We start from the raw sequence: 49313 nt of genomic DNA, 5'->3' as shown, positions 1-49313 counted from the left end.
CTACTCAACACCCACCGAACGACTCATCAAACTCACACTCGCCGCCTAAAATGAAACCGAGGACCCCGTCCGAAAAGACCGGGTCACCCCAGGCGCCGCGATCGGCGTGTCGCGAAATTCTCCGCAGTTACGGTGTTCTATTTCGCGCTGGCAGTCGCCCGCGGTTGCGCGCCGGCCACCTCTGGCGCCAGCGCCTTGTTCGCGTCGAGAACCTTGCGGTACGCGGGAAGGTGACTGAACAGTTCATCGGTGAGCGGGTTGCGCCGTCTCTTCACGATTGTGTAGATCTGGTAGACGACAACGGCGATGTTGGCGGCGAGAGCCAGGGCGCTGACGGCGAACAGGGCGACCGGATCGTGCGACGACTGCACCGAGAACGACGAGCTGGACACGAAGGTCGGGAAGGCCATAGTGAACATCATCCAGAACGCCAGGGTTTGCGCGCGATGTTGCAGCCAGGCGCCGCGCTTGATGAAGAAGGCCGGGATCGTGCACGAGACGAGCAGGGCCGCGCCGGCGTAGAACGAGTGGTCACCGACCGCGTTGTAGACGTAGGCGAAGTTCCAGAGGTCGTAGGCGATGATCCAGAACCACAGCATGTCCGGCCAGATCATGTCCTTCTTCGGGCCGCGGCTGATGATGATGCCGGCCCAGCCGCAGATCGTGACCAGGTTCAGCAGCCCGGCGACACCGTTCATGATGTTCCACGGCCCGCCCACCATGAAGACCCCGTCGACCATCCCGTTCAGTCCGTAAACCTCGAAGTCGCGAATCACGGCCTCGAAGATGTTGAGAGCCAGAATGAATGCGGGAAACATCAGCGCGTACCGGTTATTGGACAGACGCGGGATGAAACGGATGGCCATGAAGCCCAGGCATCCGGCGAGAGCCGAGTAGACCTTGACCCAGTGGAACCAGGTTCCCGTGCTGGAACCGGCGCCGGCGGTAGTCGGCCAGACGAAGAGCGTGAGCGCGACCGGCAGCGCGATGAACAGCACCAGCGCCGCCCATTTGTTGGACCGGGCGACCTCGTTGGCGATCATCAGTCCCGCGACGACCGCGAACCACATCAGGGTGGACGACCAGGGGATGGTTTCGAATAGGAACATGTGCGACTACTCCTTTGAATTGCATGAAGACGGTGAGGCCGGCGCGGTGCGCTCGAGGTGCAGCGTCTGGCGCACAATCGCCACGAGCACCTCGTCCGTGACGGCGGGCTTCGATCGAACGAGGCCGATTAGACCGAACACCAGCACGTAGAACACTTCGGCGACGTTGTCGATCCGGATCTGGTGCCGCCGCGCGTAGGCCTCGACGGTGGTGACCTGCAGGCGATCGACGACGGCCATGACCGCCCGGTCGACGAACTCGTTGTAGAGGCCCGCGTACTCGGTGCGGCCGAGCTCCTCCCTGAATAGGTCGGTGCGGTGCAGGTGATGGCGGAACAACGCTATGCAGTCCACCAGGGCGCGGTCGATGTCGCCGGGGATCCGCGCGGCATCCCAGCGATCGAGGTCGGCCACGAACTCCGCGATGTGGTCCTCGCAGATGAGGTCGATGATCGCCTCTTTGTCCGGGAAGTAGTGATAGATCAGGCCGCGGGTGACCCCGACCCGGGCCGCGATGTCCGTGATCGACACGCGGGCGACCCCACTCTCGGCAACGAGTTCCCGGGCGGCCCGGAGAATCTCGTCCCGGCGCTCGTCCGGTTGCTTGCTCTGGCGCACGGGCGTCTTCGATGTGAAAGCGTCGGGCATCGGAGCCTCCTCAACGGCTGTGTCGAAAACCTCTGGCGGGGCGAGAGTCGCCCACTGTTCCAGATCCTACGACCACGATTAACAGTGTGTCAATGACAGAGCGTCAACGGATGTCCCTGCCGCCTCGCGGCATCCGTCGCCTCTGCACCTCCCCCCCTCCTCGTTCGACCGTTCGCGCCGCCCTGGCTGGCCTGCCTGCCCGCCCCGCCCGGCCTGCCCGCCCCACCTGCGCGCTCCGCTTGCGCGCTCCGCTCCGCTGCCGCAACTGTTGCCGGCGCGGACAACTGTGCCCGGTGTGCCGGCAACAGTTGTCCGCCCTGGCAACAGTTGCGGTCGAGTGTCGACTCCGGACGCGGAACGTCACATGAACCGCCGCGAATACAACAGCATTTATGATGGGAGCTTGGCTGTGCCCGCGTCCCCGAACCTTTGGAGTGCCACGTGAGCTTGATCGTGCAGAAGTTCGGCGGATCATCCGTCGCCGACGCCGAAAGCATCAAACGTGTGGCCAAACGAATCGTTGACACCCGAAAAGCGGGCAACGAGGTCGTCGTCGCCGTCTCCGCGATGGGCGATTCCACCGACGAACTCCTCGACCTCGCGCACCAGGTCACCCCGATCCCCGCGCCGCGTGAACTCGACATGCTCCTCACCGCGGGTGAGCGCATCTCGATGGCGCTGCTCGCCATGGCGATCAAGAGCATGGGCTACGACGCCCGCTCCTTCACCGGCAGCCAGGCCGGCATGATCACGGATGCCCAGCACGGCGCCGCCCGCATCGTCGACGTGACTCCCGGGCGCATCCGCGATGCGCTCGACGAGGGTGCCGTCGCGATTGTCGCCGGCTTCCAGGGCTTCAATCGCGACACCAAGGACATCACCACGCTCGGCCGCGGCGGCTCCGACACGACCGCCGTCGCGCTGGCCGCCGCCCTCAACGCCGACATCTGCGAGATCTACACGGATGTCGACGGCGTCTTCACCGCGGACCCGCGCGTCGTTCCCCGCGCCCACAAGCTCGACCGGATCTCCAGCGAGGAGATGCTCGAGCTCGCCGCCGCGGGTGCCAAGGTCCTCTACATTCGTGCGGTGGAATATGCGCGTCGGCACGGTGTGACGCTGCATGTGCGGTCCTCGTTCAACAACAACGTGGGAACGATCGTCTACAACCCCGACACCACGAGCCCGCACGTCGCGATCCCGAATTCGTCGGCCACCGAGCGCACGCATCCCAATAACGCATCCGCGAATGGAGAGACAGTGGAAGAGCCAATCATCGCCGGGGTCGCCGCCGACCTGAGCGAAGCCAAAATCACGGTCGTCGGCGTTCCCGACATCCCGGGCAAGGCCGCGCAGATCTTCAAGATCGTCGCGAAGACCAACGCGAACGTCGACATGATCGTGCAGAACGTCTCTGCCGCGTCTACCGGGCTGACTGATATCTCCTTCACCCTGCCCAAGTCGGAGGGCCAGCAGGTGCTCACCGCGCTGACCAATGAGCAGGCCAACGTCGGATTCGCCGGACTGCAGTACGACGACCAGATCGGCAAGCTCGCTCTCGTCGGCGCCGGCATGCGCACCAATACGGGCGTCTCCGCGAAGCTGTTCGAGGCGCTGTTCGAGGCCGGGATCAACATTGAAATGATCTCCACCAGCGAGATCCGCATCTCGGTGGTCACCCGCGCCGACACCATCAACCAGGCGCTGCGGGTCGTGCACACCGCATTCGGCCTGGACTCCACCAACGACGCCGTCGTGCACGGTGGCACCGGCCGCTAGCGGGCATCCGTCGGCCCGACCCGCCGGACCCGGCCGGACCCGGCCCCGGCCGGACCCGATCAGTCGGAGCCGGGCCCGATCAGTCGGAGCCGGGCCCGATCAGTCGGAGCCGGGCCCGATGTCCGGCCCGGCCTCAACCGGCGCCGACCGCGCTCACCAGGTTCCCCCGTGGCTAACTCAGGAGAAGCAGAGGCCACAGGCCCGATTCGGCCGGAATTCGGTTCAAATCGGGAGAATCTCCTGAGTTAGCCACAGAAGCAAGAAGCAAGAGGCAAGAGGCAAGAGGCAAGAGGCAAGACGCAAGAATCAAGTGCAAGTGCAAGTGCAAGTGCAAGTGCAAGTGCAAGAAGCAAGAACACGAGCCGAAGCAGCAATTGCCACGGCACCCAGCGGAGGAAACACAGTGACCAGCACCGCAGCAACCAGCACCGCAGCAGGAATCCAGATCGGCGTCGTCGGAGCCACCGGCCAGGTGGGAGCCGTCGTGCGCCGCCTGCTGGAGGAGCGGGACTTCCCGATCAGCGGCATCCGTTTCTTCGCGTCCGCCCGGTCCGCGGGATCCGTGCTGCTCTTCAAGGGCGAGAAGATCGTCGTCGAAGACGCCGCCATGGCCGATCCCAGCGGCCTCGACGTGGCCATCTTCTCCGCCGGCGCCACGCTCTCGAAAACTCAGGCTCCCCGGTTCGCCGCGGCCGGCGTGACCGTGATCGACAACTCCTCCGGCTGGCGGATGGACCCCGACGTGCCGCTGGTCGTCAGCGAGGTCAACCCCGAGGCGATCAAGCTCGCGACCAAGGGCATCATCGCCAACCCGAACTGCACCACCATGGCGGCCATGCCCGTGCTGAAGGTGCTGCACGACGAGGCCGGCCTCGAACGCCTCATCGTGAGCACCTACCAGGCCGTCTCCGGCAGCGGCCTCGGCGGCGCCCGCGAACTCGCCAGCCAGGTGCGCGCCGCCGCCCAGAGCGACAACCTGCTGCAGCTGGTGCACGACGGGTCCGCCGTGCCGATGCCGGCGCCCATGGTCTACGCGCGCCCGATCGCGTTCGACGTGATCCCGCTGGCCGGGTCCATCGTCGACGACGGCGACTTCGAGACCGACGAGGAGAAGAAGCTTCGCAACGAGAGCCGCAAGATCCTCGAGCTGCCCGAACTGCTCGTCTCCGGCACCTGCGTGCGCGTGCCCGTCTTCACCGGCCACGCCCTCTCGATCAATGCCGAGTTCGCCAACCCGCTGACCGTCGCCCGCGCCCTCGAACTGCTCGCCACCGCCCCCGGCGTGGTCGTGACGGATGTCCCCACACCCCTCGAAGCGGCCGGCCAGGACCCGAGCTTCGTCGGCCGTGTACGCCAGGACAGCGGCGTGCCGAACGGGCGCGGACTGGCCCTGTTCATCACCAGCGACAACCTCCGCAAGGGTGCAGCCCTCAACGCCGTGCAGATCGCGGAGCTCGTCGCGGCGGACCTGCTCGTTCGCTGACCGCGTGGTGGTGTACGGCCAGCCGCACACTCCGCTAGTGTCAGACTTCGTGGACGAGATTCGGAACTCCAGCGGCGTCAAACGCCTGGCGTTCCTGGCGTTTGCCGGAATCGGCCTTTCACTCATTCTCGCCTCGCTCGTGCTCCTCCTGGACGACCCGTCGGACAGCTGGCTGATCGCCGGGGTCGGCGTGGTCTGCGCGGCCATCCTCGAGCTCACCTGGGTGCGCGTGGGAGCCGTGGCGCACCGCAGTCCGATGATCAGCCTCCCCGTGCTGGCGCTGCCGGCGCTGGCCCCGACGCTCTCCCTGCAGGTCTCGGCGGGGGTGATCGTGCTCGGCGTTCTGCTGGCCATCCTGGTCGAGTCCCAGCGGGCATCCGTCGCGCTTTACAGTGCCGGCCTCCAGGGTGCCGGCGCCCTCGTGGCTATCGGCCTGTTCTCCTGGTTCACCGTCGGAGGAACGCCGATCCTCGCGGGCGTGGCCGCGGCATCCTCGGGCTATGTCGTCTTCATCATTGTGACCGAGGTGCTGCGGCAGCGTTTCGTCGCCGGCCCTCGGACAACCGGGCGGCGCGGCGGCGCGCGCCCACTGTCGCCGCTGCGGGTTCTCCTCGTGCTGATCGGAACCGTCGTGGTCACGGTGGCGGCGGCGCACTGGAGCGTCGTGGGAGTGCCGTTCCTGGTCGAGGTCAACAGCACTCTCGATGCCGTCATTGTGTTGTTCACCCTGATGATCATCGCCTCGGTGGTCAAGGTCTCCACGATGATGACGGTCATGCGCAAGCGGCTGGCGGGCATGGTCGCCGCCACGAGCGCGCTGGCCGCCGACCCGGCCGCCGAGCCCTCCGGCCGGGCCGCCAGCACCGGGAACACCAGCACCGCCACCACAGGCATAGGCACCGCCGGCACGGGCATCGCCACGATGAGCGCCGCCGACAACATCTGTCCCAACACGAGCGCCGCCGCGGAATTCCCGGCCCCCGAGCCCGGCTCCCCGGCGGCCGTCACCGATCTGCTGCGCCGCGTGGTGGCGGATGCGATCGGGGCCGAGTCCGTCGTCGTGCGCAGCGAACCCGCGCGTCCGGGCGAGATCAGCATGCTGTTGCCCCTGGCCGGCGCCATCGGGCCGGACCAGTACATCGTCGCCCGGCGCGACGCCATGGACGGCGCCTTCACCGGCAACGATATGCGCGCCCTGCAGGCCCTCGCCACGACCGCCGAGATGGTCGTGCGGGCCCGCCGCAACATCGCCGGCCTCACCCTGCGGGCCAACACCGATCCTCTCACCAGCCTGCCGAACTACGGCGCGTTCCAGGAAGCCCTGGCGAACATCAACGACCACCGGGACTACTCCGAGGCCCTGGCCGTGCTGTTCATCGACCTCGACGAGTTCAAACGCCTGAACGACCGTTTCGGCCACCAGACCGGCGACGAGGTGCTGCGCGAGCTCGGGCGCCGGCTGAGCGCCGTGGTGCGTCCGAACGACGTGGTTGCCCGGGTCGGCGGCGACGAGTTCGTGATCATCCTCACCCACCTCGCGTCACTGGCCGAGGCGAAGTCCATCGCCGAGCGCATCCTGGTGGTCTCCGGGGAGCCGATGGTCATCGGCCAGACATCGCACAGCCCCATCATCAGCGTGGGACTGGCCTACTCAGCGCACCGGGAAACCGACGTCAACCAGTTGGTTCAGGATGCCGACCGGTCGATGCTCGCGATCAAGAAGTCCCGGCGGCGAGGCGGCCCGTCCAAGGAGAGCAGCCTCAATATCTCCAGTCACCGCTCCTCGCAGATGAACGACATCATCGCCAACGCCATCGACGAGGACCTGCTCGAACTCGCCTTCCAACCCATCGTCAGCCTCGTCACCGGGCAGATCTGGGCGTTCGAGGCCCTCGTGCGCTACACCGACCCGGACCTCGGCCCGCTGTCTCCGCCGTCGATCGTGGAGAAGGCGAAGGGTCTCGGCCGGCTCGACGCGATGACCCGCCAGGTGGCCGTGAAGGCCATGGCCGCGGCCGCGGACTTCCGGCTGGTCGAGCCGCGCGTGGTCTGCATGACCATCAACGTCGAGGCCGGGCAGATCCTGCCCGAACGCGTCGGCACCTACATCGAGCAGCTCGCCGACCGCTACCCCGGCATCTCACTCTGCCTTGAGCTCAACGAGCGGTCGATGACCAAGGTGACCCCGGCCATCCGTGCCCAGGCCGACCGCCTGCGCGACCTCGGCATGATGATCGCGCTCGACGACTACGGCTCCCAGGATTCCTCGGTCGACTCCCTGGTGCGGATGCCCATGGACATCCTCAAAATCGACCGCAGCCTGGTCGACGACCTCGACGACATCCGCCAGCGTGAGGTGCTCACCGCCCTGCAGGGTTTCGGCGACAACCTCGAGTACTCGATGATCGTCGAGGGCGTGGAGAACGAGGCGATGGTGAACCACCTGAGTGCGCTGGGCATCCGGAGCGCGCAGGGGTTCCACTACGGCGTGCCGGAGAGCTTCGAGAAGACCCTGTCACGGCTGGAACTGCACGGCGCCCGCGCGGTCGTGCCGAGGAGCCCGGCCGTGCTCGCCGCCGTTCTCCCGGTCGTCGGTGCTGCAGACGGCTCAGTGCCTGCCGCCGTTCTCCCGGTCGTCGGTGCTGCAGACGGCTCGGTGCCTGCCGCCGTTCCGGCCGCTGTGCCGCAGCTCTGACCGTTCCATTACCCTTGAATTCATGAGCATAGAACCGGTTCCGTTCGAGGTGGAGACGCTCGTTCTCGACCTCGATCCCGAACGGCGGGCCCTGCTCTACCCGGTGCTCGACACCGTGCGCGATGCCATGCCCGACGGTTACCGGCTCGGGGTCTACAACGGCATCCTCGGCTGGGTGGTGCCGCTGGAGACATACCCGAACACGTACAACAAGCAGCCACTGGCCTATGTCAGCCTGGCCGCCCAGAAGAACTACAACTCGCTCTACCTGATGGGCCTCTACAGCTTTCCCGAGAAGGATGCCGCGTTCCGCGCCGCCTGGACGTCCACCGGCCGCACGTTGAACATGGGCAAGAGCTGCGTGCGTTTCAAGACGCTGGCCGACCTCGATCTCGACCTCATCGCGCGCGAGGTCGCGAGCGTGTCGGTCGACGATTTCATTGCGAACTACGAGCGGGTGAGAAGCCGCGACTGAGCCGCTTCGTGCACCGTTTCGGAGCCAACCGTAACCTGACGCGCCTGCGTTCCGGCGGGAGGCATCCGTTACCACCGATATGGTGGAAGGGTGAATCCAATGGCGAAGATTGATGTCGTTCTTATTGGTGGCGGCATCATGAGCGCCACCCTCGGTACCTTGATCAAGCAGTTGCAGCCCGACTGGAGCATTGAGGTTTACGAGCGGTTGGGGGAAGTCGCTCAGGAAAGCTCGAACCCGTGGAACAACGCGGGCACCGGCCATGCGGCGCTGTGTGAGCTGAATTACATGCCCGAGGCGAAGGACGGTACGGTGACCGCGGCCAAGGCCGTGGCCATCAACGAGCAGTTCCAGATCAGCCGTCAGCTGTGGGCGCACCTGGTGGAGACGGGTGTGCTGCCCGCTCCCACCAACTTCATCAATTCCACGCCGCACATGACATTCGTGCATGGCAAGAGCAGTGTCGAATACCTGCGCAAGCGGTTCGCGGCGCTCAAGGGAGAGCCCCTGTTCGCGGGCCTGGAGTACAGCGAGGACCCGGCCGTGATCGGCACCTGGACCCCGCTTCTCACCCAGAAGCGCCCGAAGAACCAGAAGATCGCGGCGACCAGAATCGTATCGGGCACCGACGTGGACTTCGGCGCCCTCACCCGCCACCTCTTCGCCAACCTCACCGCCGAGGGTGTCGGCGTGCACACGAACCAGCAGGTCACGGGTGTGAAACAGCGCACGGATGGCACGTGGAAGCTCAACCTGCGCCGCCTGGTCGGCAACCACCCGAGCGTCGTCAACGCCCGGTTCGTCTTCGTCGGCGCGGGCGGCGGCGCCCTGGCGCTGCTGCAGCAGAGCGGTATCCCCGAGATCAAGGGTTTCGGAGGGTTCCCGATCAGCGGGCAGTTCCTGCGCACGACGAACCAGAAGCTCGTCGACCAGCACCACGCGAAGGTCTACGGCAAGGCCGCCAAGGGCGCTCCGCCCATGTCGGTGCCGCACCTCGACACCCGCGTCGTCGATGGGGAGACCTCGCTGCTGTTCGGCCCGTACGCCGGCTTCACGCCGAAGTTCCTCAAGTCCAGCAGCTGGCTTGACCTGCCGTTCTCGATCCGCCTGCACAATATCGGGCCAATGCTCTCCGTGGCTGCGCACAACTTTGGTCTGATGAAATACCTGATCGGAGAGGTTTTCGCCTCAAAGAAGACGAAGCTGAAGGCGCTGCAGGAGTTTATCCCGACCGCGAAGATCGGCGACTGGGAACTCATCACCGCCGGACAGCGCGTGCAGGTAATGAAGAAGGACCCGGACCAGGGCGGCGTGCTGCAGTTCGGCACCGAGGTCATCACCTCCGCCGACGGCACCATCGCCGGGCTGCTCGGCGCCTCGCCGGGAGCCTCGACCGCGGCCCCGATCATGGTCGACCTGCTCCAGCGCTGCTTCCCGGAGCAGTATCCGGCATGGGAGCCCAAGCTGCGCGAGATGATCCCGAGTCTCGGCACGAAGCTCTCCGACGATCCGGCTGCTGCCGCCGCGTCGCTGGCCGCCACCGCGGCCGTGCTGCACCTGACCGCGTAGGGGGTGCCCGGGGTTGCCCGGGTCGCAGGGGCTGCGGCTGGCGTGGGGCGCCCGGGGCGGGGCGGGGTGCCCGGGTTGCCCGGTGCTCGAGGGGTTTCGGCTGCCGGGGGTGCCCGGGGTGTGCGGAGTGGCCGGGGTGGCCGGGGCGTGAGGAGTGGCCGGGGTGGCCGGTGCGTGCGGAGTGGCCGGGGTGCCTGGNCCGGGGCGTGAGGAGTGGCCGGGGTGGCCGGTGCGTGCGGAGTGGCCGGGGTGCCTGGTGCCTGCCAATAACTGCGGAGTTTTTCGCAACGCGCCGATCGGGCTGGCTGGGGTGACCCGGCCTGTCTCGAAATTCTCCTCAATTAGGTCACGCTGCTGCGCCGGACGGATGCCGCGTGGCGGCATCCGTCCGGTCTGCCGGACGCATCTGCGGCAGCTGTGATTCCCGTCGCCCTTCCCCAAGAGGCGTCGTTATCTGGCCCGTTGTGGCTAACTCAGGAGAGCCGGGCAAAGTCACGGCCGAGTCGCGGAGACTGCGGCACTGCTCCGCGCCCTTGCCGAGGCTGGCGGCGGGGATCTCCTGAGTTGGCCACATCCGGCGCCGGTGACCTCGGTCGCTGCGGCCCTCACCCGCGCCAGGCTGGTAAGCACCTGTGCCGGGAGGTCCTGCACCCAGCGCCACGGCACCTTTCGCCGTCGCCGCGGGCCCGTGCGTGAGCCGTGCTTCGCCTCACTCTTGCAAATTGTGCGAGAAGGGGTCAAAGCAAGCTGAATCCGGCCTGTTTGGCCAGACTGCAGGATTTATGCGCGTTCGGTGCCGGGAAGGTGCCGGGTAGGGGCGGGGTGCGGGTTGGGAATGGTGGCTAACTCAGGAGATTTGGTGGAGTCGTGGCCCAAATGGTGTGACCGCCGCACTGGTCCGCGCCCGTACCGCACCGGGCGCCAGGATCTCCTGAATTCGCCACATCTGGGGCAGGTGAGGAATAGGGGAGGGGCAAGGAAGGGGCGGGTCAGCGCGGAACGGCGCCGGTAGGTGCGGGACGGCACGGGTCGGCACCAGAACGGCGCCGGTAGGTGCGGGACAGCGCGGAACGGCGCCGGTAGGTGCGGGACAGCGCGGAACGGCGCCGGCAGGTGCGGGACGGGGCCGGTAGGTGCGGGACAGCGCGGAACGGCGCCGGCAGGTGCGGGACGGGGCCGGAAGGACCGGCGGGGCCAGGTGGCGGATGCCCACCGCCCCACCACCCCGGCCGAACGAATTCGACGGAGATCTTGCACGAAGATTGCGAAAAAGGGCCCCGCGACCCCGTAATTGTGCACAATCTCCGTCGAATTCGTTCGAGGTGAAGCGGATTGCCCGGGGCGGGGCAGGAGCACCCTCTCGGAATGAGAGAATCAACCGGACAGAGAGGTGGCTATGACGCTTGGACTCCCGGACCACCTGGTCAAGAGGACGCTCAGCCATGCCCTCGCGCGGGCCGCGCACTGGTTCGCGCTGACCTGCCTGGCCGCCTCCCTCATCGCCGTGGTCCTCCTGACCTTGTCCACAACTGCAGTGACTGCAACAAACCCAGCAAGCACAGCAGTAGCCGCAACCCAAGCAACCCAAGCAACCCAAGCAACCCAAGCAACCCAAGCAACCCAAGCAACCCAAGCAACCCAAGCAACCCAAGCAACCCAAGCAACCCAAGCAACCCAAGCCGCAACCCAAGCCGCAACCCAAGCCGCAGAAGCAGCAACCCAGGCGGCCACCACCGCAACCCTCGCCACAGTCGTCGCCCTCCTCCTGATGGCCGCCGTCCTGATCGCACTGTCCCTGCGCCGCACCGTCACCCTGACGATCGCCTACCTCGTCGTCGGCACCGCCGCCACCTACCTCTACACGATCACCGTGCTCGGCCTGCCGGGCGTCTTCCCGAGCTCGAACGTCTTCCTCGTCACGCTGCCGAAGCTGGCGCTGGTCATGGTCGGCGGCGCCGGGACATCCGCCCGCGCCGGCGTGCTCTGGAGCACCACCGGCTTCGTCCTGGCCGAGGCCGTCACAGTGCTCGCGGCCACCCAGACCGGCGTGCCCTATGGCGCCGACGTCTACACCGTCTCCACCTACCTCTTCCTCGTCAGCGTGCTGCTGCTCACCGCCTTCGTGCGCCGCGAGCGGTCCGTGCAGATCGCCCTGCACCGGGCCATGCAGACCGACCAGACCCGCCTGCTGCGCCACGAGCTCGACCTCCGAACCCTCGCCCTCAACCAGGACACCACCCTCCAGCAGCTCGTCGCCCTCGCCCGCGCGCATCCCGGGCCGCTCAGCGACAACCTGGCCGGCAGCATCCGTGACGCCCTGCAGACCCTCCGCGGCACCGACTGGCTCGCCGACGCCGACGCGCTGAGCGTCGAGCCGTCCCGGGGCACGGATGCCTGGCTCACCAGCGAGGTCTACGCCGCCATCGAGCGCAGCCGCGATCGTGGCCTCGTGGTTGAAGTCACGGGAGACCGCGCCGCCCTCGGCCGCCTCGGCCCGGCCAGCGACCGCGAACTGGGCCTGGCGGTGCAGCAGTGCCTCGTGAACGTGATCCTCCACTCCGGCCTCGTCGCCGCCGAGGTCGTGATCGAGTCCGAGCCGAGCAGCATCTCCCTGATGGTGATGGATGCCGGGCGCGGCTTCACGGAATCCGAAACCGGCGCCGACCGCCTCGGCCTGCGCCAGGCGGTGCGCCGCCGGATCGAACGCCTGGGTGGCTCGGTGAGCATCCTCACCCGGCCGGGCGCCGGCACCTCGGTTCTGCTCAGCGTTCCCGTGGCGGCCGAGGAACCCGGCGAGCACGCCGGGCCGTCGGAGAACCGCGCCGGGCCGTCGGAGAACCACGCCGGGCCGTCGGAGAACCGCGCTGGGCCGACGGAAAGGCCAGCAGAGCAGCCAGAACGCGTGCCCACCCCGGCCGCGCAGCCAGCACCCGTGCCCGCCCCGGCCGCGCAGCCAGCACCCGTGCCCGCCACAGCCGCGCAGCCAGCACCCGTGCCCACCCCGGCCGCGCAGCCAGCACCCGTGCCCACCCCGGCCGCGCAGCCAGAACCCCAAGACACCCCAGACCCCGAGCGGGTGGCCCAGTGACAACCACAACCGAGAACCAAATCCCAAACCAGAACCCAACCCCAACCCCAGCCCGAAACCACACCCCCATCCCCACACCGCACACCAAGCCGCACGCCTTCACCCAGCAGCGCCTCGACCCGTTGGGCGCCCTCGCGGTCTGGACGATCGTGCCCGGCATCGCTCTGATCGTCTTCGCCTACGCGGTGGTGGCCACGGTTCTGCAGGCCGACCAGATCCGGCATCCGACCCTGGCCGTTCTCGCGCTCGCCGCCGCCGCAAGCGCGTCCGTCGTGCTCGTGCTCGCCGGCCGGCCGTCGCGGTCCCCGGTGCGGCAGACGTCGCTGCTGCTGATCATGAGCCTCGGCCTGTGCGCCCACCTGCTCGACCAGGCCGCCCGCTGGGGCAGCAACTCCCTGGTGCAGGACGACTTCGGCCCGATCATGCTCGGCTTCCTGCTCGTGGCCCTCTCGCCCTTCCGCCCGTGGCGCGAGCTGGCCCTCTCTGCGGCGGTCGCGTCCGTCGTCGTGGCCGCGGTCACGCTCCCGCAGGGAGAGTTCCGCGCCATCACGGTGCCGTCCGGCGTCTACGTGGTCGTCGCGGTCACCCAGGTGCTCGCACTCGGCCTGGCCGCCGCCGCGTACTCCCGCCGCATCGTGCGCCAGCTGCTGGCCTGGCAGACGGATGCCCGCCTCGCCATTGCCCGCCGCACCGAGGAATCCCGCGGCCGCGTGGTGCGCCAGGTGGTCGAGCAGCAGCGCGCCATCCTGGAACCCAATGTCTTCCCCCTCTTTGACGGCGTGCTCGAACGCGGCGAGGTGACCAAGGCCGACATCTCTCGGGCGAACGAGCTCGCCGCCATGGTGCGCCGCACGATCGTGGAGCACATCGACGAGACCTGGCTCGACGCCGTCATCGCTCGCGAGCGCACGGCGCTGCAGGAGCGCGGCAAGGATCCGCTGCTGGTCGTGGCCGACCCCGAGCACCGGGCCGCCCACTTCGGCACGCAGCAGCGCGCGGCCACCTCGGCCCTGATCAGCATGCTCTGCCTGGCACCCGGCTTCGACCCGCGCAGCCTCGTGGTGCAGGCCGACACCGAGCCCGACTCCGACCCCGACACCCAGGTCGACCCGCCGAGCGACCGCCAGCAGCGGCACTCCGGCATCGACACGTTCTCGTTGCGGGTGGCGCTCGACCTCCCGCCGCGCCGGGTGCGGGCCCTGCTCCGCTCCTACCTCGCGGTGCTGCGGGTGGTGTTCCCATGGGTGCGCGTGAGCATCCGTCGCCCCGGTCTGACGCTGGAATTCGGCGACAAGCGCCCACGCCCGGTTCCACCAGTACTCTGAGGGAGGCGCACGCAGCGCCCCGCCGGCCGCGCGGCACCACGCAGCGCGGCGCAGCGGCACGAGCGCGACCAGCCGAGGGGGCGACCACGAAGGTGGCGAAACTGTATTTCCGCTACGGAGCCATGAACAGCGGCAAGAGCACCTCGATGCTCCAGGCCGCCTACAACTACGAGGAACGCGGCCACCAGGTGCTGCTGGCCAAGCCGTCGGTCGACACCAAGGGCGACCGCGGCATCCTCTCCCGGCTTGGCGTCACCCGGGCGGTCGACTACCTGCTCACCCCCGAGACGGATGCCTACGCACTCTTCCTGGAACACCGCGCCCGGGTGCTCGGCGACACCGGCCTCGACGTGAGCTCTTTGCTGGTGGACGAGGCGCAGTTCCTCACCGAGCAGCAGGTGGACGACCTGTTGCGCATCGCGATCCTCGAGAACATCCCGGTGCTGGCCTACGGCATCCGCACCGATTTTCAGACGGTGGCCTTTCCGGGCAGCCGACGCCTGCTCGAGGTGGCGCACAGCCTCGAGGAGCTCAAGACCATCTGCCGCTGCGGGCGCAAGGCCGTGTTCAACGGGCGCCAGATCGACGGCGTCTTCGTCTTCGACGGCGACCAGGTGGCCATTGACGGCGCCGAGGTGACCTACGAGTCGCTCTGCGGCTCGTGCTACCTCGAGGAGAGCAACGGCGTGCTGAACAACCGCAGCCGGCCCGCACCCGCGTGACGGCCCGCATCCCTGTGACGGCCCGCACCCGCACAGACCTGAAAACCGGTGAGACGGGGCGCTCAAACGACTTCGGGATCGTGAGCGCCCCACCAACCCCCCGGCTGGTTTTCCCCACTGCCCAACGTATTCACCGCTGCCTGGACTGAACAGCCGTTACTTCTTGTGGCACCAGAACGGGGGCCACTCCCGAGAAGGCGCTGAGCGAGATCGTAGAACCCTGCCCGAGACCCCGGCAGGCTCCGCACCGAAACTGCAAGGATCGCCGATGACCCGCTTTCGAGTAGCCCTGATCGATGACCACGAGATCGTCGCCCACGGCTTCGCCGGCCTGTTCGCCACCCTCCCCGAGATCGAGGTGGTGGCCACGGTCGCGACCGTGACCGAACTGCTCGAGTCCGACGTGCAGCAGACGCCCGTCGACCTGGTCATCCTGGACCTGCGGCTCTCCGACGGGTCCACCGTCACCGGCAACGTCGACCGGCTGCGCGACGCGGGCGCGGCGGTGCTCGCGTTCACCGGCGGCGACGATGCCGGCCTGATGCGGGCCGCCGCGCGCAGCGGCGTGCTCGGTGTTGTGCGCAAGAGCGAGCCCACCGCGGTGCTGCTCGACGCCGTCACCCGCGCGGCGGCGGGGGAGGCCGTCGTCTCCGCCGAGTGGGCCGCGGCCCTCGACGGCGACCCGGACCTCTCCGACGCGGGCCTGAGCGGGCGCGAATGCGAGGTGCTCTCGCTCTACGCGGCGGGCGCGAAGGCGCCGCTGGTGGCCTCGCGGATGGGACTGTCCGAGGCCACGGTGATCGACTACATCCGTCGCGTGCGCTCGAAGTATGAGCGGGTCGGTCGCCCGGCGAACACCAAGATCGACCTTTACAAGCGGGCCCTGGAAGACGGTCTCCTGCCCATCCCCGGCCAGCCGTGAGCACGGCCCGGCCAGCCGTGAGCACGGCCCGGCCAGCCGTGAGCACGGCCCGGCCAGCCGTGAGCACGGCCCGGCCAGCCGTGAGCACGGCCCGGCAGTCGCTTCGCCCGCAGCCTGCGACCGAGCGCCTCGCCCGCCTGCTCTATGCCGCGCTCGGGCCCACCGCCCTCGTTTTCGGGCTGCTCTGCCTGGGAAGTGTATTCGAGCAGGCGTGGCCGCCGCATCGGCACTGGACGGTGGCGGCGTGGCTGCTGATCTTCGGGCTGCCGATGCTGCTCGCCCTGCTCTCGGTGCGGGTTCCGCTGCGCGTGCTCCGGATGATCGCGCTCATCGAGGGTGCGGCCTTCCTGGTGCTGCTCCTGTTCTGGCTGACCGTTCGGGCGGAACCGCTGTCGGCGGGTGCGGACATCCCCTGGGTGATCACCCTCACCGGCGTGCCCGTGATGGCCATCGCGGTGACCACCCGTGACCGCACGGCCTGGACCTACCTGGCCGTGGTCTGCACGATGAGCGGTCTGCTGCGCGCGGTCACTTCCACTGATCCCTACCCGGTGCTGGTCGGCGTGGAAGACGGCCTGTACTCGGTGCTGTTGCTGAGCATGCTCGTGGGTCTGACCACCATGGCCCGTCACAGCGCGATCAAGGTCGACCGAGCCGCCACACTCGCCCGAGTGCAGCTCGTCGGCCAGGCCGACCGCCTCGCCCGCAAGCGCGAACGCCTCACCATCGACGCCCTGGTGCACGACAGCGTCATCTCCACTTTGCTGATGGCCGGGCGCGGCGGCACCCCGGTGCAGGTACTGAGCCGGCACGCGGCCGACACCCTGGTGCGGCTCGACGCCCTGGGCGCCCCCGAACCCGACCAGACCGTGCCCGGGCCCGAGGTGACCCGGCGCCTCGAGCAGCTGGTGGGCGAGCTGGCACCGGACGCCGAGATCACCTCCAACCTGCACGACACCCTCACGGTGCCGGCGCTCGCCGTGACCGCCCTGCTCGGCGCGGTCGGCGAGGCCCTCCGCAACTCGGTCGCCGCGGCCGCCATCCAGAAGCCCCTGCGCGGTCCGGTGGCCCGCACCATCAGTGTGCGCAGCTACCAGGGCGGCATCCGGGTGGCCGTGCACGACGACGGCGTCGGCTTCGACCCTTCGAGGGTGCCGGCCGAGCGCCTGGGCATCGCCCAGAGCATCATCGGCCGCATGGAGCGCCTCTCCGGCGGTGCCGCCGCCGTGCGCTCCCGCCCCGGCGCCGGCACCGAGGTGGTGGTCTCGTGGACGCCCCCGCCAATGCCCGCCACCGCCACCGCAGCCACCGCCGCCGCACCCGTGCTCGCAGCCCCTACGCTTGCAGACCCCGTGCTCGCAGCCCCGACCCCACCAACCGACCCGCAGTCGAAGGGCGTGACCCGGCTGCCGAAGGCCATGTCCACGTCCATCCTTGTGGGGTTCATCGCCGTGCATGCCGTGCTCGCCTTCGCCGCCGGCGAACCCCTGTGGGGCCTGCCCTACGAGATCGTCGGGTTCCTGGCGGTGTGCGCGGCGGCCGCCTGGCTCACCATGGTCGTGCCTGACCCGGTGTCGCCCCGCAACGCCGTTGTGGCGCTCGCTCTGTGCGGCCTGTCCGGGGCCGCCACGGCATTCCCGGTGCCCCCGGTCGGGTCGACGCCCTTCGCCCACTGGTATCTCGGCGCCATAACCATGGTGCTGGTCGTGCTGGCGGTGCGCGGCCGGCCGGGCTTCGCCTGGTACGGCTACGGCATGATCGTGGTCGTCTCGATCGTCTGGGCGCTGCTCAACGGGCTGACGCTGCTCGACGGGGTGAACCTGGTCATCCGTCACGCCGGAACCCTGCTCGCCGGAACCCTGTTCGCTGTGGGTCTCAAGCGCTCCACCCTGACCCTCGCCGGGCTGAACCGGGAGCGCGCCCAGATCGGTGCGGCGGCGGCCACGGCGGCAGCGGCCATCGAGGAGCGCGAGACCCAGCTGACCCGGGTGAACACGCTGGCCCGGCCCACCCTGCAGCGCCTCGCCGACGCCCTGCAGATCGACGCCCTGCAGATCGAACCGACCCTGCGGGCGGACTGCCGGCTCGTGGAGGCCACCCTGCGCGACGCCATCCGCGGTCGCTCGCTCTTCGTCGAGCCGGTGATCAGCGCCGCCCGCGCCGCCCGTCTCCGGGGCGTCGACGTGACCCTGCTCGACGACAGCGCCGACCGGCCTCCCCGGCAGCTGGCCGCCGCGGCCGCCATCGTCGCCACCCAGCTCGAAGCCCTCACCCACGGCCACCTGATCGCCCGGCTGCTGCCCGCCGACCGCCCCACGATCGCCTCGATCGTGGTCGACGCCGGCGAGCCACGGATGCTCGCAGTCACCCCCGACGGCCTCCTCCAGCCGTCGTAGAAAAAGAGCCTCAGGATGCAAAACCCCCGGTGGTCGAGCTTGTTGATGCCCCCACGATAAACCCGAGAGAATTTCAGACCCCCCTTGGGGGGTGGCCGGATACCCCTATGTGCAAGGATGAGCAAGGGGACAAAGCAATCTCAGCGGTTCCTCTATGCCTAGTACTACCGGAGGAACGCGCGTGGAGCTCAAGGATTACCTCAGGATTTTCCACAAAAGTTGGATCCTGATTCTCGCTTGCACCCTGTTCGGCATCGCCGGGGCGGCCGGTGCGGCCATCGCGACCACCCCGAAGTACATCGCCAACACCCAGCTCTATGTGTCGGTGCAGGCCGCATCCGGAGCAGCGACAACTGACCTGTTGCAAGGCACGAGCTTCGCCCGCTCGGCGGTGACCTCCTACGTCGACGTCGTCAACAGTGCCATCGTGCTCGACGAGGTCATCAAGGAACTGAACCTCGACATGACGGCGGCTCAGCTCGCCACCTCCATTACCTCCGAGTCCCCAGTGGAAACAGTGCTGATCGACGTGTCCGTCACGAACAGCGATCCGGAGCTCGCGGCCAAGATTGCCAACTCGGTCGGGCAGAACTTCAGTAAAATCGTGGTCGAACGGCTCGAGAAGCCCGACGGGGACGCGGCTAGCCCGGTGAAGATCGAGACGATCCAGCCCGCGATCGTGCCGACAGAACCGGCCAGCCCCAACGTGCCGCTGAACCTCGCTTTGGGCTTGTTGGTCAGCTTGACGGTCGGCATCGCCCTTGCCGTGCTGCGCAGCGTCCTCGACACCCGCATTCACAGCCTGCGCGACATCGAGCTCATCACGGACTCGCCTATGCTCGGTGGCATCACCAACGACCCTGGTGCGAGTCTTCGCCCACTGGTCGTGCACTCCGACCCGAAGAACCCGCGGGCGGAGTCGTTCCGCAGCCTGCGCACCAACCTCCAGTTCGTCAACATCGAGGGCGGCCCGCGCAGCTTCGTGGTCACCAGCTCGGTGCCCGGCGAGGGAAAGAGCACGACCACGGCGAACCTGGCCATCGCCCTGGCCGAGACCGGTGCCCGCGTTGCGTTGATCGACGGCGACCTGCGGCTGCCGCGCGTGGCCGAATACATGGCCATCGAGGGTGGCGTCGGTCTCACCGACGTGCTCATCGGTCGCGCCGAACTCGCCGACGTGCTGCAGAAGTGGGGCAAGAACAAGCTGTTCGTTCTGCCCAGCGGCCGTGTTCCCCCGAACCCGAGCGAACTGCTCGGTTCCGCTGCCATGGCCCGCATGCTCGGCACGCTCACTGCCGAATTCGACGTCGTGCTGATCGACGCCCCTCCGCTCCTGCTTGTGACGGATGCTGCCGTGCTCAGCAAGCTGTGCGGCGGGGCCATCATGGTGGTCGCCTCGGGACGCACAAAGCGCAACGAGTTGACTAGCGCCGTGAACGCTCTTGAGCGCGCGGGCAGCCGCCTGGTCGGCGTGGTGATCACTATGCTTCCCACCAAGGGGCCCGACTCCTACGGTTATGGCCAGTACAGCTACGGCGCGGCCCATGACGAGGAGAAAGCCACTGTCGGCGCCGAGGTCCCCGCCGTGCGAGGCGGCATGCGCAAGGCTCGTCGGAGAACCGCCTGATGCAGACCTTCTCGATTCTGACGGTCTGCTCGGGCAACATTTGCCGGTCACCTCTGGCCGAACAGCTCCTGCGCGCCGGCCTGGCGTCGTGGCCGCAGATTCAGCTGGCCAGCGCCGGAACCATCGGCCTGACCGGCCAAGGCATGCCCCCGCAAGCCGCCGATCTGTCCCGGCACTTCGGCGGCGACCCGAGTGCCCACGTGGCACAGGAGCTCACCGAGCAGCACGTGCAGACCGCCGATTTGGTGTTCGCAATGTCCCGCGAGCACCGTCGTGCCATCGTCGAACTCGTGCCGCGCGCCATTCGCTACACGTTCACGATCCGCGAATTCGCACGGCTCATTGCCGACGTCACCGACGACGACCTCGTCGAGGCCGCCTCGCTGCCCCTCGACGACGTCGTCGGCCGACTCTCGACCCTGATCGCCCTCGCCGCGTCTCAGCGTGGCGCTGTCGCCCCGCTGGTGTCGGCCGATGACGATGACGTCGTTGACCCCTACCGCCGCAGCGACGAGGTCTACGTGGAGTCTGCCCAGCAGCTCGTGCCCGCAGTCAATGCGGTGACGGCACTGTTTCATCGTGCCGCAACGGTGCAACGGAAACCGTGAAAGCCGTGGGTAGTCCGAAAACAAAAACACCGAGTCGAAAGAGCCGCAACAGCGTTGCTCGCCGGCGCCTGCTCATCGCCGGCCTGGCCGTGTTCTTGCTGTTCGACGTTGCGTTGGTGTCTTTCGCGCTCACGGGCACGAACCCATCGGCCAGCTCACGCGCTGTGGTTGAACCTGTCGAGACCCCCACGCCGACTCCCGAAACTGCGCAGACCGAAGCCCCGGTGGTCGAGCCTGTCGAGACCACAGCAATCGAATCCCCACCCCCCACCCGCATCCTCACCGCCTTCGACGAGTCCACGATCTGGCGGGCAACCACCGGTGCCTGCCCCGCGGCTACCGCGAACCCCGAGCTCAGCACCGATGCCGGTGAAACCTGGGCCGCATTCGACGCGTCGGAGGGCACCGACGCCTCCTCCATTCTTTCCCTCTACGTCACCAGCAAATCCGAGGCCTCTCTCGTGACGCTGACGGCAGGGGACTGCTCACCGCAACGTGTGACCACCTTTGTGGCCGGCGACCAGTGGCAGGAATACCCGGATCGCGTTGGGGCGAACTGGTATGTGGACCCGGCAGACCGGGCCACCGTGCATAGCCCGGCAGGCTCTTTCCCAGCTCCCTGCTCCGTGGTAGTCGCGCTCGCACCACGCACCGACTCGACTGCCGCCCTGCTCTGCTCAGACGGCAAGCTATTTCGTACCGGCGATGGTGCCGCAACCTACGGCCCCGAGATCGCTCTTCCCGGTGCCGCGAATCTGAACGTCAGCGACGACGGCTACGTCATTGTTGCTTTCGACCAGTCAGCCTGCGCGGGCGTGCAGGTGCTCGCGACTTCGGACGAACCTGACGGGGCGCTCACCCTGACCGGATGCCGTGAAACGGCAGTCACTCCGGGCGACCTGGCGGTTGCCAGCGTCGACGGAACTGTCTGGCTGTGGGCCGGTGACTCAATGAGCAAGTCGAGTGATGGGGGTGTGACATGGCAATAAGTGATTTTGCAACGACCAGGATGCAGGAGTTGCACGGGTCTGTGCCTCTGGTGCGCTTCGGCGCTCAGTACGCGTTCGATGCGGGAGCTTGGGTTGTCGCCTTGTTCATGGCGGAGATTCTTCGCTATGAGTTTGACTTCCATCTGATTGGCCTGCTGCCGCTTCTGGCTCTGTGCGCGGCTGCATGCCTAGTTCAGTTCCTTGCGGGCGGCGCTAACCACCTCTATCAGGGCCGCCACATTTACGGGAGCTTTTCCGAGGTGCGGGCGTTGTTTGGTGTCGTCCTTGCGTCGACCGTCGTGCTGGGCATCCCGGTAGCCGTTGCTGGGACCGCGGTTGGTATTCCCCGAAGCACTGTCTTCATAGCTCTGCCAATTGCCTTCGTCTTGATGGGCGGTGTGCGCTACGTCAAGCGGCTACTGGTGGAGCGGTCAGTGGTACCGAAAGATGGCATTCAGAAGGCCCTCATTTTCGGTGCCGGATACATGGGGGCATCGATTGCTCGCCGAATGACCACTGACCGTAACTCGCCCTTCCTGCCGGTGGGGATCATTGACGACGATCCGCTCAAGCGCAATCTCTGGCTTCATGACGTTCGCGTGGTCGGTTCGCGCGTTTCCCTGTCCGCAGCGGCTCAAGTAACCGGGGCAACTGCCCTGGTCGTGGCCATCGCGAAGGCCGATGCCACACTGCTGCGTGACATCACCGATGCAGCCAAGGCTGCAAATCTCAAGGTGCTGGTCCTTCCACCCCTTGAAGAACTACTCAGCGGCAAGTCGCGCCTCAATGATCTTCGGGACATCGCGATCGAAGACCTGATCGGTCGGCACCCCGTGGACACCCACGTTGCGTCGATCGCTGGGTACCTGGCGGGAAAGCGGGTGCTCGTGACGGGTGCCGGCGGTTCCATCGGGTCGGAACTCTGCCGCCAGATCACTAAGTTCGGCCCCAGCGAACTCATTATGCTCGATCGGGACGAAACGGGCCTGCAGGGCACCCAGATCTCGATCCTGGGTCACGGTCTGCTCGACACCAAGGATGTCGTGCTTGCCGATATCCGAGATGCTGACGCCTTGAAGACCATCTTTACTGAGCGCCGCCCCGAAGTGGTTTTCCATGCTGCGGCACTCAATCACCTACCCATGTTGGAGCAGTACCCCGATGAGGCGTGGAAGACCAATGTGCTCGGCACACTCAACGTGCTCGAGGCTGCCCGATCGGTCGGGGTCACCACGTTCATCAACATCTCCACCGACAAGGCCGCGAACCCGACGAGCGTGCTTGGTCATTCCAAGCGCGTTGCCGAGAAGCTCACGGCGTGGGCGGCCGAGAAGACCGAGAACGCCTACCTCTCTGTGCGTTTCGGCAACGTCATCGGCAGCAGAGGCTCAATGCTGCCCATCTTCACCACTCTCATCGAAGCGGGCGGACCGCTGACGATCACCCATCCCGAAGTCACACGTTTCTTCATGACCATTCCCGAGGCGTGCCAACTGGTCATTCAGGCCGGCGGCATCGGTCGTCCGGCCGAGGTCCTCATTCTCGACATGGGAGAGCCAGTGCGAATTTTGGATGTGGCTCAGCGCATGATCGAGATGTCGGGGAAGGATATCGACATCGTATACACCGGATTGCGCCCGGGGGAGAAACTGCACGAAGAATTGATCGGTGACCACGAAACCGATGAACGGCCGATCCACCCGAAGATTACCCACGCGTCCATAGGTGCCATCCGCCCCGAGAATCTGAACAAACCGGTTTGGGACCAACGCTGCCGACAAGATCCAACGAACCAGTCGACCAAGGTTGGGCCTGCGCTGGCCGGAACAGGAATGCCCCAATGAGTGCCCGTATCTACATGTCTTCTCCAGACGTTGGCGAACTCGAGGAACAGTACTTGATGGCCGCGATTCGATCCGGCTGGATTGCGCCCCTGGGACCCGACGTCGACGCCTTCGAGTCGGAGATGGCCGCTCGTATTGGTGTCGAGCATGCCGTGGCCTTGAGCTCGGGGACGGCGGCTCTGCACCTCGGGCTGCTAGGGCTCGGTGTCGGACCGGGCGACATCGTGCTCACGTCAACAATGACATTCGCGGCAACGGCATACGCAATCGTCTACACGGGAGCTGTGCCCTTTTTCATCGATTGCGAACTTGACACCGGAAATATGGATCCGGCTTTGCTTCGACGGGTAATTGAGCAGCTTCGCGGAGGCGGCGAGACCGTCGCCGCAATTGTTCCCGTCGACTTACTGGGGAAAGCGGTCAACTACACCGAGATCTGTGTTGTCGCAGAGGAATTTAGCATTCCAGTTCTTGCGGACGCAGCGGAATCGCTGGGCGCCAGTCACCTGGGCAAACCGGCGGGTTCCTTCGGCCGTGCTTCAATCGTTTCCTTCAACGGCAACAAGATAATGACCACGTCGGGCGGAGGAATGCTACTTACCGACAACGCTGAGCTAGCTTCACGCACGCGACATCTCGCCACGCAGGCTCGACAGCCGGTGATGCATTATGAGCACACTGAGATCGGTTACAACTACCGCCTGAGCAACCTACTAGCCGCTCTCGGTCGGGCGCAGCTGTCTCGTCTGGACGGGATGATTGTTCGGCGCCGTGAAATGCGTGAACGCTACCGTGAGCTGTTTGCCTCTGTAGACGGAGTCGAGATTTTTGGTGGCGCCTTAGATGAGGGTGACAACTGCTGGCTTACATCAATAGTCATTGACTCTTCAGTCACCGGCTGGACAACTGCCGACCTGCGCGCGGACCTGTTGACAGACAATATCGAGACTCGCCCCCTCTGGAAACCTATGCATCTACAACCTGTTTTCGCCGCTTCACGGGCCGCCGTGAACGGCAATTCGGAGCAACTGTTCAGGTCCGGTCTCACGCTACCGAGCGGTTCGTCCTTGAACGGGGCCGACATAGAACGAGTCTTGTCGGCGCTGCGACGTTTTCTCGGGGGTCGTGAACGATGAGCACGTCCAATGGCAACTCCTACGACTCCGTGAAACGGGGCTTGGACGCCTTCATCGCCCTCCTTGGACTGGTGCTGTGCTCTCCGCTACTAGCTGCGGTGGCACTCCTGGTGGCCGTCAAATTGGGTCGCCCCGTCTTGTTCATGCAGGTCAGGCCGGGCTTGAATGGTCGTGTCTTTAAGTTGTACAAATTCCGAACGATGAAGAACGTCGATGTCGAGGGTGGGCTCGTCACTGACAGTCAGCGTCTCACTCAATTCGGCGCGGCGCTCCGGGCGACGAGCTTAGACGAACTTCCGACCCTGGTGAATGTCGTTAAGGGCGACATGAGTATGGTCGGACCAAGACCACTGCTCGTGAGGTACCTGAGTCGATACTCGCCCGAGCAGGCTCGCCGACATGAAGTCAGACCAGGAATAACCGGCTTGGCCCAAGCCAACGGGCGGAACGCGCTCACCTGGGATGAGAAATTCGCCCTCGACATTCAGTATGTGGACGGTCGCAGTCTTGCCGTTGATGCAGGCATTCTTCGTGACACGATCCGCACACTTATCCGCCGCGACGGGATCAATGCCGATGGGCAGGCGACGATGAATGAGTTTGAAGGCCCCGCCACGAACGCTACCCAGGATCAGCTGTCGCACTAGCAATCCCGGCCGGCATCGCCGACCGTGCTCCGAGCGCGGCATTCACAACACGAAAAAGGAACTGGCACCATGGACCAAATTGAATTTATGCAGTTGATAGAAGAAACCCTTGAGGCAGAGTCCGGGACATTGTCGTACACCGACCGACTCGATGAAATCGACTGGGATTCCCTTGCCAACATCAGTTTTATTGCCGAGGTGGACAACCGTCTTGGGGTCACTGTGAACTCGGAGCAGCTTGCAAAGAGTCTCACGATTGCAGATCTGTTCGACACGATCAAGGTCGCGATTCAAGCCCAGTGACCTCTCCAGACTTCCTCAACCTTCACCAGAAGACGCTCCTGGTGACGGGCGCGTCATCCGGTATCGGCCGTGAGACAGCCCTTATGGCGAGCACGTTCGGCGCTCGTATCGCGTTGGTTGCCCGGCGCACGGACGCTCTCGAAGGCCTTGCCGCACTCCTGCCCGGGGAGGGTCACATCGTCGTGCCGTACGACCTGACGGACATCGACGGAATTCCCGAGATGGTCCGGTCAGTTGCTGATCTCGTAGGGGGGCTAGATGGCTTGGTTCACGCCGCGGGGTGTCACTCGACTCTCCCTTTGCGGTCTGTGAGCTCATCCAAAATACAGGAGCTGTTTGACATCAACGTGGCGGCTGCCATCATGCTGGCCAAAGGATTTAGGCACAAGCAGGTCAGAAAGCCCTCGGCGAGTATCGTGCTTCTGTCATCTGCTGTCGGGCTCGTTGGTCAGCCTGGAGTGAGTGTCTACTCCGCCACGAAAGGCGCGATAATAACGCTGACCAAGTCCTTGGCGCTCGAACTGGCGAGAGAGGACATACGTGTCAACTGCGTTTCTCCAGGTGTCGTTATGACGTCGATGACCCAGGGAATCCGCGACAGAATCGGCAAGGAAGGCTTCCAGGCGGTGACGGAAGCGCACCCTCTGGGGTTGGGGGAACCCTCGGATGTTGCGAACGCGATTCTCTTTCTTCTGTCCAGTTCATCTCGATGGATAACGGGCACCTCGGTATCTGTTGATGGAGGGTATACCGCCCAATGACGAATCGACTGGTGATCGTAGGAGCCGGCGGCTTTGGCCGCGAAGTTCATAGTTGGGTGAAGTCATCGCCGCGATGGTGTGAGAGTTCCGAAATCGGCAGCGTCGTGTTCGTTGACGATAACGTGCCGACAGTCCCGGTACGTGCTCCGATCATTTCAACAGTGCGCGACTATTGGCCTGCAGAAGGGGACCTTGTGATTTGCGCGATCGGTGCGCCTTCAGCTCGTCGTGATGTGTCGAGGCTCCTTTCTCAGAGAAACGCACCACCGGGCACGTTCGTGCATGATCGCGCAATGCTCGGAGACAATGTCCAGCTGGGCTTGGGTGCTATTGTCTGCCCCGATGTCCTCATCACGTGCGACGTGCGTATTGGTGTGAACGTTCATGTGAACATCGGGTCCACGATCGCACATGACGTAATCATCGGCGACTTCGTTACCTTGAGCCCCGGGTGCAACCTGACTGGAAACGTCAGGATTGAAGATGGAGCCTTCCTTGGCACTGCCGTGACTGTCATTCCGGGAAAGACTGTAGGCCAAGACGCTCTCATTGGAGCAGGAAGCCTGGTGTTGAAGAATATTCCGCCCCGCGTCACCGCTTTTGGGAATCCTTGCGTCATCGTTGGAAAGCGTCCCGCATGAAGGGGCGAATCAGCTCAGTCCATTGCCTTCATGATGGATTCGGTGATACGGCCGGTGCGGGGAGCGCCAGCAGATACACATCAGAACTGGCCGTACAGGTTGCAATGAAGTTGTTTTCCGATAGCAATACGAAACCAACAGAAATCGACTATCTGATTCTCTGCACCCAGACACCGGATTACCTGTTACCCACCACAGCGTGTCTTGTTCAATCTCAGATCGGCCTGAGATCGAGCGTCGGGGCCATTGATCTCGCGGGCGGGGTGCTGAGCTTCGTCTTCGCGTTGGCACTCGCTCAGGGACTGATTTCCTCCGATCAAGCACGAACAGTCATGATCATAACCGCCGATATCAACGCACCGTCTGGGTCTGCCGCTGCACTCCTAGTCGTTGCTGATCCTGGGCGTGAGAGTGCCGATGCCTTCGCCTTTGGAAGCGAAATTGATGCAGCCGTGAGTCTTGACACAGTGCTAGCCGCGAGCGGCCTTGATTGGCTCGCCCACCAAGTCGTCCCCATCGCACACCCGGGCGGGCACCAGCCAGATCAAACCTCATCGACTCTGCCAATCGCGCTTTCGGATGCCGTTGGCGAGAAGCGTGTTAGCAGAGGAGACAAGCTGGTCTTGGTCGGAAATGATCTTGCAGGTTCTTGGGCGGGAGCGATGGTGACATGGTGAATGCACGCATTGCGGCCGTCGACTACTTCTTGCCTGCCGGTGAATTGACCAACGAGCACCTGTCGGTTCAGTTTCCTGAATGGACCGTGGACAAGATCGCTGCGAAGACGGGCATTCGTACCAGGCATATCGCGAATGCCGCCGAGTCTGAGGCAAGCCTGGCTGTCATGGCCGCGCGAGCGCTGTTCGATAATAACGACATCGAGAGCAGCGCCATCGACTTCGTGCTCTTGTGCACGCAGAGTTCCGACCTCTCGAGTTCTGCTGCGAGAACTGTTCAGCGGCAGCTGGGGCTCAGGCTGGGAATTGCCGCGATCGATATCAATCTGGGCTGCTCCGGGTACGTATACTCTTTGGGGCTCGCCAAGGGCCTCGTCGAATCCGGAGTTGCAAAGAACGTCCTCCTGCTAACCGCGGACACTTACAGCAGGTACGTCAACTCCGCTGATAAATCCGTGCGAACACTTTTTGGCGACGGCGCATCCGCGTCACTTATTGCCGCTGGTGCGGCCGAGTCCAGACACCTCTACGCATTTGAATACGGTACGAACGGTTCTGGTGGAAACGCCTTGATTGTTCCGAACGGCGGCCGTCGCCCGGGGCAGGACATCGCTCCCAGTTCGGCAACGGACGTTCGCGGACTGGTTTCGAACGGTTTCGATCTGTTCATGGACGGCCCGGCCATCTTCAATTTCACTTTGAGCGTTGTTCCGACCACGGTGGAGTCGATCCTGCACAAGGCAGGACTCGGTCTTGACGATGTCGACTTGTTTGTCTTCCACCAGGCGAACGCGTTCATGCTCCAACATCTCCGCAGGAAGCTTGGGATCCCTCCAGAAAGGTTCTTCATCTCACTCGAAAATTCCGGGAACACGGTCTCGTCCACCATCCCGATCGCGCTTTCGGAGGCACAGAAGCAAGGTGTGCTCCAGCCAGGAATGCGAGTGATGCTTCTGGGCTTCGGCGTTGGGCTGTCCTGGGGAGGGTTGATGGTGCAATGGTGATTTCTGACAGCACCCTGAAGATCGTTATTGTCACTCAGTACTACAAGCCAGAGCACGCCAGAATACCCGTGGAAATCGCGCGAAGTCTCGCCGAGCGTGGGCACGAAGTCCGAGTTGTGACGGGATACCCCAACTACCCTGAAGGTCGCCTGTACCCTGAATATCGGCAACGGCTGAGGCATCACGAATGGGACGGGGCCGTGCGTGTGCGCCGGGTCCCGATCGTGGTGAGTCATTCGCAAAATGCACTCGCCCGGTTTGCTAACTACGTCTCTTTCGCCGTCAGCTCGCTCGGCGCCAGCAGGTTCGTCGCTGACGCCGATGTCGTCTATGTCTATGCCACTCAGATGACCGCCTCATTGGCGCCGTGCCTGTGGCGCGTCACCCGAGGGATACCGTTCGTCCTCCACATCCAAGACCTGTGGCCGGAGTCGGTGACCGGGTCATCGATGGTGTCGGGCAGCTTGGCGAAGCGGCTCATCAACGGGTCTTTGCGCCCCTGGCTTGGTGCGGTTTACCGGAGGTCAAGTGCTGTCATTGCCACGGCCCCGACGATGGCGCGGATGCTCGTTGATCGCGGTGTCGAGAGCCGGAAGGTCTACACCGTGCTGAATTGGGCCGAGGAAAGGGGCGCCCAAGAGCAGCGGGGTGGCCCGGCTGGGCCTGCCGGTGCCGGCACGGGCCTCTCCCTCGTGTATGCCGGGAATCTTGGTGAGTTCCAGGACCTGGACACCGTGATCAGGGCCGGTGCAAGAAGCACCGGGTTAGAGGGGTTCACGTTGACCATAGTTGGGTCGGGGGTGGCCGAGGAGGGTCTCAAGAGACTTGCACAAGAACTCGGGGCAAGCAGTATTGTCTTTCGAGGGCGCGTGCCGCATGCAGACATGGATGAGATCTATGCCGCCTCGGATTTTCAGGTGGTGCCCCTGAGGGATCTGGAGATCTTCCGAGGAACAATTCCATCGAAATTCCAAGGAAGCCTCGCGAATGGAATCCCAGTAATAACAACCGTCGCGGGGGATGTCAGCGCCATCGTCCGAACGCGAGAGATTGGATTTGCTAGCGCGCCCGGCGACGTGGATGCTTTGGCGGCGAGCTTCAGAAGCGCCTATGCACTGTCCTCGGCCAGCAGACGCCTCATGGGCGAGCGTGCACGCGCCTACTACACGGCAGAGATGTCACGTGATGCCGGCGTCGAAAGAATTGAAGAGATTTTGAGAAGCGCGGCCCAACTTCGGACAAAGAAAGCAAAGAATTGACAGTTAGCACGGGCAAATATGAAGGCAAACGGATTCTGGTTACAGGCGGCACGGGGTCGTTCGGTCACACCGTGACCGAACGCCTCTTGTCCCGCGGTGCTGCGGAGGTGCGAATTTTGAGCCGGGATGAGGCGAAGCAGGACCTCATGCGTAGTGAACTTGCTGATCCGCGGCTGCGGTTCTATGTGGGAGACATCCGGGATTACCTGAGCGTGGAACGAGCCATTCGCGATGTGGACTTCGTCTTCCACGCGGCGGCACTCAAACAGGTTCCATCATGCGAGTTCTTCCCAATGGAAGCCGTTAAAACAAACGTTCTGGGCAGTGAGAATGTGGTGCGAGCCGCTGACCGCGCCGGAGTCAGATCCGTTGTCTGCCTGAGCACAGATAAGGCAGTTTACCCGGTCAACGCCATGGGGATGAGCAAGGCGATGATGGAGAAGGTCGCGCAGTCCTACGGTTTGAACAACCCCAATGCCGAAACGACTGTTTCGTGCGTCCGCTATGGCAACGTCATGTACTCGCGTGGATCGGTCATCCCACTATTCATTCGTCAGCTGACAGCCGGCAAGAATCTCACCGTCACGAACCCGGACATGACGCGATTCATGATGTCCCTCGCTGACTCTGTAGATCTAGTTGAGTACGCCTTTTATAACGCCATGCAGGGCGATCTTTTCATTCGCAAGGCGAAGGCCTGCACAATGGGCGACCTGGCCCAGGCCCTCATCCTCCTGTTCCAGTCGTCCGCCAGAGTGGAAGTCATCGGAACGCGCCACGCTGAGAAGATGTCCGAGGCGCTCGCCAGCCGTGAGGAGTTGGCCCGCGCCCAGGACATGGGGGACTACTTCCGCATCCATGCCGACAAACGTGATCTCAACTACAGCATCTACGTCGAGCAAGGCGACCTCGCCCAGGCGCAGTACGAGGACTATGACTCTCATACTGTGTCAAGGATGAGTTCGCGTGAGATTCAGGACCTGCTTCTGACTCTGCCTGAGGTGCGAGCGGAACTCGCCGCAGCGGGAATTCGCCCTGAAAAGGTCGTCTAGATGGCGCAACACGTTGCGCTGACCGGGGCGCATGGCTTCCTTGGGTGGCACATCCGCGCGGCCCTTCAAGAATTCGGGCAGGAAGCGACGACAATTCCGGTGGGCGATGGCTTCAACGTTGCTGAAGCGGCCGCGGCTGTGTCAGGGGCAACGCGCCTGATCCACCTCGCCGGGGTAAACCGTGGTGCGGATACCGAAGTGAGCGAAGAGAACACTCGATTCGCTAATCAGATCGCGCTGGCCATCGTTCGGGCAGAAAATCCCCCCGCCGTGATCGTGTACGCGAATTCGTCGCAGGCAACGAACGGAAGCGTGTACGGGAACGCGAAGGCGGCGGCCGCAGACATTTTGCGGGTTGCGGCGGAGGAGGTGGGCGCGGAGTTCCAGGATGCGCTGCTCCCCAACCTCTTCGGTGAACATGGGCGCCCGTTTTACAACGCGGTGACCGCGACATTCAGCCACCTGCTGGCTCAGGGTCAGACGCCGTCGGTGAACGATGACAAGGAATTGACTCTTCTGCACGCGCAGGACGCCGCAGACTTGCTCACGGGCGCTGTTGACGTAGCAGTCAGCCGAGAGCGAGAAGTGAACGAGTCTGTATCCGGGCTCCTTGTCCGACTTGTCGCGATGGATGCGATCTACCGTCGCGGTGAGATCCCCGACGTCGCCGCGAAATTTGACCGTGACCTTTTCAACACCTACCGTTCCTATGCCTTTCCCGAGCAGGCTCCGGTCCAGCTGACCCGCCATGCAGATGCGCGCGGTTCGTTCTTTGAGATCATCCGGTCCCATGGCGGTTGCGGCCAGTCCTCATTTTCAACCACAGAACCCGGAATCAGTCGGGGTGATCATTTTCATCGACGGAAGATCGAGCGGTTCACTGTTCTTTCCGGCTCCGCCACGATTGCGCTGCGGAGGCTGTTCACCGACGACGTTTTCGAATTTCAGGTGACAGGCGATGCACCAGTCGCGGTCGACATGCCAACAATGTGGTCGCACAAGATTGCGAACACGGGGGCGGATCTCCTGTACACGTCTTTCTGGACGAATGACATTTTCAACCCTCAAGCACCTGACACGATTGAAGAGGCTGTGCACAAATGAACCCGAGACTGAAAGTCCTGACCGTTGTTGGCACGAGACCCGAAATCATTCGTCTCGCAGCCACCATTAAGCGACTTGACCGGTTCACCGACCATGTCCTGGTGCACACGGGGCAGAACTACGACTACGAACTTAACGAGGTCTTCTTCGAGGACCTAGGCCTCCGTCGCCCCGACCATTTCTTGGAAGCCGATACATCCTCGTTGGGCAAGGTGCTTGGATCTATCCTGGCAAAGACGGAGGAAGTTCTCCTGTTGGAGAAGCCCGACGCCGTTGTGATCTTGGGCGACACCAATAGCTGCATCTCGGCGCTGATGGCCAAGCGGCTGCGAGTTCCGGTCTACCACATGGAGGCCGGCAATCGCTGCTTCGATGAGAACGTCCCGGAAGAAACCAATCGGCGCCTCGTAGACCACATTGCTGATTACAACCTCGTCTACACAGAGCACGCTCGGCGAAACCTGTTGGCTGAAGGCATCCACCCCTCCCGGATCCTGCTCACCGGTTCGCCGATGCGTGAAGTACTCGAAGGCAACGCAGAAGGAATTGCGGCCAGCGACGTGGTGGAACGGCAAAACCTGGTCGCGGGGGAGTACTTCCTAGTGAGTCTCCATCGGGAGGAGAACGTTGACGACCCCGCCCGGCTGAAGTCCGTACTCGCTGCGTTATCGGTGTTGCGGGAAAAATACGAGATTCCGGTCCTCGTCTCAACCCACCCACGCACACGCAACAGGCTCGAGAGCGTTCCTGCTGAACTGAAGAATGGCTTGACCTTTCATCCTCCGTTTGGGTTCAACGACTACATCAAACTTCAGATGTCGGCCCGGCTAGTGCTGTCCGACAGCGGCACGATCAGTGAGGAAGCCAGCATCCTCGGGTTTTCCGCTGTGACCCTCCGGGACTCCATCGAGCGTCCGGAAGCCTTAGATGCCGGAGTGATCATCACTGCTGGAGTCACTGAGGAAGCGATTTTGGATTCCGTTGAAATGGTCTTGGCAGATGCTGCAGACCCATTCTCTGCCGCGGTCCCGGCCGGCTATGAGGTGTCGAATACGTCCCGACGGGCAGTCAACTTCATTCGGTCCACTGTCGCCACTCACAACTTTCGCGCGGGTATCCGAAAGTGATGGCAGCTGACCGATGAGCGCGCAACTTCACTTGGCCAATCTCCTCTCAAGCCTCCTCCCACAAACTCGGGCGTTCGGTCTGAGGCGCGCCTTCTACAGGGCGGCTGGAATACACGTCGGACTCAACACGCGCATCAACGGAGGAGTAAACATTCAGCACACGAATGTTCGAATCGGTGCGGATACCTGGATCGGTCGTCGCAGCGAGATTGTGTCGACGGTAGACGCACCAGTGGCGATCGGCGCTCGTTGCGATGTATCACAGGACGTGCTCTTCATCACCGGCAGTCACGAGATAGGGGATCCACAACGTCGCGCAGGAACCGGCCGGAGTCTTCCGATTTCTGTAGGTGACGGGACCTGGATCGGCGCGAGAGTCACTCTTCTCGGAGGAGCTGTGTTGGGGCGTGGCGTCGTTGTAGCGGCCGGATCCTTGGTGAGGGATGTGTTTCCCGACGACGTGCTCGTTGCGGGGACACCCGCTCGTATTGTTAGGCAGCTTGGGTGAGCATCACCCAGCGGGCACTCCGGGCGAGGGCGGGAGCAGTGCTCGGGGCGGGTACAGCGGTTGCAGTCGCCCGAATCTTCTCGTTAGCCGCAGCCGCCGTTCAACTGCCTCTGCTCACGAGCAGCCTCAGCACATCTGAATATTCAAGCGTTGCTCTCGCCATCGCCATTGCAACGTATTTCAGTCTCTTTGCTGCGGAACCGGTGATCCTTGGTTTTCAAAGATTTCCCGGTGGCAATGACGAGCGTTCCAACTACACCTTCGCCCTCGGACGCATGGTAGCTGCAGTCGTCCTGGCCGGCGTTCTGGTTTTTGGCATCGGTCTACTCATGGGGCGCGCAGAGGAAGCAGCGGCATTTGCAGGCTGGGGCATTGGCATCGCCGTGAATCGATTAGTTTCAACGGCCTGGCTCATGTGGGGTCGGCCTTGGGCATATGCGTGGAACCTAATCGCCGGGACTGGTGCGAGAACTGCTGTTCTTCTGGTGATGGTCTTGTCTGGGTATGGACCTCTGCTCAGCCTGTGTGCGGCCGGGCTGGCCTCGGCCGGGGCCGCATTGGTGCTCAGCCCGAAAATTCGCGGTTTTAAGGCAGCGTGGACATCGCGTCCGTGGCCAGTGCGGTTTGGTCTCCATCTCGCGTTTGCCTCGTTCGCCTTCACGGTGCTCACGAATGGGAATCTCCTCATCCTGGCGGCGGTCGCCGCAGGAGAAGAGGTCGGCCGTTATGCCGCCATGACGCAGGTTGCCGCGTTGACTTCCGGCGCCGTCCTTGGGCTCGTCATGACTGTTGCCTACCCACGGTTGAGGGCAGCTTGGGATCAACAGAATCGACCGGTCGTGGAAGCGCAACTCGTGACTCTCCAACTGCTTTGTCTTGGCGTCGCGCTAGCTGCAATCTTCCTGACTTACGTTTCTAACCATTTCCTCCTTCACTTAGTCCTTCAAAAAGAATTCACTGATGGACGCGTCCTCGCCCCGCTGATCATGGCGACGGCATTTGCGTCCATGGGACAGATTTCGAGCTGGAGGCACCAGTTCAAGTTCGAGGCAGCCCGTGTGGCGCGAAGGACTAGTGCCACTGCCCTTGCCGGCTTGTTGGTCACGGTCGGCCTCACTGCGGTCTTTCAAGCGCCGGGTGCCGCTGTGGGCGTAGCTCTGGGGTTCATGGGCTATTTTTTGGTGATGAGCGTGGGGTTGGCTCTTACGTTGCCGGTCCTTGCGGCGTCTATCGCATCGATTGCACTGTCTTCGGCTGCTTATGCGCTTCCTGGCGACGTGGTTGCCTACGCCAGCCTTGTGGCGGCTGCCGCAATCTCAATATTGGCGGCAAGGAGCTACCGTGCACAAAAACTATGACCTTGTTTTCTGGCAAAACATTCCCTCACTGCACCAGGCGCCTCTGATGCGCGCCCTGACGTCCGGCCTTGGCAAGCGCGTCCTTGTTGTAGTTGCGGGTGACGTCTCCTCAGACCGGCTGGCGATGGGCTGGGAGGGAATCGACTATGGGGACGCGGATTTGGTCGTCAAGCCGTCCTTGAGCGAGATCAAAGACATCGTCGGAGAAAATCGTGATGCCACGGCTCACATTTTCTCGGGCGTGAACGCCTACCCCGGTATCAGCACGGCAATGAAAGTCCTCAGTCAGGGACACCATCGGCATGTCGCGATCATCACGGAGCCATGGGACCCGCGAGGGACCAGGGGGCGGTTAAGAAGCCTGAAGTTCGCGCTTCGCAGTCGATCCTGGCAGCACGTTCACACACTCTTTGCCTGTGGAGTTCTCGCAAGAGAACAATTCGCTCGGCTCGGTTGTGAATCCGACAAGATAGCCTCGTTCGGCTATTTCGTAGACCGGCCATCTGGGAACACTGTCATTACACGTGTAGCGCAGCCCAGCGTCATGTTCATCGGCACGCTCACGGACCGGAAGGACCCGAGATCGCTCGTTCAGGCCTTGGCGTTGACACCCACAGGGTCCTGGCATCTCACGATGGTTGGAGACGGGCCACTTCGGGAAGCGATTCTTGCTGATGTGGATGAACTAAATCTCAGCGGTCGGGTTAATTTCGTCCCTCGGCTGGCCAACGACAAACTGAGAGACGCGCTTGCTGTCTGCGACGTGCTTGTTTTGCCCAGCCAGTACGACGGTTGGGGAGCGGTGGTAAGCGAAGCGCTAATGGCCGGAACCCCCGTCATCGTGAGCGCCACCAGCGGTTCGTCTGACTTCGTGAGCTCGTACCTTCAGGGTGAAGTTATTCAAGCTGGCCGCCCGAATGAAATCGCGCAGGCGCTGGGCAGACGGTGGAGTTCAAGCCCAACAACAGCAGATGCTCGCTCGGCCTTACGCGACTGGGCGAATGAGGCCATCTCGCCGAGGGCCGCTGCCGAGTATCTGTGGAGGACGGTATCGCGGGAAGAGGGAACGCCGACCTTGCCCGCACCGTGGAACAAATCTGTGTGACGTGTCCAAGGCCCGCAGATCAGACTCGATCCGAATAATTGAGGGAAATCATGAATAAGTTGACTCAATTTGCGGTCTTCGCGCCGCTCTTCCCTCCCGCGACGCTTGGCGGCGGGCCTATTCGGACAATCAAAGCCCTGGTCGATTCGGCACCGCAAGACACGCGAACGTTCGTATACACCTCAGACCGAGACATGCATCAACTGACGCCACTGTTGGTCAAGGGAAACACCTGGTCGGAACGTGACGGGGTCTCCGTGTACTACGCCACTCCAACATCGATTCGGCTGTACTTTCGGGGTTTGCGAGCGGTACGTAACGAGCGGCCTGACGTCATCTACTTGAATAGCTTCTTCAATCCAAATTTCTCGATCGTCCCACAAATTCTAGGGTTACTCGGCTTCTGGCGAGGAGCCCGAGTGCTACTCGCCCCTCGGGGGGAGTTCGGGCAGGGGGCCCTGGCGCTCCGCGCTTCCAAGAAGCAGGCGTTCCTAACTTTGCACAAAGCGATAGGACTTCATCGCCGCGTCGTTTGGCACGCCTCCTCGGCACGAGAAGAGGCAGATATTCGGGCTCTATTCGGTGACAAAGCGACCGTTCTCGTTCGGGAGGATGAAACGGCGCTCCCGCTGAGCGCTCAGAAGCCACATGCAACTCGCGTGGACGGCCCCCTACGGATCCTGTTTGTCAGCCGCTTGAACCCAATGAAGGGCCTCGATGTCTTGCTTCGAAGCCTGGTCCTGACCAGTGCACCGATACTCTTGGACATCTACGGCAATGCGGAAGACGAGGACTACGTGCGGACATGTGAGCGCCTGATCGCCGAATTGCCAATGAATGTCATCTGCACAACGCACGGTTCAATCTCCCCGGACGCCGTGCGCGAGGTTTTTGCTGACGGTGATGTCTTCGTCTTTCCGACCGCCGGAGAGAATTTTGGCCACGTTATCGCTGAGGCTCTGTCCGTGAGTTGCCCGGTGATTTGCTCCGACCTGACACCGTGGTCGGATGTCCTCAACGTGGCGGGTGGAACTGTTCTCCGCAGCCGGGACCCTAATGATTGGAGCGCTGCCATCCGAGCCTTCTCGGAGCTCTCGAATGACCAGATTCAGGAGCGTCGGATTGCTGCAGGCTCAGCGTTCGACGCTTGGAGCACGACAGAAAAGGGAGATCACGTTTTCGCCCAACTAGCTCACCTAAAGGGCTCACGACTTGTTCGGGTGGAAGGATCCGCGTCTTGAGCGCTTCAGAGTGGAAGCGCGGCATTTTCGCCCCCGTTGGCGTGGCGGTGGCTGCCACCGCTGTGGGCTGGCAGGCCGCATCGGGCGTGGTCGGGTCGGTGTCGTTTCTTGTCGGCGTTGCTTGCCTTGTTGCACTTGTCGTGAGCCCGTGGGTGCGTGCCTGGGCGCCGTACGCGGCGGGGGTTCTGTTCATCCTCCTGTCGGCGTCGGTCTTCACCACAAGCACGGCCGTGTCTGTCTCGCTGCGAGTTGTCGGCATCGGGTTCCTATGTTTATCGGGTCTAGTGCAGGTATTCGGCCGAAGCAGCTTCGTTACTGACAAGAAAATGAACGCCGCAGCCCTGCGTTCGTGGCTTCCATCTGTCGTAGGGTCGCTCCTCGTTTTTCTGCTGCTAGCCGCAGCGTTTCACGGGCAGTGGATCCAGTTCATTTTGTATGGTTTCGGGTTGATCTTGCTGGCTATCGCGGTCGTCGTGACAGCAGTCGCTGTTCCACGTGAAATCGTCACCGTTTCAGTCATCTTTGCTCTTGGTTTCCTGGTCATCGCCTCCTTTGTGTACGGTCTCACCACACCAGAAGTGGCGGTGGCCGGGGTGAGGCTGCGGGGCCTCACGCCAAACGCAAACACCCTCGGGTTCTACACATTTCTGCTCGGCTCGCTGGCCATGATTGTTGTGCCGCGTCTTTGGACGAAGTTGATTCTTTTGTTTTTCGTAGGTGCTGTTCTTTTGTGGACGTCGAGCCGAGCGAGCCTGCTGGCGTTGGCGATCGTCGTATTCTTTGTCGTTCTCTCCCGGCTCTCGGTCACTGTCGTCCTGGCCGTCCTTGGGGCGGCGGGTGCGGCCGCAGTTGCAGCAATGGTGTCGCCGAATGCCCTCTCGATTCTCGATGGTGTATTTCGAGGGGACAAATCCCGGTCGGTCACACTCACGGGAGCACTTGATGCCTTTCGATCCTCTCCGCTAGTCGGAATTGGCCTAGCCAACGAGAAGTCTGAGATCGCGAGCAGTCCCCTTCGTGCGTTGGCGTACGCGGGCTTCGGCGGTTTGATCGCGGTCTTGGTAATCTGGGTGGCCCTTATATGGCACGCGCGCACTGCGGGAGTACAGGCCGTCGGGTTCTCGCTGGCTGCTGTTGTTCACAGTTCTTTTGAAGGATGGCTCCTGTCGCCGGTCAGCCCTTTGCTTTTGATCTTCGTCCTCGTTTGGTGGGTGATCGTCAGACCTGCGGCAGTAAGTCATGATGGCAGAGCGGAGAACCTCGGTTCTCGGACTCTCTCGGATTCATTGGCCTCGTGAGAGAAAAAGTGGGCGTTCGGCAACCCGAAACTCAATATGGACTTTAAGCGCGGTATCGTTCGCCTCCAACAGCTCGCATGCATTCGTCTCGCGCAGCTTTCGTTAGGTCTCCGCGCGGGTCATCGAGTGTCGCCGGGGGCGTGAACGGACGTACCCGTCGTCGCCCTCCGGCTCGTCGGGGACGTGTCCGGTCTTGTCCTCCCCGGCGTCGAAGCTCGGCCGCAGGTGCGCGTAACGTGGTGATCGGATCGGCCCGCGCAACATCACCTCGCAGGTGGCCCCCACCCGCGCCGGGGAGAACCTGCGCGAAAGGCGCAACGCCACTAGAAGGGTCGTCGCCGGCCTGCTCGATGGACGTGGACTCGAAGATGTTGCCGAATCACCGCCGCCGTGGCATCCGGGAGGACCATTCGTCACCCGGCCCCCGTGCTTGGCTGGCCTGCCAGTGGCCAGCCAGCCGAAGTCCCCGGCTGCGCCTGTAGTTTCTTCGCAGGGTCTCGACCTGATTCAATAAATACTGTGACTGAAAAACTCAACCGATCGGGTGCCCAGAGAGCCGCCAAGTGCCGCAAGCCTCGGTTCTACCGCCGCTGGTGGTTCTTGGTGGTTGTCGTCGTTGGTGTTGTCATGGTTGCAGGTGCCTGGGTGGGGGGTCGGGGGCTGCAGGCGAAGTCCGAACTGGAAGCAGCGCTGCCGTTGGCCTCCACGATTAAGACGCAGCTGCTGGCGGGGGACTCGGCGTCGGTGTCGGCATCGGTGAAGAGCATGGCTGGGCACACCTCCCGCGCCCGGGAATTGACCGACGATCCGGTGTGGCGTACCGCGGAGTTCGTCCCGTTTGCGGGGGCCAATCTGGCAGCTGTGCGAAACCTGGCCGATGCCGCCGATGACGTGGTCCGTGGAGCGGCAGTCCCGTTGGCGGCGACCGCAGCGACGCTGAATCCGGCGGCGTTAAAGCCTGTCGACGGCGCCATCGATCTTGAGCCGATCCTTGCAGCGGGTGAAGCCCTCAACCACGCCAGCACAGTGTTCGCGGCAGCGGACAAGCGGGTCAGCGACCTCGACACCACCATGACCGTCGGACAGGTCACCGCAGCCGTGGACGAATTCCGCGGCTTTCTGGGGACTATCACACCGAGACTGGTGTCGGCTAGTCAGGTAGTAGATGCTGTTCCGGGTGCCCTTGGTGGGAGTGCCCCACGCAACTACGTCATCGTGTTCCAAAACAACGCTGAAGCTCGCGCACTTGGTGGCACATCGCTGTCGTTCGCCCTGTTGACGATGGACAAGGGTCGCGTGACGCTGGGTGACGCCGTGCCGGCGGGATTCGAGAACTTCGCTTATTACCAGGAATCCGTGGTTCCTCTGCCGGAAGGTGTTGAAACGCTGTATGGCTCGGAGTATGGCCGCGCAATGTCAAACCTCACAGTGCGGCCCAGTTTCGAAAGCGCGGCGGAGACGGCGCAGGAGATGTGGAAACGGCAGTTCGGAACAGAAATCGATGGGGTGATATCCATCGACCCTGTGGCGCTGGGGTACCTTCTGCGCGGGACCGCTCCGATTCCGCTGTCGACAGGCGACGTCCTGACGAGCGACACTCTGGTGCCCTTGCTCCTGAACGGCGTCTATATGCGCTACAACACTGATGATATCGGGGCGGACAATGCGGCCCAGGACGCCGTGTATGCGGAGATCGTCACAAGAACATTCGATCAGCTTCTGGGCGGAGATCTAGACCCAAAGGTGGTGCTGTCGGCCCTAACCCAGGCCGCGACCGAGCACCGGGTGCTGATGTGGAGCCCCAAGCAGGAAGAGGAAGCCATCTTCGAGTCTCTCGGGGTGGATGGCTCCCTGCCGAAGAGCGATAGGAAGACCGATCGGGTCGGGGTCTACTTCCAGGAAAACGTCGGCTCGAAAATGAACTACTACTTGAAGCAGTCCGTCCGCCTCGGTCAGGCTGCGTGCCGGGCCGATGGGAAGGCGTCGTATCGCGTCGGCATCGACCTCACCAACGACCTGCCGGCCGATGCGGCGACATCCATCAGCCCGTCGATTCTGGGCACGTTTGTGCGGGAAAAGCTCGAGCCTGGTGTGCAGCGCATGATCGTCATGGTCTACGCCCCGCCCGGTTCGCAGATCGTGGGAGCGACTGTTGACGGGGCTGCCGTGCAGCTCGAATCGTTCCATGACACCGACTACCCGGTGGCGAAGTTGATCGTGAGCATGGAGCCCGGCGCCACGTCGAAGATGGCGTTTGACGTGGTGGCGGCCGGAACAGACAAGAAGGCACTCGAGGCTCAGGTCACGCCAATGGTCAATCCCACGACAATCTCGGATCTCCCGCTCGACTGCGCCACCGTCGCGGCGGGGTAGCTGTCGCGGCGATGCATCAGGCCGATGCTGAAGGCGAGTATCGCTGCGCAGACTGGTGAATTTCAGCTCTGCGCCCCCAAAGGAGGGGGATGGGCCACCTCGACTGCTGCCCGAGGCTAGGCTTCAGGCGTGGTGAAGACGATATGAAACTATCCGTAATCGGCTGTGGCTACCTCGGGGCCGTGCACGCTTCGGCGATGGCCGAGTTGGGCCACGACGTGGTGGGCATCGATATCGATGCCCGAAAGATCGACCAGCTGGCCGCTGGTACACCGCCGTTCTACGAGCCGGGCCTGCCCGAGATTCTTACCTCGGCCATGGCGTCGGGCCGGCTGCGCTTCAGCACCGACATTGCCGATGCTGCTGGCGCGCAGGTGCACTTCATTGGTGTCGGTACCCCGCAGAAAGCAGGCAGCCACGCCGCCGACCTCAGCTACGTCGACGCGGCTGTGCAGTCGTTGCTGCCTCACCTTGCCGCTGGTGACCTGGTTGTGGGCAAGAGCACCGTGCCGGTCGGCACCGCCGCCCGCCTGGCCGGCGTGATCGAGGCATCCGGCTGCGGGGCCAGCCTGGCCTGGAACCCCGAATTTCTGAGGGAGGGGTTCGCCGTGAAAGACACCATCAGCCCCGACCGCCTCGTCTACGGGGTGCCGGCGGGCGCGGCCGGCGAACATGCCGCGGCACAGTTGAATGAGGTGTACGCCTCGGCCATGGCAGCGCAGACGCCGCTGATCGTCACCGACTACGCCACCGCGGAGCTCGTGAAGGTCGCCGCGAACGCGTTCCTGGCCACCAAGATCAGCTTCATCAATGCCATGAGTGAGATCGCCGACGTCTCCGGTGCGAACATCACCGAGCTGGCTGACGCCATCGGGTTCGACAACCGCATCGGCCGCCGTTTTCTGAACGCCGGCGTCGGGTTCGGCGGCGGCTGCCTGCCCAAGGACATCCGCGCGTTCACCGCCCGCGCCGAAGAACTCGGCCGGGGCGAGTCGGTCTCCTTCCTGAAGGAGGTCGACGCGATCAACATGCGGCAGCGCCAGCGGGTCGTCGCGATGACCCTGCAGGCCCTGGACAAGCCCGTCTACACGGCCAAGGTGGCGGTGCTCGGGCTCAGCTTCAAGCCGCACTCCGATGACGTGCGGGACTCGCCGGCCCTCGATGTGGCCGTGCAACTGCGGGGCCTCGGCGCCGACGTGATGGCCACCGACCCGCAGGGGATTGAGAACTCGCGTCTGCGGCATCCGCAGCTCACCTATTCGACCAGCATCGAGGAGACCCTGCGCGCCGCCGACGCCGTCGTGCTGGTCACAGAATGGGCCGAGTTCAAGCAGATCGACCCGGTCTGGGCGGCCGCGCTCGTGCGCGTGCCGATCATCATTGACGGCCGCAACACCCTCGACGCCGCAGCCTGGCGCGCCGCCGGCTGGATCTACCTAGGGCTGGGGCGACCGTGACCGCTGAGTCGTCTGGCGCGCCGGTAATCCGGCCGAAACGCCGAGGGTGGCGAATTGCCCTCATTGCCATCGCCGCCGTTGTTCTGCTGGTCGGTGGGGCCGCGGGTATCTACGCCTGGACTCTCAGTAATACCTTCGACAGCCAGACCGTGAAGATCCCCGACGTGTTCCCCGACGAGGCGTCGCGGCCGCCGGCGCCAACCGGTGACCCGGCAACCGGTAACGGGGCAACCGGTCAGAACATCCTCCTACTCGGCTCAGACACACGCGGAGCGAACGACGGGTCCATCGCCGACCTCACCGGGCAGCGCTCGGACACCATCATGGTGGTGCATGTGCCGGCGAACCGCGAGAACATCTACGTCATGTCGATCATGCGTGACAGCTGGGTCGACATTCCGGGTGAGGGCGAGGCCAAGATCAACGCCGCCATGTCCTATGGCGGGGTTCCCCTGGCCGTGCAGACCATCGAGGGTCTGCTCGGTGCGCGCATCGACCATGTGGCCATCGTCGACTTCACCGGGTTTAAAGGCATCACGGATGCCCTGGGCGGCGTCGACATCGACAATCCGGTCGGCTTTGACTCGTCTGCGCTGCCGGGGCGCTACTTCGCCGAGGGAACCCAATCCTTGAACGGCACGGAAGCGCTGGCGTTCGTGCGGGAACGGTACGCATTCGCAGACGGCGACTTTCAGCGGGCCCGCAACCAGCAGGCCTTCATCAAGGCTGTACTGGGCAAGTCGCTGACGGCGGAAACCCTCACCAACCCCGCCAGGATCAGCGGCCTCGTCGGGGCGGTTGCTCCCTACCTCGCCGTTGACGACGGGCTGAACTCCGCCTACGTGGCCGGGCTAGCCGTGGGACTGCGCGATGTGCGCGTGGGCGACGTCACGTTCTTCACCCTGCCGACGACTGGCACCGGCACCTCACCCGACGGACAGTCGATCGTCGTGATCGACCAAGACAAGCTGAAGGAAGTGCAGCAGGGGTTCCAGACGGACACCCTCGACGCGTACCAGCCGGAGTTGCAAACGATGGATTGACGGGCCAGCGCCACGTTGCACGATGGGAGCCCGGACGCCCCGAGGGACCCAAACCTTCTGCGTGCGAAGAACCAGCGCAGTGTCGCTAGAGCGTCATCGTGATGGCGGCAAAACCGGCGATTCCCGCGGCGGCGGCCGCAACGAAAAGAAACGCGTATTGAAGTCGCTTGTAGCTTCGCCCGCGTCGGAGCAGTACTTTGTGCCCCATCTGCTCGGGGCGAATCTTGGTCACATTGCAGCTTATGGCGCGCGTGATGGCGTGAAGCACGATCCGGTGTCCCCAAAACGGGGTGGGCGTGCACCGGCTGGCTTCCGCCAGATGGCGGAGAATCACGTGGTGGAGCGGCGGCCTTGTGGGGGTGTCTGGAAGACATCCGGTGGCAGGTGCCCCGAGGCGCGGTGTCCTCACAAATACGCGCCCGATCAGAAGTGCACTGCGCGGTGCGGGTGTTAGGGCAGGAGCGCTGTGTTGTCGAAGCAGGTGCTGGTGGAGCTGAGGTAGATCACGGGAGGGACCGCCGTGTTCGACCCGGTCGAGATTCTCAGCCCGGGTGCATCGTCGGAGTCGCCCGCCGGAATAAGTGTCACTGTTCTCGCACCGCCGGACTCCGCGCTCGCGATGTCGTTGCCCGTCGCGGCCGTGGTCCAGCCGGCCTCTTCCTTCTTCGTGACCAACGCGTCGGCCACGGCCACGGACTCGGTTCCGTTGTTGAGCCAGACGTAGCGCATGTTCTGCCAGGCGCTCATTGCGGGCTGCGGGCTACCGTCGGGGCCCAGGCAGCCCACCAAACTATTCATCACCCGGTCGACGTGGTCGATCAGCGAGGGGTCCATGGCGGCGATGGCCGCATCGACGGTGCGGGTGGTCGTGGTTTCCTCGGCACGTTTCGGACTGCCGCCCGGTGCCTCGGAGTCGCCGGCGCATCCGCTCACGATCAGCACGCCGGCGATCAGGGCGGCTCCAGCGAGTGCTCGGCCCCTGTAACGATTCGATCTGCGCAGCATGCCGCCCCCAAGTGTTATGGGCGCTGCTTTTCGGCGGCGCGCCTTGTCCGTGCGCAGAACACCCCCACGCGGAGTAAGCCTAGAGGCCCCGCTGCTGATCGCGTTGCTGTTTTTTGCGAGTCGGGCGACTGTTCGGAGCCGAGTAAACTTGAAGATCGGATTTCAAGGGGTGTGAACGTGGTCGACCAGGAGCTTCAGCGGGAACAGCAGTATGTCAAGAACCTGTACGCGCGTCTCGACGCGCTGCAGCGGGAGGCCGAGCAGCAGCTCGTGGCCGTGCGACGGCTCGACGTGGGCGGCAACCACCAGTCCCGCTCCGAGCGGGACACGTTCGCGCGGCTCTATGAGGATCGCATCGTGCAGCTGCGCGAGGTCGACGACCGGCTGGCGTTCGGCCGGCTCGAAGTGGCCGCCGACCCTGACGAGTCTGAGTCTGGCTCTTCGTCTTCCTCCTCTTCGTCTTCCTCTTCGTCTTCCTCCGGCTCGACGGATGCCTCCGTCTACCGCTACATCGGCCGGCTGGGACTGCGCGACGAAGACCTGCAGCCCATCCTTCTCGACTGGCGGGTGCCGCAGGCGAGCGCGTTCTACCAGGCCACCGCGGCCACGCCACTCGGAGCCCGGGCCCGCCGGCATCTGCTGTCGAAGGGCCGCGACATCGTGCGCATCGAGGACGAGATCCTCGACGCCGCCCTTCTCGAGGGTGATTCGGCAACCCTGCACCAGGGGGAGGGCGCACTGCTGGCCGCCCTCACCGCCCAGCGCACCGGGCACATGAGCGATATCGTGTCGACGATCCAGGCGGAGCAGGACCGCATCATCCGTTCAGACTTGAAGGGTGTGCTCGTTGTGCAGGGCGGGCCGGGCACCGGCAAGACGGCCGTGGCCCTGCACCGTGCGGCGTACCTCTTGTATACGCATCGCGATCGGCTGAAGAATTCGGGTGTGCTCATCGTGGGGCCGTCGGAGTCGTTCCTGAACTACATCGAGGCGGTGCTGCCGTCGCTGGGGGAGACCGGGGTGGTGCTCGCATCCGTGGGCCAGCTCTACCCGGGCATCGAGGCGACCCGAGAGGATGCCCCGGCCGTCGCTGCGATCAAGGGCCAGACCTCGATGGCCCGGCTCGTGCAGCGCGCCGTGCGCTCGCGGCAGCGGGTGCCGGCTGCGGCGCAGGTGTTGGTCGTGAACGGTGACCGGCTCACCCTCAAGCCGCAGCTGATCGAGACCGCGATTCACCGGGCGCGGGCCGGCGGCAAGCCGCACAACGAGGCCCGGGTGACGTTCGTGAAGCACGCGCTGGCCGCGCTGTCCCGGGAGTGGCTCGCTCAGTTGAAGGCCCAGGGCCGATCAATGGACGACACCGACCTGCCCATGCTGCGCGAAGACCTGCGCCTGGCCGACGACGTGCGGGTGGCGCTGAACACGGCTTGGCTGCCGCTCACGCCCGAGAAGCTGGTGCAAGACCTCTATGCGCGTCCGCAGTGGCTGGCGCAGCTCACCCCCACCTGGACACCCTCGCAGCGCGCGCTTGTGCACCGCCCGCGGGATGCCGAATTCACCATCTCGGACGTGCCGCTGCTCGACGAGGCGGCCGAGCACCTGGGCGAGTACAGCGTGGTCGACGCGGCGCAGCGGCGCGAGCAGAAGGAGCAGCGCAAGCGCGACGTGGAGAACGCCGAGCTGGCGATCTCCAACATGGAGGTGAAGGGCTTGGTGAATGCCAAGGCGCTCGCCGACAACTTCGCCGAGCTGGGCGACCGGGCCACCACGGCCGAGCGTGCCGCCCTCGACCGCACCTGGACCTACGGGCACGTGGTTGTCGACGAGGCGCAGGAACTGTCGCCGATGCAGTGGCGGCTGGTGCTGCGGCGCGGCCCGCTGCGTTCGTTCACGATCGTGGGTGACATCGCGCAGGCGGCGTCGGCCGCGGCCGCCTCGAACTGGCGCGACGCTCTCGAACCGTTGCTCTCCGGGTCGCAGGAGGAGTCGCGCTGGCGGCTCGAGGAGCTCACCGTGAACTACCGCACGCCGAGCCAGATCGCTTCGGCTGCGGAGTCGATGGCAGTGGCGCATGATCTGCCGATCACGCCGGCGCGGTCGGTGCGGGCGAGCGAGTGGCCGATTGAAACGGTTCCGGATGTTGTTTCGGCTTTTCGGCGGGAACGTTCGCTTGGCCTCGGGGGAACCGTTGCAGTGATCGTGCTGGAGCACTTGCTGGCCGAGGTTGTTGCTTCATTGGTGGCTGAGTTCGGTTCCTCTGGCGTCAGCGTCGGCGTCGGGGCTGCGGGACTGCTCAGGGATGTGGCGGTGCTCACCCCACAGGACTCGAAGGGGCTGGAGTTCGACGCGGTGATCGTGGTGGACCCGGCGGGGATCGTGGCCGCGTCTTCACGCGGGGCCGGGGCGCTGTACGTGGCGATGACGCGGCCGACGCAGCGGCTGTATCTCGTGTCTACCGTTCCGCTGCCCGCGGGGCTGTAGGTTCGTCGCTTGGCGGTGGTTGGGCTTGGCGGTGGTGGGGCTTCGCAGTGGTTGGGCTTCGCAGTGGTTGGGCTTCGCAGTGGTTGAGCCTGTCGGTGGTTGGGCTTCGCAGTGGTTGGGCTTGTCGGTGGTTGGGCTTGTCGAAACCCGGCGACCCGGTCTCTAAACCCGCCCCCCGGTGGTTGAGCCTGTCGAAACCTGGCGACCCGGTCTCCGAGCCCGGCCACGGACCCCCGGCCGAAAGAATTCGACGGAGATTTTGCTCAAACCCGGCCCAAAACATCCGTTTCGGCTCGAAATTGGCAAAATCTCCGTCGAATTCGTTAGAGGGCCGGGCGTATGACGGCTACAACTACGGATACCGATGCGCGGCCGACTTCAAGGCTGCACCACGCTGACCAAATTACTTACGATGAATAATCAGCACCTATTGACCCTAGATTAGAACACGTTTACTATAGTGGTATGGCAGGAGCCCCCACTCCGCACCACCCCACCACCTCACCGCAGGCGGTGGCTTCCAACGTGCAACTGCCCCTCGTGCAACAGCCCCTCGTGCAGCTGCCCCTTGTGCAGCGACTGCAGCAGGCGCGTGATCTGGCCGCGTCCGTGCTTGATTCGGTCGCCTTCTCTCTCCTGAATGAGGCGGAGGCGATGGCGGTGCTCGGCACGGTCGAAGACCTCGGCCGTAGGGTCGATGCGGCCAGGGTTGCATCCGCTGCCGACATTGCGGTGCGGTCTCGGCGCATCCTGGGCCACGAGTCCCTCGCGTATAAGAACGGGGCGACCAATGGAACGGACCTGATCACCCGCCTGACCCGTGTTTCCTCGCGGGAGGCGAACCGGCGGGTGCGCCTGGGCGAGAATGTCACCCCGCGTCTGGCCGGCACCAGCATGCTGCCGCCGTATTACCCGGCCGTGGCGGCTGCCCTCACCGCCGGTTCGCTTGGTGTGGACGCGGCGGAGCACATCGTCACTGCCCTCGACACTGTTGCTGCCCGGGTCGCGCCGGACGATCTGGGCACCGCGGAGCGTGCCCTGGTGGCCAGTGCGACGGGTGCGATCACCGACGAAACGAGCGGGCTCCCCGGTGAGGGGTTCGCGTTCCCCGCGGATCTGGTGCGGGGCATGGCGGGGCAGTGGCTGGCGCGCCTGGATCCCGACGGCACCGCCCCGAACGAACCCGTCGCCGAACCGCGCAGCACCGTCGGCTTCGGACTCCTCCGCGACGGCCTCTACCCACTCCGCGGCGGGGTGACCGCGGAACTGCGCGGCATCATGAACGCGATCTTCGACACCTACCTCTCCGCGCACGCGGCCCCCGCGTTCCCCACCGAGGAGGAACAGGCGCGGATGGACGCCGGGGACCTGATCCCGGGTGCCGAGGCCGCGGCCCACAGTGACGACCGGAACGGTGGTGAGAAACGGGCCGACATCCTCCGCGGCGTGTTCGAAGCCGCCACCCGCGATGCGGGAACCCCGACCATGGGCGGAGCCGCCCCCACCGTGATGATCCACGTCAACCAGGCCGACCTCGCCGCCGACCGCGGGGTGGGCTGGATCGACGGGGTCGAAGCCCCGATCTCGTTGACGAGTGTGAAGCAGGCCCTCTGCGCCGGCGGATTCCAGGAAATCGTGTTCGGCCCCAACAACGAAGTCCTCACCCTCAGCACCGAGAAACGCTTCTTCACCCGGGCCCAACGCCGCGCCATCGCCGCCCGCGATGGGGGTTGCACCATCCCCGGCTGCACCATCCCCGCGGCCTGGTGCGAGGTACACCACGTGATCCCCTGGCACCTCGGCGGGAAAACCAACATCGACAACGGGGTGCTCCTCTGCTGGTACCACCACCACAGCATCGACACCTCCGGCTGGCAGATCCGCATGGTGAAAGGCAAACCCGAGGTCAGGGCACCACTCTGCTACGACCCAACCCAAACCTGGCGGACCACGGGCAACCACCGGGCCAGGCCACCAGGGTCTCAACAGGCACGACCACCGGGTGCGTGAGTCCCCGGGAGACAGGCCACCAGGGTCTCGACGGGCTCGACCACCGGGTGCGTGAGTCCCCCGGAGACAGGCCACCAGGGTCTCGACAGGCTCGACCAACGGGTGCATAGTCCCCGGGATCGGGCCACCAGGGTCTCGACAGGCTCGACCAACGGGTGCGTGAGTTCACGACAGCGAGCGACCTGCCGAACACGGCGGTTGAGCTCGTCGAAACCCGGCGAGCCATGCTCCAAACCCGGCCGGCAGCATGCGTGCCCCACGCTAACTGAGGGCTTTTGCGCAACACGCCGTTCCCCGCGCCGTCACACTCGGCGTGTCGCGATAATCACCGAGTTAACGTCACGACGGATGCCCGTGCGCCCGTGTCCGCCCGCCACGCCCGTCACGCCCGCCGCGCGCACCACGCCCGCCGCGCGCACCACGCCCGCCGCGCCCGCCACGCCC

The 49313-nt window shown here is 64.4% G+C and carries 39 protein-coding genes; 35 read left to right on the top strand and 4 right to left on the bottom strand.

Going from position 1 to position 49313, the window contains the following annotated elements:
• Nucleotides 1-137 precede the first annotated feature (137 nt).
• Entirely contained in the window at nucleotides 138-1109 is a 972-nt protein-coding gene (locus E3T28_RS14665) for a DUF5692 family protein (protein ID WP_134432675.1), read from the bottom strand.
• A gap of 6 nt (nucleotides 1110-1115) precedes the next feature.
• Nucleotides 1116-1757, bottom strand: a complete 642-nt coding sequence (locus tag E3T28_RS14660) for a TetR/AcrR family transcriptional regulator (protein ID WP_134432673.1) — start codon at nucleotides 1755-1757, stop codon at nucleotides 1116-1118.
• 441 nt (nucleotides 1758-2198) lie between these two features.
• Between E3T28_RS14660 and E3T28_RS14655 the strand changes: the two genes are divergently transcribed.
• From E3T28_RS14655 to E3T28_RS14495, 33 genes are all read left to right on the top strand, one after another.
• On the top strand, nucleotides 2199-3536 hold the full coding sequence (locus tag E3T28_RS14655) for an aspartate kinase (protein ID WP_134432671.1): 1338 nt from the start codon (nucleotides 2199-2201) through the stop codon (nucleotides 3534-3536).
• 403 nt (nucleotides 3537-3939) lie between these two features.
• Nucleotides 3940-5019, top strand: a complete 1080-nt coding sequence (locus E3T28_RS14650; RefSeq protein ID WP_134432669.1) for an aspartate-semialdehyde dehydrogenase — start codon at nucleotides 3940-3942, stop codon at nucleotides 5017-5019.
• Nucleotides 5020-5056: 37 nt separating this feature from the next.
• Entirely contained in the window at nucleotides 5057-7714 is a 2658-nt protein-coding gene (locus tag E3T28_RS14645; RefSeq protein WP_134432667.1) for an EAL domain-containing protein, read from the top strand.
• A gap of 22 nt (nucleotides 7715-7736) precedes the next feature.
• Nucleotides 7737-8189: a DUF1801 domain-containing protein gene (locus E3T28_RS14640; RefSeq protein WP_134432665.1), complete on the top strand. Its 453-nt coding sequence runs from the start codon at nucleotides 7737-7739 to the stop codon at nucleotides 8187-8189.
• A gap of 99 nt (nucleotides 8190-8288) precedes the next feature.
• Complete coding sequence (locus E3T28_RS14635) at nucleotides 8289-9758, top strand: malate:quinone oxidoreductase (protein ID WP_134432663.1); 1470 nt, start codon at nucleotides 8289-8291, stop codon at nucleotides 9756-9758.
• A gap of 1396 nt (nucleotides 9759-11154) precedes the next feature.
• On the top strand, nucleotides 11155-12846 hold the full coding sequence (locus tag E3T28_RS17595) for a sensor histidine kinase (RefSeq protein ID WP_194088571.1): 1692 nt from the start codon (nucleotides 11155-11157) through the stop codon (nucleotides 12844-12846).
• On the top strand, nucleotides 12843-14171 hold the full coding sequence (locus E3T28_RS14625) for a hypothetical protein (RefSeq protein ID WP_134432661.1): 1329 nt from the start codon (nucleotides 12843-12845) through the stop codon (nucleotides 14169-14171). The genes E3T28_RS17595 and E3T28_RS14625 overlap by 4 nt, the downstream gene beginning before the upstream one ends.
• A 92-nt stretch (nucleotides 14172-14263) precedes the next feature.
• Nucleotides 14264-14893, top strand: coding sequence for a thymidine kinase (locus tag E3T28_RS14620; RefSeq protein ID WP_134432659.1), 630 nt, complete (start codon nucleotides 14264-14266; stop codon nucleotides 14891-14893).
• 268 nt (nucleotides 14894-15161) lie between these two features.
• Nucleotides 15162-15815, top strand: a complete 654-nt coding sequence (locus tag E3T28_RS14615; RefSeq protein ID WP_134432657.1) for a response regulator transcription factor — start codon at nucleotides 15162-15164, stop codon at nucleotides 15813-15815.
• A gap of 80 nt (nucleotides 15816-15895) precedes the next feature.
• A complete protein-coding gene (locus tag E3T28_RS14610; protein WP_134432655.1) occupies nucleotides 15896-18211 on the top strand; it encodes a sensor histidine kinase in 2316 nt (771 codons plus the stop codon).
• Nucleotides 18212-18392: 181 nt separating this feature from the next.
• The gene (locus tag E3T28_RS14605; RefSeq protein WP_134432653.1) at nucleotides 18393-19838 is read left to right on the top strand and encodes a tyrosine-protein kinase domain-containing protein; all 1446 of its coding nucleotides are present in this window, start codon (nucleotides 18393-18395) and stop codon (nucleotides 19836-19838) included.
• The gene (locus E3T28_RS14600; protein WP_134432651.1) at nucleotides 19838-20446 is read left to right on the top strand and encodes an arsenate reductase/protein-tyrosine-phosphatase family protein; all 609 of its coding nucleotides are present in this window, start codon (nucleotides 19838-19840) and stop codon (nucleotides 20444-20446) included. Before E3T28_RS14605 ends, E3T28_RS14600 begins: the two co-directional genes overlap by 1 nt.
• Nucleotides 20447-20610: 164 nt before the next feature.
• Nucleotides 20611-21435 carry a hypothetical protein gene (locus E3T28_RS14595; protein WP_134432649.1) on the top strand — a complete coding sequence of 275 codons (825 nt, stop codon included), beginning with the start codon at nucleotides 20611-20613 and terminating at the stop codon, nucleotides 21433-21435.
• Between the two features lie 41 nt (nucleotides 21436-21476).
• Nucleotides 21477-23279: a polysaccharide biosynthesis protein gene (locus E3T28_RS14590; RefSeq protein ID WP_338145407.1), complete on the top strand. Its 1803-nt coding sequence runs from the start codon at nucleotides 21477-21479 to the stop codon at nucleotides 23277-23279.
• Nucleotides 23276-24415 carry a DegT/DnrJ/EryC1/StrS family aminotransferase gene (locus tag E3T28_RS14585; RefSeq protein ID WP_134432645.1) on the top strand — a complete coding sequence of 380 codons (1140 nt, stop codon included), beginning with the start codon at nucleotides 23276-23278 and terminating at the stop codon, nucleotides 24413-24415. The genes E3T28_RS14590 and E3T28_RS14585 overlap by 4 nt, the downstream gene beginning before the upstream one ends.
• A 41-nt stretch (nucleotides 24416-24456) precedes the next feature.
• Complete coding sequence (locus tag E3T28_RS14580; protein ID WP_277613373.1) at nucleotides 24457-25062, top strand: sugar transferase; 606 nt, start codon at nucleotides 24457-24459, stop codon at nucleotides 25060-25062.
• A 69-nt stretch (nucleotides 25063-25131) separates the two neighbouring features.
• The gene (locus E3T28_RS14575) at nucleotides 25132-25365 is read left to right on the top strand and encodes a phosphopantetheine-binding protein (protein ID WP_134432641.1); all 234 of its coding nucleotides are present in this window, start codon (nucleotides 25132-25134) and stop codon (nucleotides 25363-25365) included.
• Entirely contained in the window at nucleotides 25362-26126 is a 765-nt protein-coding gene (locus E3T28_RS14570) for an SDR family NAD(P)-dependent oxidoreductase (protein ID WP_134432639.1), read from the top strand. Before E3T28_RS14575 ends, E3T28_RS14570 begins: the two co-directional genes overlap by 4 nt.
• Nucleotides 26123-26767: an acetyltransferase gene (locus tag E3T28_RS14565; protein ID WP_134432637.1), complete on the top strand. Its 645-nt coding sequence runs from the start codon at nucleotides 26123-26125 to the stop codon at nucleotides 26765-26767. The genes E3T28_RS14570 and E3T28_RS14565 overlap by 4 nt, the downstream gene beginning before the upstream one ends.
• Complete coding sequence (locus E3T28_RS14560) at nucleotides 26764-27444, top strand: ketoacyl-ACP synthase III (RefSeq protein WP_134432635.1); 681 nt, start codon at nucleotides 26764-26766, stop codon at nucleotides 27442-27444. Before E3T28_RS14565 ends, E3T28_RS14560 begins: the two co-directional genes overlap by 4 nt.
• Entirely contained in the window at nucleotides 27438-28448 is a 1011-nt protein-coding gene (locus tag E3T28_RS14555) for a 3-oxoacyl-ACP synthase III family protein (protein WP_166787052.1), read from the top strand. Before E3T28_RS14560 ends, E3T28_RS14555 begins: the two co-directional genes overlap by 7 nt.
• Nucleotides 28442-29707: a glycosyltransferase family 4 protein gene (locus E3T28_RS14550; protein ID WP_134432633.1), complete on the top strand. Its 1266-nt coding sequence runs from the start codon at nucleotides 28442-28444 to the stop codon at nucleotides 29705-29707. Before E3T28_RS14555 ends, E3T28_RS14550 begins: the two co-directional genes overlap by 7 nt.
• The gene (locus E3T28_RS14545) at nucleotides 29704-30759 is read left to right on the top strand and encodes a polysaccharide biosynthesis protein (protein ID WP_134432631.1); all 1056 of its coding nucleotides are present in this window, start codon (nucleotides 29704-29706) and stop codon (nucleotides 30757-30759) included. The genes E3T28_RS14550 and E3T28_RS14545 overlap by 4 nt, the downstream gene beginning before the upstream one ends.
• Nucleotides 30760-31863 carry a polysaccharide biosynthesis C-terminal domain-containing protein gene (locus E3T28_RS14540; RefSeq protein WP_134432629.1) on the top strand — a complete coding sequence of 368 codons (1104 nt, stop codon included), beginning with the start codon at nucleotides 30760-30762 and terminating at the stop codon, nucleotides 31861-31863.
• Complete coding sequence (gene wecB, locus E3T28_RS14535) at nucleotides 31860-32990, top strand: non-hydrolyzing UDP-N-acetylglucosamine 2-epimerase (RefSeq protein WP_134432627.1); 1131 nt, start codon at nucleotides 31860-31862, stop codon at nucleotides 32988-32990. The genes E3T28_RS14540 and wecB overlap by 4 nt, the downstream gene beginning before the upstream one ends.
• Before the next feature lie 13 nt (nucleotides 32991-33003).
• On the top strand, nucleotides 33004-33498 hold the full coding sequence (locus E3T28_RS17825) for an acyltransferase (RefSeq protein ID WP_134432625.1): 495 nt from the start codon (nucleotides 33004-33006) through the stop codon (nucleotides 33496-33498).
• Nucleotides 33495-34856 carry a lipopolysaccharide biosynthesis protein gene (locus tag E3T28_RS14525; RefSeq protein ID WP_134432623.1) on the top strand — a complete coding sequence of 454 codons (1362 nt, stop codon included), beginning with the start codon at nucleotides 33495-33497 and terminating at the stop codon, nucleotides 34854-34856. The genes E3T28_RS17825 and E3T28_RS14525 overlap by 4 nt, the downstream gene beginning before the upstream one ends.
• Complete coding sequence (locus E3T28_RS14520) at nucleotides 34840-35961, top strand: glycosyltransferase (protein ID WP_166787051.1); 1122 nt, start codon at nucleotides 34840-34842, stop codon at nucleotides 35959-35961. The genes E3T28_RS14525 and E3T28_RS14520 overlap by 17 nt, the downstream gene beginning before the upstream one ends.
• Before the next feature lie 50 nt (nucleotides 35962-36011).
• Entirely contained in the window at nucleotides 36012-37202 is a 1191-nt protein-coding gene (locus tag E3T28_RS14515; protein ID WP_134432619.1) for a glycosyltransferase, read from the top strand.
• The gene (locus E3T28_RS14510; RefSeq protein WP_134432617.1) at nucleotides 37199-38500 is read left to right on the top strand and encodes a hypothetical protein; all 1302 of its coding nucleotides are present in this window, start codon (nucleotides 37199-37201) and stop codon (nucleotides 38498-38500) included. The genes E3T28_RS14515 and E3T28_RS14510 overlap by 4 nt, the downstream gene beginning before the upstream one ends.
• A 519-nt stretch (nucleotides 38501-39019) precedes the next feature.
• Nucleotides 39020-40873, top strand: a complete 1854-nt coding sequence (locus E3T28_RS14505; protein ID WP_134432615.1) for a DUF4012 domain-containing protein — start codon at nucleotides 39020-39022, stop codon at nucleotides 40871-40873.
• Between the two features lie 143 nt (nucleotides 40874-41016).
• Nucleotides 41017-42330: a UDP-glucose dehydrogenase family protein gene (locus tag E3T28_RS14500; RefSeq protein ID WP_134432613.1), complete on the top strand. Its 1314-nt coding sequence runs from the start codon at nucleotides 41017-41019 to the stop codon at nucleotides 42328-42330.
• On the top strand, nucleotides 42327-43373 hold the full coding sequence (locus E3T28_RS14495; RefSeq protein WP_241979368.1) for an LCP family protein: 1047 nt from the start codon (nucleotides 42327-42329) through the stop codon (nucleotides 43371-43373). The genes E3T28_RS14500 and E3T28_RS14495 overlap by 4 nt, the downstream gene beginning before the upstream one ends.
• Nucleotides 43374-43458: 85 nt before the next feature.
• Here E3T28_RS14495 and E3T28_RS16985 read toward each other — a convergent pair whose 3' ends face one another.
• Together E3T28_RS16985 and E3T28_RS14490 are read right to left on the bottom strand one after the other, a co-directional pair.
• A complete protein-coding gene (locus E3T28_RS16985; RefSeq protein WP_166787050.1) occupies nucleotides 43459-43605 on the bottom strand; it encodes a hypothetical protein in 147 nt (48 codons plus the stop codon).
• Nucleotides 43606-43823: 218 nt separating this feature from the next.
• A complete protein-coding gene (locus E3T28_RS14490; RefSeq protein ID WP_134432609.1) occupies nucleotides 43824-44378 on the bottom strand; it encodes a hypothetical protein in 555 nt (184 codons plus the stop codon).
• 171 nt (nucleotides 44379-44549) lie between these two features.
• Between E3T28_RS14490 and E3T28_RS14485 the strand changes: the two genes are divergently transcribed.
• Complete coding sequence (locus E3T28_RS14485) at nucleotides 44550-46859, top strand: HelD family protein (RefSeq protein WP_134432607.1); 2310 nt, start codon at nucleotides 44550-44552, stop codon at nucleotides 46857-46859.
• A 465-nt stretch (nucleotides 46860-47324) separates the two neighbouring features.
• Nucleotides 47325-48869 carry an HNH endonuclease signature motif containing protein gene (locus E3T28_RS14480; RefSeq protein WP_134432605.1) on the top strand — a complete coding sequence of 515 codons (1545 nt, stop codon included), beginning with the start codon at nucleotides 47325-47327 and terminating at the stop codon, nucleotides 48867-48869.
• Nucleotides 48870-49313 lie beyond the last annotated feature (444 nt).

Origin of the sequence: Cryobacterium sinapicolor, from assembly GCF_004403465.1 — a bacterium.
Taxonomy (GTDB): Bacteria; Actinomycetota; Actinomycetes; order Actinomycetales; family Microbacteriaceae; genus Cryobacterium; species Cryobacterium sinapicolor.
The sequence above is the reverse complement of the archived record's forward strand: the minus strand, read 5'-3'. Positions and strand labels throughout refer to the sequence as shown.

Coding starts and splice junctions, on each gene's coding strand:
- E3T28_RS14665 (WP_134432675.1), bottom strand. CDS start 1,109: ATGTTCCTATTCGAAACCATCCCCTGGTCGTCCACCCTGATGTGGTTC.
- E3T28_RS14660 (WP_134432673.1), bottom strand. CDS start 1,757: ATGCCCGACGCTTTCACATCGAAGACGCCCGTGCGCCAGAGCAAGCAA.
- E3T28_RS14640 (WP_134432665.1), top strand. CDS start 7,737: ATGAGCATAGAACCGGTTCCGTTCGAGGTGGAGACGCTCGTTCTCGAC.
- E3T28_RS14635 (WP_134432663.1), top strand. CDS start 8,289: ATGGCGAAGATTGATGTCGTTCTTATTGGTGGCGGCATCATGAGCGCC.
- E3T28_RS17595 (WP_194088571.1), top strand. CDS start 11,155: ATGACGCTTGGACTCCCGGACCACCTGGTCAAGAGGACGCTCAGCCAT.
- E3T28_RS14615 (WP_134432657.1), top strand. CDS start 15,162: ATGACCCGCTTTCGAGTAGCCCTGATCGATGACCACGAGATCGTCGCC.
- E3T28_RS14600 (WP_134432651.1), top strand. CDS start 19,838: ATGCAGACCTTCTCGATTCTGACGGTCTGCTCGGGCAACATTTGCCGG.
- E3T28_RS14585 (WP_134432645.1), top strand. CDS start 23,276: ATGAGTGCCCGTATCTACATGTCTTCTCCAGACGTTGGCGAACTCGAG.
- E3T28_RS14575 (WP_134432641.1), top strand. CDS start 25,132: ATGGACCAAATTGAATTTATGCAGTTGATAGAAGAAACCCTTGAGGCA.
- E3T28_RS14565 (WP_134432637.1), top strand. CDS start 26,123: ATGACGAATCGACTGGTGATCGTAGGAGCCGGCGGCTTTGGCCGCGAA.
- E3T28_RS14560 (WP_134432635.1), top strand. CDS start 26,764: ATGAAGGGGCGAATCAGCTCAGTCCATTGCCTTCATGATGGATTCGGT.
- E3T28_RS14555 (WP_166787052.1), top strand. CDS start 27,438: ATGGTGAATGCACGCATTGCGGCCGTCGACTACTTCTTGCCTGCCGGT.
- E3T28_RS14550 (WP_134432633.1), top strand. CDS start 28,442: ATGGTGATTTCTGACAGCACCCTGAAGATCGTTATTGTCACTCAGTAC.
- E3T28_RS14540 (WP_134432629.1), top strand. CDS start 30,760: ATGGCGCAACACGTTGCGCTGACCGGGGCGCATGGCTTCCTTGGGTGG.
- wecB (WP_134432627.1), top strand. CDS start 31,860: ATGAACCCGAGACTGAAAGTCCTGACCGTTGTTGGCACGAGACCCGAA.
- E3T28_RS17825 (WP_134432625.1), top strand. CDS start 33,004: ATGAGCGCGCAACTTCACTTGGCCAATCTCCTCTCAAGCCTCCTCCCA.
- E3T28_RS14515 (WP_134432619.1), top strand. CDS start 36,012: ATGAATAAGTTGACTCAATTTGCGGTCTTCGCGCCGCTCTTCCCTCCC.
- E3T28_RS14500 (WP_134432613.1), top strand. CDS start 41,017: ATGAAACTATCCGTAATCGGCTGTGGCTACCTCGGGGCCGTGCACGCT.
- E3T28_RS14490 (WP_134432609.1), bottom strand. CDS start 44,378: ATGCTGCGCAGATCGAATCGTTACAGGGGCCGAGCACTCGCTGGAGCC.
- E3T28_RS14480 (WP_134432605.1), top strand. CDS start 47,325: ATGGCAGGAGCCCCCACTCCGCACCACCCCACCACCTCACCGCAGGCG.